Annotated in this window: 43 protein-coding genes, 33 tRNA genes, 1 other RNA gene and 1 pseudogene (2 of these 78 running past the window's edge); 60 read left to right on the top strand and 18 right to left on the bottom strand. The window is 68.7% G+C overall.

Annotated features, from left to right (window positions below):
• From HNR20_RS03730 to HNR20_RS03605, 26 genes are all read left to right on the top strand, one after another.
• Positions 1–525, top strand: the 3' portion of a protein-coding gene (locus HNR20_RS03730; RefSeq protein ID WP_184176464.1) for a hypothetical protein. 36 nt of this gene lie to the left of the window's left edge; the window shows 525 of its 561 coding nt (coding positions 37–561); its start codon lies off the left edge, out of view; the stop codon is at positions 523–525.
• A 2-nt stretch (positions 526–527) separates the two neighbouring features.
• Positions 528–1,949 (top strand): dihydrolipoyl dehydrogenase family protein, encoded by a 1,422-nt coding sequence (locus tag HNR20_RS03725; RefSeq protein WP_184176462.1) that lies wholly within the window; start codon positions 528–530, stop codon positions 1,947–1,949.
• Positions 1,950–2,135: 186 nt separating this feature from the next.
• Positions 2,136–2,405, top strand: coding sequence for a hypothetical protein (locus HNR20_RS03720; protein WP_184176460.1), 270 nt, complete (start codon positions 2,136–2,138; stop codon positions 2,403–2,405).
• 40 nt (positions 2,406–2,445) lie between these two features.
• The gene (locus tag HNR20_RS03715; protein WP_184189373.1) at positions 2,446–2,745 is read left to right on the top strand and encodes a hypothetical protein; all 300 of its coding nucleotides are present in this window, start codon (positions 2,446–2,448) and stop codon (positions 2,743–2,745) included.
• Positions 2,746–2,820: 75 nt separating this feature from the next.
• Positions 2,821–2,893: transfer RNA gene (locus HNR20_RS03710), tRNA-Trp, on the top strand.
• Positions 2,894–3,002: 109 nt separating this feature from the next.
• Positions 3,003–3,078: transfer RNA gene (locus HNR20_RS03705), tRNA-Pro, on the top strand.
• 98 nt (positions 3,079–3,176) lie between these two features.
• A tRNA-Glu gene (locus HNR20_RS03700) sits at positions 3,177–3,250 on the top strand.
• A gap of 17 nt (positions 3,251–3,267) precedes the next feature.
• A tRNA-Gly gene (locus HNR20_RS03695) sits at positions 3,268–3,340 on the top strand.
• A gap of 7 nt (positions 3,341–3,347) precedes the next feature.
• Positions 3,348–3,424: transfer RNA gene (locus HNR20_RS03690), tRNA-Gln, on the top strand.
• A gap of 104 nt (positions 3,425–3,528) precedes the next feature.
• Positions 3,529–3,603: transfer RNA gene (locus tag HNR20_RS03685), tRNA-Leu, on the top strand.
• Positions 3,604–3,616: 13 nt separating this feature from the next.
• Positions 3,617–3,692: transfer RNA gene (locus HNR20_RS03680), tRNA-Thr, on the top strand.
• A 33-nt stretch (positions 3,693–3,725) separates the two neighbouring features.
• Positions 3,726–3,968 (top strand): hypothetical protein, encoded by a 243-nt coding sequence (locus tag HNR20_RS03675; RefSeq protein WP_184176458.1) that lies wholly within the window; start codon positions 3,726–3,728, stop codon positions 3,966–3,968.
• Positions 3,969–4,005: 37 nt separating this feature from the next.
• Positions 4,006–4,077: transfer RNA gene (locus HNR20_RS03670), tRNA-Gln, on the top strand.
• 5 nt (positions 4,078–4,082) lie between these two features.
• Positions 4,083–4,158: transfer RNA gene (locus HNR20_RS03665), tRNA-Leu, on the top strand.
• Between the two features lies 1 nt (position 4,159).
• Positions 4,160–4,235, top strand: a tRNA-Thr gene (locus HNR20_RS03660).
• Between the two features lies 1 nt (position 4,236).
• Positions 4,237–4,309: transfer RNA gene (locus HNR20_RS03655), tRNA-Thr, on the top strand.
• Between the two features lie 6 nt (positions 4,310–4,315).
• Positions 4,316–4,387: transfer RNA gene (locus HNR20_RS03650), tRNA-Met, on the top strand.
• An 11-nt stretch (positions 4,388–4,398) separates the two neighbouring features.
• A tRNA-Leu gene (locus HNR20_RS03645) sits at positions 4,399–4,472 on the top strand.
• Positions 4,473–4,486: 14 nt separating this feature from the next.
• Positions 4,487–4,559: transfer RNA gene (locus HNR20_RS03640), tRNA-Ala, on the top strand.
• A 26-nt stretch (positions 4,560–4,585) separates the two neighbouring features.
• Positions 4,586–4,658, top strand: a tRNA-Asp gene (locus tag HNR20_RS03635).
• Positions 4,659–4,719: 61 nt separating this feature from the next.
• Positions 4,720–5,328 (top strand): group I intron-associated PD-(D/E)XK endonuclease, encoded by a 609-nt coding sequence (locus HNR20_RS03630; protein ID WP_184176457.1) that lies wholly within the window; start codon positions 4,720–4,722, stop codon positions 5,326–5,328.
• A gap of 8 nt (positions 5,329–5,336) precedes the next feature.
• Positions 5,337–5,426 (top strand) — tRNA-Ser (locus HNR20_RS03625).
• Between the two features lies 1 nt (position 5,427).
• Positions 5,428–5,502 (top strand) — tRNA-Ile (locus tag HNR20_RS03620).
• Positions 5,503–5,511: 9 nt separating this feature from the next.
• Positions 5,512–5,876, top strand: an RNA gene (gene rnpB, locus HNR20_RS03615) — RNase P RNA component class A.
• A 13-nt stretch (positions 5,877–5,889) separates the two neighbouring features.
• Positions 5,890–5,962: transfer RNA gene (locus HNR20_RS03610), tRNA-Arg, on the top strand.
• Positions 5,963–5,966: 4 nt separating this feature from the next.
• Positions 5,967–6,040 (top strand) — tRNA-Pro (locus tag HNR20_RS03605).
• Here HNR20_RS03605 and HNR20_RS03600 read toward each other — a convergent pair.
• Positions 6,032–6,586 carry a hypothetical protein gene (locus tag HNR20_RS03600; RefSeq protein WP_184176455.1) on the bottom strand — a complete coding sequence of 185 codons (555 nt, stop codon included), beginning with the start codon at positions 6,584–6,586 and terminating at the stop codon, positions 6,032–6,034. The genes HNR20_RS03605 and HNR20_RS03600 overlap by 9 nt on opposite strands.
• A gap of 51 nt (positions 6,587–6,637) precedes the next feature.
• Between HNR20_RS03600 and HNR20_RS03595 the strand changes: the two genes are divergently transcribed.
• The 14 genes from HNR20_RS03595 (at position 6,638) to HNR20_RS03530 (ending at position 7,979) form a co-directional block, all read left to right on the top strand.
• Positions 6,638–6,712, top strand: a tRNA-Pro gene (locus HNR20_RS03595).
• A gap of 142 nt (positions 6,713–6,854) precedes the next feature.
• Positions 6,855–6,941 (top strand) — tRNA-OTHER (locus HNR20_RS03590).
• 1 nt (position 6,942) lies between these two features.
• Positions 6,943–7,014 (top strand) — tRNA-Lys (locus HNR20_RS03585).
• A gap of 8 nt (positions 7,015–7,022) precedes the next feature.
• Positions 7,023–7,095, top strand: a tRNA-Arg gene (locus HNR20_RS03580).
• Positions 7,096–7,101: 6 nt separating this feature from the next.
• Positions 7,102–7,175 (top strand) — tRNA-Lys (locus HNR20_RS03575).
• A 1-nt stretch (position 7,176) separates the two neighbouring features.
• A tRNA-Met gene (locus HNR20_RS03570) sits at positions 7,177–7,255 on the top strand.
• Positions 7,256–7,341: 86 nt separating this feature from the next.
• Positions 7,342–7,413 (top strand) — tRNA-Val (locus HNR20_RS03565).
• A 5-nt stretch (positions 7,414–7,418) separates the two neighbouring features.
• A tRNA-Glu gene (locus HNR20_RS03560) sits at positions 7,419–7,492 on the top strand.
• Position 7,493: 1 nt separating this feature from the next.
• Positions 7,494–7,566: transfer RNA gene (locus HNR20_RS03555), tRNA-Asn, on the top strand.
• A 4-nt stretch (positions 7,567–7,570) separates the two neighbouring features.
• Positions 7,571–7,642, top strand: a tRNA-Val gene (locus HNR20_RS03550).
• Between the two features lie 20 nt (positions 7,643–7,662).
• A tRNA-His gene (locus HNR20_RS03545) sits at positions 7,663–7,736 on the top strand.
• Between the two features lies 1 nt (position 7,737).
• Positions 7,738–7,821, top strand: a tRNA-Tyr gene (locus tag HNR20_RS03540).
• Between the two features lie 5 nt (positions 7,822–7,826).
• Positions 7,827–7,899 (top strand) — tRNA-Arg (locus HNR20_RS03535).
• Positions 7,900–7,908: 9 nt separating this feature from the next.
• A tRNA-Cys gene (locus tag HNR20_RS03530) sits at positions 7,909–7,979 on the top strand.
• 60 nt (positions 7,980–8,039) lie between these two features.
• Here the strand turns inward: HNR20_RS03530 and HNR20_RS03525 are convergent.
• Positions 8,040–8,894, bottom strand: a complete 855-nt coding sequence (locus HNR20_RS03525) for an oxygenase MpaB family protein (protein WP_184176453.1) — start codon at positions 8,892–8,894, stop codon at positions 8,040–8,042.
• Between the two features lie 479 nt (positions 8,895–9,373).
• Here HNR20_RS03525 and HNR20_RS03520 point away from each other — a divergent pair, with 479 nt between their 5' ends.
• On the top strand, positions 9,374–10,240 hold the full coding sequence (locus HNR20_RS03520; protein ID WP_184176451.1) for an alpha/beta fold hydrolase: 867 nt from the start codon (positions 9,374–9,376) through the stop codon (positions 10,238–10,240).
• Positions 10,241–10,542: 302 nt separating this feature from the next.
• Here HNR20_RS03520 and HNR20_RS03515 read toward each other — a convergent pair whose 3' ends face one another.
• Both HNR20_RS03515 and HNR20_RS03510 read right to left on the bottom strand, forming a co-directional pair.
• Positions 10,543–11,397: an alpha/beta fold hydrolase gene (locus HNR20_RS03515; RefSeq protein WP_221309688.1), complete on the bottom strand. Its 855-nt coding sequence runs from the start codon at positions 11,395–11,397 to the stop codon at positions 10,543–10,545.
• 11 nt (positions 11,398–11,408) lie between these two features.
• On the bottom strand, positions 11,409–12,242 hold the full coding sequence (locus HNR20_RS03510; RefSeq protein ID WP_184176447.1) for an alpha/beta fold hydrolase: 834 nt from the start codon (positions 12,240–12,242) through the stop codon (positions 11,409–11,411).
• 209 nt (positions 12,243–12,451) lie between these two features.
• Between HNR20_RS03510 and HNR20_RS03505 the strand changes: the two genes are divergently transcribed.
• Both HNR20_RS03505 and HNR20_RS03500 read left to right on the top strand, forming a co-directional pair.
• Entirely contained in the window at positions 12,452–15,325 is a 2,874-nt protein-coding gene (locus HNR20_RS03505; RefSeq protein WP_184176445.1) for an AfsR/SARP family transcriptional regulator, read from the top strand.
• A gap of 53 nt (positions 15,326–15,378) precedes the next feature.
• Complete coding sequence (locus tag HNR20_RS03500; RefSeq protein WP_229687151.1) at positions 15,379–15,936, top strand: response regulator transcription factor; 558 nt, start codon at positions 15,379–15,381, stop codon at positions 15,934–15,936.
• Between the two features lie 68 nt (positions 15,937–16,004).
• On the opposite strand, the gene HNR20_RS32610 is transcribed toward HNR20_RS03500, so the two are convergent.
• The 3 genes from HNR20_RS32610 to HNR20_RS03485 form a co-directional block, all read right to left on the bottom strand.
• Complete coding sequence (locus HNR20_RS32610) at positions 16,005–18,134, bottom strand: ThuA domain-containing protein (RefSeq protein ID WP_184176444.1); 2,130 nt, start codon at positions 18,132–18,134, stop codon at positions 16,005–16,007.
• Between the two features lie 32 nt (positions 18,135–18,166).
• On the bottom strand, positions 18,167–21,037 hold the full coding sequence (locus HNR20_RS03490) for a ricin-type beta-trefoil lectin domain protein (protein WP_184176442.1): 2,871 nt from the start codon (positions 21,035–21,037) through the stop codon (positions 18,167–18,169).
• A gap of 478 nt (positions 21,038–21,515) precedes the next feature.
• Positions 21,516–22,475 (bottom strand): AraC family transcriptional regulator, encoded by a 960-nt coding sequence (locus tag HNR20_RS03485; protein ID WP_184176440.1) that lies wholly within the window; start codon positions 22,473–22,475, stop codon positions 21,516–21,518.
• A gap of 102 nt (positions 22,476–22,577) precedes the next feature.
• Between HNR20_RS03485 and HNR20_RS03480 the strand changes: the two genes are divergently transcribed.
• The 11 genes from HNR20_RS03480 to HNR20_RS03430 all read left to right on the top strand — a co-directional run bounded on the left by HNR20_RS03480 (position 22,578) and on the right by HNR20_RS03430 (position 39,641).
• The gene (locus HNR20_RS03480) at positions 22,578–23,435 is read left to right on the top strand and encodes a Rossmann-fold NAD(P)-binding domain-containing protein (protein ID WP_184176438.1); all 858 of its coding nucleotides are present in this window, start codon (positions 22,578–22,580) and stop codon (positions 23,433–23,435) included.
• Complete coding sequence (locus tag HNR20_RS03475) at positions 23,432–23,935, top strand: anthrone oxygenase family protein (RefSeq protein WP_184176436.1); 504 nt, start codon at positions 23,432–23,434, stop codon at positions 23,933–23,935. Before HNR20_RS03480 ends, HNR20_RS03475 begins: the two co-directional genes overlap by 4 nt.
• Before the next feature lie 143 nt (positions 23,936–24,078).
• Complete coding sequence (locus tag HNR20_RS03470; RefSeq protein ID WP_184176434.1) at positions 24,079–25,080, top strand: ABC transporter substrate-binding protein; 1,002 nt, start codon at positions 24,079–24,081, stop codon at positions 25,078–25,080.
• Positions 25,081–25,138: 58 nt separating this feature from the next.
• The gene (locus HNR20_RS03465; protein WP_184176431.1) at positions 25,139–25,942 is read left to right on the top strand and encodes a siderophore-interacting protein; all 804 of its coding nucleotides are present in this window, start codon (positions 25,139–25,141) and stop codon (positions 25,940–25,942) included.
• Positions 25,926–26,954 (top strand): FecCD family ABC transporter permease, encoded by a 1,029-nt coding sequence (locus tag HNR20_RS03460; protein WP_184176429.1) that lies wholly within the window; start codon positions 25,926–25,928, stop codon positions 26,952–26,954. The genes HNR20_RS03465 and HNR20_RS03460 overlap by 17 nt, the downstream gene beginning before the upstream one ends.
• Positions 26,951–28,039 (top strand): FecCD family ABC transporter permease, encoded by a 1,089-nt coding sequence (locus tag HNR20_RS03455; RefSeq protein WP_184176427.1) that lies wholly within the window; start codon positions 26,951–26,953, stop codon positions 28,037–28,039. The genes HNR20_RS03460 and HNR20_RS03455 overlap by 4 nt, the downstream gene beginning before the upstream one ends.
• The gene (locus HNR20_RS03450) at positions 28,036–28,842 is read left to right on the top strand and encodes an ABC transporter ATP-binding protein (RefSeq protein WP_184176425.1); all 807 of its coding nucleotides are present in this window, start codon (positions 28,036–28,038) and stop codon (positions 28,840–28,842) included. Before HNR20_RS03455 ends, HNR20_RS03450 begins: the two co-directional genes overlap by 4 nt.
• A gap of 93 nt (positions 28,843–28,935) precedes the next feature.
• The gene (locus HNR20_RS03445; protein WP_184176423.1) at positions 28,936–31,890 is read left to right on the top strand and encodes an ATP-binding protein; all 2,955 of its coding nucleotides are present in this window, start codon (positions 28,936–28,938) and stop codon (positions 31,888–31,890) included.
• 80 nt (positions 31,891–31,970) lie between these two features.
• Positions 31,971–32,132 (top strand): hypothetical protein, encoded by a 162-nt coding sequence (locus HNR20_RS03440; protein WP_184176421.1) that lies wholly within the window; start codon positions 31,971–31,973, stop codon positions 32,130–32,132.
• Between the two features lie 14 nt (positions 32,133–32,146).
• Positions 32,147–38,332 (top strand): S8 family serine peptidase, encoded by a 6,186-nt coding sequence (locus tag HNR20_RS03435; RefSeq protein ID WP_184176419.1) that lies wholly within the window; start codon positions 32,147–32,149, stop codon positions 38,330–38,332.
• A gap of 367 nt (positions 38,333–38,699) precedes the next feature.
• Positions 38,700–39,641, top strand: coding sequence for a TIGR01777 family oxidoreductase (locus HNR20_RS03430; protein ID WP_184176417.1), 942 nt, complete (start codon positions 38,700–38,702; stop codon positions 39,639–39,641).
• A 144-nt stretch (positions 39,642–39,785) separates the two neighbouring features.
• Here the strand turns inward: HNR20_RS03430 and HNR20_RS03425 are convergent, their stop codons facing one another.
• Positions 39,786–41,120: an erythromycin esterase family protein gene (locus HNR20_RS03425; protein WP_184176415.1), complete on the bottom strand. Its 1,335-nt coding sequence runs from the start codon at positions 41,118–41,120 to the stop codon at positions 39,786–39,788.
• Between the two features lie 157 nt (positions 41,121–41,277).
• Between HNR20_RS03425 and HNR20_RS03420 the strand changes: the two genes are divergently transcribed.
• Positions 41,278–42,150: a LysR family transcriptional regulator gene (locus tag HNR20_RS03420; RefSeq protein WP_184176413.1), complete on the top strand. Its 873-nt coding sequence runs from the start codon at positions 41,278–41,280 to the stop codon at positions 42,148–42,150.
• A 54-nt stretch (positions 42,151–42,204) separates the two neighbouring features.
• Here HNR20_RS03420 and HNR20_RS03415 read toward each other — a convergent pair.
• Positions 42,205–42,813 (bottom strand): annotated as a pseudogene (locus tag HNR20_RS03415) (DUF4291 domain-containing protein); the annotation flags it as partial.
• Between the two features lie 206 nt (positions 42,814–43,019).
• Complete coding sequence (locus tag HNR20_RS03410) at positions 43,020–43,400, bottom strand: hypothetical protein (RefSeq protein WP_184176409.1); 381 nt, start codon at positions 43,398–43,400, stop codon at positions 43,020–43,022.
• A 398-nt stretch (positions 43,401–43,798) separates the two neighbouring features.
• On the opposite strand from HNR20_RS03410, the gene HNR20_RS03405 reads away from it, so the two are divergent.
• Positions 43,799–44,914 (top strand): DUF418 domain-containing protein, encoded by a 1,116-nt coding sequence (locus tag HNR20_RS03405; RefSeq protein ID WP_229687149.1) that lies wholly within the window; start codon positions 43,799–43,801, stop codon positions 44,912–44,914.
• 525 nt (positions 44,915–45,439) lie between these two features.
• On the opposite strand, the gene HNR20_RS03400 is transcribed toward HNR20_RS03405, so the two are convergent.
• Positions 45,440–45,982, bottom strand: coding sequence for a MarR family winged helix-turn-helix transcriptional regulator (locus HNR20_RS03400; protein ID WP_184176405.1), 543 nt, complete (start codon positions 45,980–45,982; stop codon positions 45,440–45,442).
• Between the two features lie 78 nt (positions 45,983–46,060).
• Between HNR20_RS03400 and HNR20_RS03395 the strand changes: the two genes are divergently transcribed.
• Positions 46,061–46,648 carry a mycothiol-dependent nitroreductase Rv2466c family protein gene (locus tag HNR20_RS03395; protein ID WP_184176403.1) on the top strand — a complete coding sequence of 196 codons (588 nt, stop codon included), beginning with the start codon at positions 46,061–46,063 and terminating at the stop codon, positions 46,646–46,648.
• Positions 46,649–46,767: 119 nt separating this feature from the next.
• Positions 46,768–47,340 (top strand): histidine phosphatase family protein, encoded by a 573-nt coding sequence (locus HNR20_RS03390; protein WP_184176402.1) that lies wholly within the window; start codon positions 46,768–46,770, stop codon positions 47,338–47,340.
• Between the two features lie 17 nt (positions 47,341–47,357).
• Here HNR20_RS03390 and HNR20_RS03385 read toward each other — a convergent pair whose 3' ends face one another.
• From HNR20_RS03385 to HNR20_RS03365, 5 genes are all read right to left on the bottom strand, one after another.
• Positions 47,358–48,227 carry a hypothetical protein gene (locus HNR20_RS03385; RefSeq protein ID WP_229687148.1) on the bottom strand — a complete coding sequence of 290 codons (870 nt, stop codon included), beginning with the start codon at positions 48,225–48,227 and terminating at the stop codon, positions 47,358–47,360.
• Between the two features lie 229 nt (positions 48,228–48,456).
• On the bottom strand, positions 48,457–48,777 hold the full coding sequence (locus HNR20_RS03380) for a PadR family transcriptional regulator (RefSeq protein WP_184187915.1): 321 nt from the start codon (positions 48,775–48,777) through the stop codon (positions 48,457–48,459).
• An 81-nt stretch (positions 48,778–48,858) separates the two neighbouring features.
• Positions 48,859–49,500: a hypothetical protein gene (locus HNR20_RS03375; protein ID WP_184176398.1), complete on the bottom strand. Its 642-nt coding sequence runs from the start codon at positions 49,498–49,500 to the stop codon at positions 48,859–48,861.
• Positions 49,497–50,246, bottom strand: coding sequence for an ABC transporter permease (locus HNR20_RS03370; RefSeq protein WP_184176396.1), 750 nt, complete (start codon positions 50,244–50,246; stop codon positions 49,497–49,499). Before HNR20_RS03370 ends, HNR20_RS03375 begins: the two co-directional genes overlap by 4 nt.
• Entirely contained in the window at positions 50,243–50,956 is a 714-nt protein-coding gene (locus tag HNR20_RS03365; protein WP_184176394.1) for an ABC transporter ATP-binding protein, read from the bottom strand. The genes HNR20_RS03370 and HNR20_RS03365 overlap by 4 nt, the downstream gene beginning before the upstream one ends.
• A gap of 112 nt (positions 50,957–51,068) precedes the next feature.
• Here HNR20_RS03365 and HNR20_RS32090 point away from each other — a divergent pair, with 112 nt between their 5' ends.
• Positions 51,069–51,917 carry a sensor histidine kinase gene (locus HNR20_RS32090; protein WP_229687147.1) on the top strand — a complete coding sequence of 283 codons (849 nt, stop codon included), beginning with the start codon at positions 51,069–51,071 and terminating at the stop codon, positions 51,915–51,917.
• On the top strand, positions 51,914–52,579 hold the full coding sequence (locus HNR20_RS03355) for a response regulator (RefSeq protein ID WP_268240277.1): 666 nt from the start codon (positions 51,914–51,916) through the stop codon (positions 52,577–52,579). The genes HNR20_RS32090 and HNR20_RS03355 overlap by 4 nt, the downstream gene beginning before the upstream one ends.
• A 104-nt stretch (positions 52,580–52,683) precedes the next feature.
• On the opposite strand, the gene HNR20_RS03350 is transcribed toward HNR20_RS03355, so the two are convergent.
• Positions 52,684–54,945: a hypothetical protein gene (locus HNR20_RS03350; protein ID WP_184176390.1), complete on the bottom strand. Its 2,262-nt coding sequence runs from the start codon at positions 54,943–54,945 to the stop codon at positions 52,684–52,686.
• 10 nt (positions 54,946–54,955) lie between these two features.
• Positions 54,956–56,943: the 3' portion of a hypothetical protein gene (locus HNR20_RS03345; protein ID WP_221309685.1), read on the bottom strand. It continues 70 nt past the right edge of the window; only the last 1,988 of its 2,058 coding nucleotides appear in the window; its start codon lies off the right edge, out of view; it ends in the stop codon at positions 54,956–54,958.

Genomic DNA, 56,943 nt, shown 5'->3' with positions numbered 1-56,943 from the left:
ACTGCGTCCGCACTGCGGCGGCTGTACTTCGTCCGCTTCGCGTTCGCCATCGTGTGGGCACTCGTGACGATCGCTACCGCCAAGGAGATCGGCCCGCTCGCGGTGACGCTGTTCGTGCTCTACCCGCTGTTCGACGTGGGCGCCGCCGTCTACGACCTTCGTGCGTCGCGGACCACCGGCTCGCCGACCCTGCTGTACGTGAACATCGCGGTGAGCCTGGTCACGGCGGTCGGCGTGGGTGTCGCCGGCGCGTCCGGTGTTCCCGCTGTCCTGCGGGTGTGGGGTGCCTGGGCGGTCGTCGCCGGTCTGGTCCAGTTGATCGTCGGTGTCACCCGTCGGAAGATGGGCGGCCAGTGGCCGATGATCATCAGCGGCGGCATCTCGGTGCTGGCTGGCGGGTCCTTCATCGTCGGAGCCTCTGCGGATCACCCGTCGCTGACCAACGCGGCCGGTTACGCCATTCCCGGCGCCATCTTCTTCCTCATCGCGGCTATCCGCCTCGGCCGTGCCGCTAAGGGCAACTGAACATGACCGCCGTCGAGTACGACGTCGTCGTGATCGGTGCGGGTCCGGTCGGGGAGAACGTTGCCGACCGGGTCGTGCAGGGTGGGCTGACCGCCGCGATCGTCGAGCGGGAGTTGGTTGGTGGCGAGTGCTCGTACTGGGCCTGTATGCCAACCAAGGCGTTGCTGCGCAGCGCGTCCGCGTTGCGGGCGGCTCGCCAATTGCCGGGTGCGCGTGAGGCGGTGACGGGAGACCTGGACGCGGTTGCGGTGCTGGGTCGGCGGGACTCCTTCGCGTCGCATTGGCAGGACGACGGGCAGGTTTCGTGGCTGGATTCGGCTGGCATCGCGCTGCACCGTGGTCAGGGGCGGATCAGTTCCCCCCGGGTTGTCGAGGTGACCGGCGTCGACGGTGTCACGACGAGGCTGACCGCGCGGCACGCGGTGGTCGTCGCGACCGGCAGTAGCGCTCTGTTGCCGGATATCCCGGGTCTACGTGAGGCGGCGCCCTGGTCCAGCCGCGAGGCGGCTTCGGCCGGGTCGGTTCCCCGCCGGCTCGCGATCATCGGTGGCGGCGTGGTGGCGGCCGAGATGGCGACCGCGTTCGCCGCCCTGGGGTCCTCGGTGACGGTGCTGGCTCGCGACGGTGTGTTGCCGTCGGTGGAGCCGTTCGCCGGTGAACTGGTCACGGATTCGCTGCGCGAGGCCGGTGTGTCGGTACGCCTCGGCGCGGAGGCCGTATCCGTCAAGCGCGACGACAGCGGAACCGTCCACATCGAGACCGCCTCCGGCGAGCGGGTCGAGGCTGACGAGGTCCTGGTGGCAGTCGGCCGTACACCTAACACTCAGGACATCGGCCTAGACGGCGTTGGCCTGGCGCCGGGTGCTTGGCTGGCGGTCGACGACACCTTGCGCGTCGTCGACGGCGGTGGGTGGCTGTATGCGGCGGGTGACGTGAACCGGCGGGTGCTGTTGACCCATCAGGGTAAGTATCAGGCGCGGGCGGTGGGCGACGTGATCGTGGCCCGGGCTAAGGGTGAGAAGGTCGAGGACGCCCGGTGGGGCCGGCACGTCGCGACGGCTGACGAGCGTGCGGTGCCGCAGGTGGTCTTCACCGACCCGGAAATCGCCTCGGTGGGCCTGACGGCGGCCGCCGCTGAAACGGCTGGGCTGCGGATCCGAGTCGTGGACTACGACCTGAGCGCCGTGGCCGGGTCCGCTCTGCACGCGGATGGCTACAAGGGGCACGCCCGGATGGTCGTCGACGAGGACCGGAAGGTGATCGTCGGCTGCACCCTCGCCGGTCCGGACGTCGCGGAACTGATCCACGCCGCGACGATCGCCATCGTCGGAGAGGTCCCGCTGGACCGCTTGTGGCATGCGGTTCCGGCATACCCGACCGTCAGCGAGGTGTGGCTGCGGCTGTTGGAGACATACGGCCGCTGACGGTGGTGAACCGAGCGCTCGTCCCGGCGCTGTTCGCGCCGGGACGAGACTTGCCGTCCAATGCCGGCGCCTTCGACGCATGGATGCAGCGAATGACGCCGGGCGGTACCGGCGACGATGGAACTGTGGGGTGACATCCGGGATCTGTGGGGCGCGGGTGGCCGACGGTGCACGGACAATGGGGGCATGAAGCGAGAGGTTCGCCTGATGCGGTTGACCAGGACGCGCGCCAACGGCGCGGTGGCGACGGGCGCGGTGGCTACAGGCGCGCAGGCTGCGGGGGCGGCGTCGCTCGGCGCCCTCGCCGTAGGGGCCCTGGCCGTCGGCGCCGTGGCCGTCGGGGTGCTGGTCGTTGGGCGGCTGGTCATCCGCCGGGCGGTCGTGCGGGAGCTGCGCGTCGGCCGGTTGGAGATCGACGAGCTGGTGGTGCGCAGCCGACCCGCTGTCGAGGGTTGATCCGCTCCCGCGCTCGGCTTCAGTAGCATGCCGTTCCCGGATGGCCGAGCTGGACGAGCTGCTCGAAGCCCCCCGCCCTGTCCAGAAATATGGGCACATCGCGGCTGCGAGTCACATGAAGGCAGCTCGGAATATCCATTGCCATCCGATCGGCACAGCGCCTACCTTGAATGAGCAAGGCCGTCCCGACCAACCCAAGGAGTTCCCCGTGTTGCAGTACGCCTACACCGAAACCACGCGGTTCATGCCGCGCAGCGGTGGCGTGCTGCCCTCGATTGGGCGAACCCACGATCTGTGCGTGAGTGAGCAGAACTGGAAGCCGGGGTGGCGGCGCGAATAGCGCCAGCGCAAGCTGCGAAGCCGCCCACCCCGACAGGGATAGGGCGGCTTTTTCGTTACCTGGCAACAACTTCATAGGGGCGTAGCTCAACTGGTAGAGCACCGGTCTCCAAAACCGAAGGTTGCAGGTTCGAGTCCTGCCGCCCCTGCTTTTCGTCCCGGCTGCGGCCGGCGGCGTCGCAGATTCTCAACTCCACAGTGGATGGCATAGGTAAAACCCCGGCCGGCGCCTGCATGGGCCGGCCGGGGGCACCACCTCCGGGACGAGGGAGACGGCTGACCCGCTCGCTTTGGGAGCGAGAGACACGGGGTTCGACACCCCGGTCCCGGACCATGGGGTTGTAGCTCAGCTAAGAGAGCGCCGGTTCGACAGACCGGAGGGCACGTTGGCGGCGATCGTGGATGCGCGACCGCGATCCCCGCCGGCTCCATGGGCCGTTGGAGCAAGCTGGCAGCTCACCTGGTTCTCAGCCAGGAGATTACGGGTTCGAGCCCCGTACGGCCTACGCAAGCAAAACGCCACGCGGTCGTGGTGAACTTGGCGGACACGTCGGTCTTCCAAACCGAAGAAGCGGGGTCGGTGCCCGCCGACCGCTCAACCGTTCCGGGATGCTCTGCTGGCAAGGGCGACGGGACTTTGGATCCCGGTACAGACGCAGGTTCGATTCCTGCTCCCGGAGCTCACACTCGACCAGTGGGGGAAGTCGCCGCGGGAGTTACCGATCCGGAACTTACTGCCGCTCAGTGGATGATCAAGGCCTGATGCCGCTACCTGCGGAAGCATGCCCCGGTAGCCCAACTGGTAGGAGGCAGCGCACTCAAACTGCGCACAGTGCGGGTTCGAATCCCGCTCGGGGCACTCAGCACACCATGCCGTCGTAGCTCAGTCGGTAGAGCAGCTCCATGGTAGGGAGCAGGTCGCCGGTTCGACTCCGGCCGGCGGCTCCAAGCGCCACCGGCCACGAGAGAAAGGAGGGCCCGGTGGACGCCGTTATGGTCCTCAACGCCGACCTGGGACCGCTGCACCGGGTCCCGGTCAGACACGCGATCCGGATGCTCATGCGCCAGGTCGCCGAGATCCACGAAGCCGAGCCCGACAGGCTCATCGGCGTCTTCCCGATGCCAAAGATCCTGCGCCTTTGCGACCTGACCCCCGCCGAGGCGGGCATGGAGCTGCGGTTCCAGCCGTCGGTCCCCACCTGGTCCAGTACGGTGCAGCGCTGATCGCCGGCCGGCGAGTCCGCGGCTCGCCGGCCACCATTCCCGGGTCGTCTATTCGGTAAGACACCGCACTCTGGATGCGGGGAGCTGGGTTCGAATCCTGGCCTGGGAGCGCAAGCCCTCGTAGCCCAACGGTAGAGGCACGGTCGTGAGGCGGCCGTCAGCGCACGTTCGAATCGTGTCGGGGGCACCAGGCCGGCGTAGCTCAGTTGGCAGAGCACGCGTCTTGTAAGCGCGAGCGGGCCGGTTCGATCCCGGCCGCCGGCTCCACGCCAGCGAAGCTCACCAGGCCGAGCGCCGGTTTCGTAATCCGGAGGCAGCGGGTTCAACTCCCGTCGCTGGCTCTCCTCGCCGACGTAGCTCAACGGCAGAGCACTCCGCTCATAACGGAGGGGCACCCGGATCGACACCGGGCGTCGGCACGCCAAAATATGCCCGGGTAGCCCAACGGCAGGAGGCACCCCGTTCAGGGCGGGGACAGTGCGCGTTCGAATCGCGCTCCGGGTACGCAGCAACATCATGGGGACGTGGCCCAGGTGGTAGGGCATCTGTTTCGCAATCAGAAGGTCAGGGGTTCGACCCCCCTCGTCTCCACTCTCCCGGCCACCGGCCGGGACCAAGCTGGCGTAGCTCAGTGGCAAGAGCATCCGGTTGTCAGCCGGAAGGCCGCGGGTTCGAGTCCCGTCGTCAGCGCGCACGGAGGGGTGGCATGAGCGGTCTATGGCGCTGCCCTGCTGGACTGTAAGCTATACCCGTGGGAAGTCAGCGCACGTACACCGACGAGCAGGTCCGTGATGCGGTCAAATCCGCCTCCTGCTGGGCCGACGTGATGGAAGCGTTGGGCAAGAGCCGGACCTATCCCCAGACGTTCGTCAAGAGGACCGCCACGGAGCTTGGGTTGGATGTGTCCCACCTCGGCCGGCAGAACAGCTCCGTGCCGGTACCGCCGCAGGCGCACCACTTCTCGCGCCCGCCTGCGCCCGACGGCCGATCGGGGCTCAGCATTGCGGCTCGCTGGTTCCTCGACCGGGGGTACAACGTGTCGGTACCACTGGAGCCGGCGGTTTACGACCTCATCGCCGAGTCGGACGACGGGCTGAAGCGGGTGCAGGTCAAGACAACGGCGGCCGTGGAACGCAGGAGTGGCCGCTATCGGGTCCGACTGCTGCGCAGTTCGTATCAGGCAGCAGCGGAGCTGAACTCGCGCGGGCGTGTTCGGCAGGTTCCCTACACGAACGACGAGGTCGACTACTTCTTCGTGGCGACCGCCGCCGGCACCACATACCTACTCCCGTTCGCGGTCGTTCGGAACGTTCGATCGAGCATCGTCCTAGACGAGAAGTACGCGGCCTTCGTCGTTTGAAGGCCCTTGAAGGGTTGGCCGAGTCTGGTCGATGGCGCCGCACTGCTGATGCGGAGCGGGTAACACCGCCGGGGGTTCGAATCCCTCACCCTTCGCCAAGCCGTCGTAGCTCAGCCCGGTAAGAGCACCGACCTGATAAGTCGGGGGCCGCTGGTTCGAATCCAGCCGTCGGCACGCAGCGAGAATGCCAGCCAGGCGACCGCGTCGGCCACCAGGCCGCCGAGGAACGTCCGGGCTCCGCAGGGCAGGGTGGTTCCTAACGGGAACCCGCCGAAAGGCGCGGGACAGTGCCACAGAGAACAGACCGCCGGCAGCACCACCGCCGGTAAGGGTGAAACGGTGGGGTAAGAGCCCACCGCGCCTCCGGTGACGGGGGCGGCACGGTAAACCCCACCCGGAGCAAGGCCGAACAGCACGCGGGCGGCCCGCCTGATGCGTGCGGGTTGGCCGCTAGAGCCTGCCGGCGACGGTAGGCCGAGATGGATGGTCGCCCCCACCACCGGGTCGCCGGGGTGGGACAGAACCCGGCGTACCGGCCGGCTTCCCTCGCCGCAACACATTGCCCCCGTAGCTCAGTGGATAGAGCACGAGATTACGGATCTCGGTGTCGCGCGTTCGATTCGCGCCGGGGGCTCTTTCGGGATATGGCGCAGGTTGGTAGCGCGCTGCACCGGGGGTGCAGAGGTCGTCGGTTCGAATCCGGCTATCCCGACTTCGGGTACTGCCCAACGCATTGCTCCAACTCACCGAAACCGACGATGCGAATTTTCGTAGGGGGATTCTTGACGCGGCGGAAGCTCGCCACCCTCCTCGGCTCCGCACGCGCTTCGTAGCGCATTTGCAGAAGGGTCAATTCGGGTAGCCTTTTGATTGCCTCCTTCACGCCATATAGCCTCAGGTAATTCAGCTTAAGGGCCAACGTTTGAGACGGGTGGACGATGGCTGGACCCCTAGCGAGCCACCCGATTGCAGACCATCTCACTCCACCCGAAAGCCAGCTTGACCAGAAATCCTCCTGATAGAAGGCGTCGAGGGTGATATCCACGATCGGGACGGCGGAATCGTTGGCGATGTAAATCACGGTCTCGTCGGCTTCCTTGGACGCCCAGACTCGGACCGTGCTCCGCTCGGCGCGGCGGCGGCGGCGAACCTCGCTGAGGTACACGGAGAGGGCGACGAGCGCGGCGGCGAGCGTTCCGAGGGCTTCGAGCGCGCCCCATCCGGCCCAGGCCCAGGGGGACGGTGATGTCGGGGGCACGCACCGGAGAGTAGTAGTTGTGAGCGCGGCGCGTAAGTCCCGCGCCGTCTACGGGTAGTGGCGCAGTTTGGTAGCGCGCCCGGTTCGGGACCGGGAGGCTCGCAGGTTCGAATCCTGTCTACCCGACGTTGATTCGCAAGGCCCGGATCGCCACCGGGTATGTCGCCGGTCTGGGGTTACCCGGGGGCGGTGGGTGTTGCCGGGGTTCGACTCCCCGGGCACGTCTGGCAGACGTAGCGGCGGGGCCAGCCGACGAATCGCACAGCTTGGAGGGTTCCGGCCCGTGGGGGCCAGCCGGTCTTGAAAACCGGAGGGGGGTGCAAGCCCTGGCGTTCGACTCGTCAACCTTCCGCCAAGCCTTCGTAGCTCAGAGGTAGAGCATCCGACTCTTAATCGGAGGGGCGGGATTTCGAAATTCCCCGGAGGCACAAGGTACGCCCCGCTAGCTCAGGGGATAGAGCAGCAGTTTCCTAAACTGCGTGTCGCTGGTCCGATTCCAGCGCGGGGCACAACACGGGCCGCTAGCTCAATGGCGTAGAGCTGCTGACTTTTAATCAGAGGGTTCGGGGTTCGAGTCCCCGGCGGCCCACTGCGGGGTAGAGGAGTTCGGTTGTCCTCGCCGGCCTCATAAGCCGGAGATCGCGGGTTCGAATCCCGCCCCCGCCACCACATCCTTATCCGTTCGGGTCGGTCCTGGCACAGGGAGTGCCAGGCGTAAGCGCGGCAAACACTCCGCGACCGGCCCCCTATTCCCTGCCCCGGTAGTTCAGCGGGAGAACGCCGTCTCGACAAGGCGGAGGTCGCTGGTTCGACACCAGCTCGGGGCACGCAACGCGCGTTCGGTTATGGGTAGGCCCTCGCCCTTTCAAGGCGATGAAGCGGGTTCGAGCCCCGCACGCGCGACCATTCCGGTGTCGCCCAGTCGGTAGGGCAACGGACTGTTAATCCGTCAGGCGCTGGTTCGAGCCCAGCCACCGGAGCCGCGCCCGTATAGCTCAGCGGCAGAGCACCGCTCCCACACAGCGGGTTGCCCTGGTTCGAGTCCAGGTGCGGGTACTGGCCTTCGGGCCGTAGTTGTGGCTGTAGCTCAATGGTAGAGCCGCGGGTCGTGGTCCCGCAGACGCCGGGTCAGTACCGGCCAGTCACCCCAAGGGAGTGCGCCACCGATGGTGAGGTGGGCCGGGCTGTAACCCCGGTGCGTTCGCGCTCAGGGAGTTCGAATCTCTCCGCTCCCACGCATGCCCGTGTAGCTCAGGGGATAGAGCACCAGCTTCCGGAGCTGGGTGTCGGGGGTTCGATTCCCTCCGCGGGCGCTTCTGCCTGGTCGTGTGCCCGAGTGGTAAGGGAGCGGTCTGCAAAACCGCGTACACCGGTTCGATCCCGGTCACGGCCTCGACTGCCATCCACTGCGGATAGCTCCCTACGTTCGGGCCATCATCTGCAACGCGTTCGATCACGTTTCGTCGGTCTGCGGCCCGAGCTTGTTGATCTCGTATCCGCCGGGGTACGTCCTGGTGTTGATTCCGTCAGAGAACAACGGCGTTTTCTGCGGGGCTCCGAGCCAACACTGCAGTCGGGCGCGAACCTTCAACGCCAGGTGCAGGCCGGCTCGGACCGGCCGCGCCGGTGCGACGACCCGAGTCGCGCGCCGCAGTCGATCGTCGTACATGGCGTTGACCAGCCCGTCACCGAGCGGCGCGAGGGGTCTGGGAATCCGGCCGAGCATCAACGACCGGGTGGCGCGTTCGATGGCCGCGGCATCGTCGTTGGGTGTCAGGTGACCGGCGTCGTACGCGTTGAACCAGGTCTCGAACTCCTCATAGGAGCCGGGGATGTCGGTGATGCCCATCCGCTGACCCAGCTCCCGGTAGAACAGGTGCGTGGCCCGCCGCTCATGGCAGCAGGGTTGGCGCCAGCCGTACCTCTGGAGCCACCGCGTAGGGATGACCACCAGGCAACCGAGGACATAGAGGTAATCCTCGTTGGGGATGTCGTACGGGCGGTGGATCCGGTTGATCTGGCGCAGCGCGTCTCGACCGCGTGGTTGGTCGAATCCGTTGAGCACCATCTCGTACATCAGCAGGCCGGTATCGTCGATCCGTTTCTGGGTGCGCTCGGTCAGCTCCCCGGTGGCGGTATGCACCGCGGCGATGGCCGGTAAGGAGAATGACCGGTTGAACGCCAGGTTCAGCCCAAGCTTCATGTCCCACGGGAACTCCAGACGCAGCATGGTCTGGTAGATGTCCAGCCAGTCAAGCTCGGGGTCCAGCGTGCGGATGCGGACCAGGTTGGCGTAGCGCTGTCTCATCGTTGGGCATCTCCAACCCGGGGTTCGGGGCGTCTTGGGCGGCCGCGAGCCGCGCCGCGCATCCTGGGCACCACAGGGGATCGGGTGTAGGCGGCGGTGACTTGCGACGGCATCCGATCTGGCAGCGTAGCCACCTTCTGGGTGGTGCAGCTCGTGGGCCGGCTGGGGGCCGCGTTCAGTAGGCAGGACCGATGGCAGCGCGAGGGCGGCGCCCGCGGTTGAGGGGAGCCCCGTTTGATGGTCTGTCCTCCCGCAAGGTGAAACTTGAGTGATTTTCCTCTTCTATCCGAGATGTCCGCCGACCATCAGTACGGTGAGGGTTGGGCGATCACGCAGCCATCGCGGCACCGAAGCCCGGCCGCCATCGGCGCACGCGCCGCTCGGCGGTGCTTCCCGGTTGCGGCTTCGGCGGGGTCACGTTGGCAGCCATGCACATCTGTCTGCGTTCGGAAGCCACTGACCAACGAGGGAGAAGAGACATGCTCGGTATCTCGCTACGTCGGCCGAAGACCATCGCGGCAACGCTCGCCGCCGCGACGCTGGTGACGGTGCTCGGCTCAGCCGCCCCACACGTGTTCGCGGACGGTCGTGTGCAACCAACTCCCGACGAGGGGCATGACGGCAAGCCAACAATCGTTCTGGTGCATGGCGCCTGGGCCGATGGCTCAAGCTGGAGTGGGGAGGTCCGCAGACTCCAGGCGCGCGGTTTTGAGGTCCAGGTTGCGCCGCAACCCAACCGGGGGCCGACGATCGACAGCGGTTACCTGAAGGACTTTCTGTCCACCATCGAAGGTCCCATCGTGCTCGCGGCCCACTCGTACGGCGGCTTTGTGGCAAGCGACGCCGCGACCGGCAACAGCAACGTCAAGGCGCTCGTGTTCGTCGACGCCTTCGCCCCGGACAAGGGGGAGACGGTGGAAGAACTTACCGCCGGCTCCGGCTCGGTGCTTGAGCCGGCCTTGACCGACCCCACCAGCGTCTTCAAGCTCGTGCCGTTCCCTGGTGCCCCGGAAGGTGCGGTTGACACGTACGTCCTGCCGAAGGTGTTCATCAACGGCTTCGCCAACGATCTGCCTCGGCGGCAGGCGGAGGTGCTCGCCGTATCCCAGAGTGCCCTGGCCACGAACGCCCTGGCAGAGCCGGCCACCGAGCCGGCGTGGAAGACGATCCCGGTATGGGCGGTGATCGGTACCGAGGACCGGGTTATCCCGCCGGCCAGCCAGGAGAAGATGATGGAGCGGGCGGGAGCCGACATCACCCGGATCGATGCCTCTCACCTCGGGCTGATCTCGCATCCCGACGAGGTCACCGAGGTCATCCTGAAGGCGGCCCGGGCGACGGCCTGACGGGATCTCGTGACATCGGCAGCAACCGTGGCCGCGTGGGCCGAACCGGCCGACGCGGTCACGCTGACCGGGATACCTGGATTCGTCGATGGTGCCGGTCAAGCCGTCGCGCTGCCAGGGCGGATGGCGGGCACCGGGCGATCCTGATCCACTCCAGATCGCCGATATTGGGACATCCTCGGCGCGCGACACCCCCACGTCGGCGACGTTGTGTCGATCATGATCGTGACACCTCGAAGATGCGGAGTTGCGAGAGGCCGGCCGTGGCATCGCGGTGAGCGATGCCACGGCCGGTCGTTGTGTCAGTTGGTTGCCTTGGCAGCCGCCTCGATCTGGTTGGTGACCGCGCCCGCGTCGGTGACCATCGACAGGTGGGGGGCGTTGATCTCGACGGTGTGTGCCTTCGCCCTCTTGGACATGGCGATCTGCTCTGCGGCAGGGATGACGGCGTCCTGCTTGCCGATCACGGACCACGAGGGGATGGTGCGCCAGGCCGGCTCGCCGGACTCGTCGAGCAGGGCCTTCGAGGCCAGGGGGCGCTGCCGGGCGGCAAGTACCGCCACGTCCTTGGCGGGGATGGTCTTGTCGGCGAACGCCTTGCCGAAGATCGACGGCTTCACGTAGAGGTTGGCATTTCCCTCCTCGGCGCCGGGGATGGCGACCTGGTCGAAGAGGGTGGACGGGTCAGCCGCGAAGACCGAGCCTGGCTGGGCCGAGGTCAGCGAGTACACGCTGTCGTGGGTGTCCGGGATGTACGCGTCGACGTACACCAGAGCCTTGATCTGCTCGTCGCCCAGCGCGGCGTTCGTGATGACCGTGCCGCCGTAGGAGTGCCCGACGAGGACGACCGGTCCGGTGATGGTGTCCAGGTATGCGCGGAGATTCGCGGCGTCGTTCTCCACGCCCGACAGCAGATTCGGCGGCGTGACCACCCGGTAGCCGTCGTGCTGGAGCTTGGCTGTCACCTTGTCCCAGCTGGACCCGTCCGCCCACGCGCCGTGCACGAGCACGACGGTCGGCTTGGCCGCCGCAGGGTGCGAATGGAGGGAGCCGATACCCGTCGAGGCCTGCGCGGTGCCGATGCCGGCGCCAGTCAGGGTGAGGGCACCGATGGCCGCGCCTACGTAGAAGAGGCGCCGCCGGAAGGACAGTTTCACGGTGTTTCCTTTCACTGCTGCAAGAAGTCGAGCAGGGCGGCGTTGACCTGATCGGAGTGGGTCCAGGCAATGGCGTGCGGCCCGCCCTCGATGACGAGCAATCGCGAATCCCCGATGAAGGCGGACAGCCGCTGGCCGGTCACCCCGATGGGTAGGACCCGGTCCTGGTCGCCCTGAATCACGAGTACCGGCACGTCAATCTTGGACAGGTCGTCTCGGAAGTCGGTGAGCCAGGTCGGGATACAGGCCACCGCGGCGACGGGGGATCCGGCCGCGGCCTCGTTCAAGCTGGCCTGGAACGCCTCGTCGCTGACCAGCGAGCCGCCGTAGACATCGAGGTTGTAGAAGTTCTCCAGGAACTGCTTGAGCCACGCGTGCCGGTCCGCCTGGGCGGCCTGAATGAACCCATCGAACAACGACTGCGGTGCGCCTTCGGGATTGTCGTCGGTCCGCAGGAGGAACGGCGGGATCGGCGACATCAGTACGGCCTTCGCGACCCGTCCGGTGCCATAGCGACCCAGGTACCGGGCGACGTCGCCGGTTCCCATCGAGTGACCCACGAGGATGGCGTCGCGTACGTCCAGTTCCGTGAGCAGCACGTCCACATCGCTGGCGAACGTGTCGTAGTCGTATCCACCAGCGGGCTGGCTGGAATTGCCCCAGCCCCGCCGGTCATACGTGATCACGCGGTATCCGGCTGCGAGCAGTGCGGAGACCTGCTTCTCCCAGGCTCGCCCGCTGAGCGGATAGCCGTGACTGAGTACCACCGGTGTGCCGGTGCCGTGATCCTCGTAATAGATTTCGATCGGGTTGGCTCCCTCTGAGCCAACGGTGACACGGGGCATGCGCACTCCTTGGGCTTGCGTTCCGGGCTGGGAACCTTGCCAAAGGTATGGATATGGCGCGTTTAGCGAATCACCCGAATCGCGTAGTCCTCGTGTTTGTCGACCGACTCGACGGACAGCGAGAGATGGGGGATGCGGTCGACCCGGGGCAAGCCGCAGGCTGGGCCGAAAAGCGAAGCCGCTACCCTTTCATCACTAGGATGTCAATCGTGACGACGCCCGACCGCAGGCTCCCGGACGCGCCGCGTTCCCACTGCGAGTTCAAGGTCTTCGGCGGTCTTGGCTGCCGGCGGGACGGCTCGGATGTCGATCTCGGTCCGGTTCGCCAGCGGATCATCCTGGCCAAGCTCCTCGCCGCCGGGGGAGACGCGGTCAGCCTCGACAACATCATCGACGGCGTGTGGGACGAAGAACCGCCGCCCAGCGCCGCCAACCAGGTCCACCGGCATGTCGGGCACATCCGGCGGATTTTCGAACCGGACCTGGACGTTCGCGAGACCGGTCGCTACCTCCTACCTGCCGGTACGGGCTACCGGTTGACCCTCGCGACCGAGGACTCCGATCTGGCCATGTATCGCGAGTTGGTGCGGCGGGCCCGCGAGGCGCTCGCCGGCGGAGACGTCGTGGCCGGCGTACGGGCGTACCTGACCGCTCTGGAGCTTGGCCGCAGCCCTGCGTTCACCGACCTTCCGACCAGCGCGTTGAGTTCGCCGGAGTTCGTCGCCATCGAACGGGAGCGCGTCGCGGTGGCGCTCGCGGCCAGCGAGGCAGCGATCGCCCACGGCATGGCCGGCGCCGTGTTGACCCCCCTCCTGAGCGTGGCCGCCGCAGCGCCGCTGGACGAGGCGCTCCAGGCGTGCCTGATGCGCGCGTACGTGGCCACCGGTCACCGGGCGGAAGGGGTGCGGGTCTTCGAGCGGACCCGTCAACGTCTCGCCGAGGAACTGGGGGTGGACCCGGGGCCGGAGCTGCGGGAGGCGTATCGGGAGCTCCTCGCCAGCGGCTGGACACTGCAGGAGGAACTGCGCCCGCCGGATGCTCCCCGGCCCGCACAGTTGCCGCCGCAGGTCGCGGGCTTCGTCCGCCGAAACGACGTGGCCGCCGTGCTCGACGACCAACTGTCTGACGCGTTCGGCGACGCGAACATCGTGATCACCGTGCTCGGTGGCATGGGTGGCATCGGCAAGACCGCGCTCGCCGTGCACTGGGCCCACCAGATCGCCAGCGAGTTTCCCGATGGCCAGTTGTTCCTGAACCTGAGGGGTCTCGATCCGGACGGACGCGTCATGTCGTCGGAGGAGGCGCTCGCCACGTTGCTCGCGTCCCTGGGCGAGCCGGCGGTCTCGTCACCGCAGGAGAACGTCGACGCGCAGGCGGCTCGTTACCGCAGTCGCCTTTTCGGTCGTCGCCTCCTGATTCTTCTGGACAACGCGCGCGACTCCGATCAGGTCCGCCCGCTGCTGCCAGCCTCCCGGGGCTGTCTGGTCATCGTGACAAGCCGCAACCGGATGACGAGCCTGGTCACCCGGGAGGGCGCACGTTACCTGCAAGTCGATCGGCTGACCGGGGCCGAGTCCCGACAGCTTCTGATCAACCGCCTCGGCGCCCGTCGCGCCACCACGAACCCGGACGCGTTAGAGAAGGTCATCAACCTCTGTGCCGGGCTGCCGCTCGCACTGGCGATCGTCGCGGCCCGCGTGGCCCTCAACCCGGCCCTGCCATTGAGCGCGGTCCTCAGCGACGTCTCGGCGCCGACCGCCAGACTCGACGCCTTGTCCAGCACGGACTCGTCCGACGATGTCCGGTCGGTGTTCTCGTGGTCGTACCGGGCCCTCGATCCAGCAGCGGCGCAGATGTTTCGTGCCCTCGCCGTCCATCCGGGTCCAGGGATCTCGCTGGAGTCGGTGGCCAGTGTCGTCGGAGTCAGCAGCGCACAGGCACGCGAACTGCTCATGGAACTGATGACCGCGAATCTGCTCGACGAGCCGCAGTCCGGGCGGTACGTCCTGCACGACCTGTTGCGGGCCTACGCGGGTGAGCTCCTCGACGAGGATCAAGAACGACCGGAGTACGAGCGGCGTCTCATCATCCATTACCTGCACACGGCCCGCGCCGCGTACGCGAGGCACCACCGGCAGCCAGTCGGCGCCGTCAGCGAACCGCCGTCGGATGTGACGCCTGAATCGTTCGACAGCGTGCCACAGGCTGCCGCGTGGTATGCACGGGAACGGGCCGGGTTGTGGGCGACGATCGATCTGGCCCTCGCGCATGGCCTGGGGCGCGACGCGGCAGCTATGGTCCTCGCCGCCTCAGCACCGGGTAGCAACTCCATACCCGCGGGCCGGACACAGACCGTACTCGCGATCCTCGATCTGGTCAGCGTGCTCGGTGAGCCGCTGATGGAGGCCGAACTTCTTCGCACCGTCGGCGAGGTCTTCGCCCCGCTGCCACAGGCCGACGAATATCTCCGTCGAGCCCTGTCCATCTTCGAAGGTGCCGGAGAACTCGCCGGACAAGCCGAGGTCCTGCGCAACCTCGCCGTGCTGTCGTTGTCGCGTGGCGACCACGACGCCGCCAACGCGTACGGTGAACGCTCGGTGGGTCTTGCCCGGCAGACGGGGCGCCAGGAACTGCTCGCCGTCTCGCTGCTGACACTCACGAGAGCGCTTCTGGGGTCCGATCGGTTCGAGGCTGGCACACGGGTCGCGGACGAGGGGCTGGCCATTGCGGTGGCGAAGCACCTCGATCACCTGAAGATCTACTACGCACAGCTCATCGCGGAGTCGTCCTGGAAACTCGGCCGGCTCGAACGAGCGGTGAAGGTGTCGGAGTGGGGATTGACGGAAGGCGTCTCTGAGTCGAACGGCCCCCGGTGTGCCGTCGCGGCGATCCTCGCCTGGGCCGCATTCGATCTTGGCGACCAGGTTCGCGCGGAACGGGGCTGCCAGCAGTTCGAGAACCTGATCGCCGACAACGGCTTCCGGGAACTCATCGAGTTCTCCGGCATGGAGGAGGCCGAGGCATACCGGACCATGGTCGCGTATGTCCGGGCCCGGCTGAGCTTGATGAGGGGCGCGTCGTAGGCCGGTAGGGCGAGCACTCAGTCTGCACTCGTCGTGCACCGCGGTGCGATCGGATGGTCGTCGAGACCCCGAACCCTCGCCCGAGGAGCACCATGCACTGCGCCGTAGCCGAGCCTGCCCGAGTCCTCTCCCGTGCGGTACTGACCCCACGACAGGAACAGATCGCCCTGCTGGTGGCGGCAGGCTCCACCAATGTCGAAGTCGCGACGCACCTGGTCATCAGCACCCATACGGTCAAACATCACCTACGCGGGGTGTTCCACCGGCTGGGCGTCGCATCCCGCCGTGAACTGCGCAGCGCGCTGGCCCTGCACGACTCGACCAACCACTTCACCCAGAGCTGCTGCCTGACCAGCCAGGAGCGCGACATCGCGCGCCGGGTCTCGAACGGCGCGTCCAACCGCGAAGTGGCGGCACAACTGTTCATCAGCCCCAGCACCGTGGACTATCACCTACGCAAGATCTTTCGCAAGCTCGACATCACCTCACGCCGAGAACTGGCGAGACGAGACGCACCTGCCGCGCCTCGACCGGACAGCACATCGTTGGCCGCGAAGTCGAAGCCTGGTCGGTCGGAACCGCGCTCGGGTTCGCCCTCACCGCAGCCATGACGAACGTGCCCGCTCGCTCGTGATTTTGCCTGCTGGGCCTGCCGCTACATCGCTCGCGACCGACCGGCTCAGGTGCCGTGGACCTCCAACTCCCACAGTGAGTAGCCGTACGCGGGCAGGGCCCGCTGGGTGCCCTGGACGCGCAGGTAGCGGCCGGTGGCCGAGATGGCGATGTCATCCACCCCGCCGTCGCCGCTGGTCGTGGTGTGGACCGGCGACCAGGTGACGTTGTCCGGGGAGACCTGGACCTGGTACGCCCGCGCGTAAGCCGCCTCCCAGGTCAGCCGGACACGGTCGAGGGTGTGGGAGGCGCCGAGGTCCACCGAGATCCACTGCGGGTCGGCGTAGGCGCTGCCCCAGCGGGTGGCCGCGTTGCCGTCCACGGCGTTGGCTGCCACGTGCGCGCTGCCCGGCTCCACGCTCGACGTGGTGACCGGTCGCCCCCGGGAGAGCAAAGTGCCACCGGAGGAGGTGCCGTAGACGTTGAGGTCCCACAGCGAGTAGCCCCACTGGGTGGCCCGCTGGGTGCCGTACACCCGCAGGTAGCGGCCGGTGCCGGTGACCGTGAGGTCGTCGACGCCACCGTCGCCGGTGGTCGTGGTGTGCACCGGCGACCAGGCCACGTTGTCTGGCGACACCTGTACCTGGTAGGCCCGCGCGTGGGCCGTCTCCCAGGCCAGCCGCACCCGGTTGATCGCGTACGTGGCACCCAGGTCGACGGTGATCCACTGCGGGTCGGTGTACGCGCTGCCCCACCGGGTTGCCGCGTTGCCGTCCACGGCGTTGGCCGCTGCGTGCGTACTGCCGGGCTCGACGCTGGACGCCGTCGCCGGCCGGCCCCGGGCCAGGTCGGTGGCGGGCGGTTCGCTCGGGCCGTCCGTCCTGATCCGCACGTTGCGGTAGTTGATGTCCATCCCGGCGCCGTCGTTCTGCAACCCGATGTAGCCGTTGGCGATGGCCCGACTGCTGACGTAATCGTTGATCTTGACCCCGTTGAGCCAGATCTCGACCCGCTGGCCGTGTACGGCGATCTCGTAGGTGTTCCAGCCGCCGGGTGGCTTGAGCGCCGCCGCACGGGCGGCCTGGTTCGGTGCCTGGAAGCTGTAGACGCTGCCGGTGGTGCGCGTCGGGTCGCCGTCGGTGGCGTCGATCTGGATCTCGTGACCGGCATCGACCGGGCCCCACGGGTCGCCCTGCGGATCGGGGAACCCGATGAAGACCCCGCCATTGTCGTCGCCCGGCATCATCCAGTCGACCTTGAGCGAGTAGTTGCCGAAGGTGCGCACCGGGTACCAGAGCAACCCCATCCCGCCGTTCGAGGTCAAGGTGCCGTCGGCCAGCGTGAAGCCGCCCGGCCCCGCCTGCCGCCACTGCCCGAGGCTGGCCTGGGTGCCGTCGAACAGCGGGGTGTAGCCGGGCTCCGGACGGCAGTCGGCTGCCACGGCCCCGGCCGCCACCTGAATGCCGCCGAGCAGCATGCGGGTGAAGTTCGGGTCGCTGTAGCTCTGCTCGGTGTGGCCGAGGCCGGTGTACCAGGAGCGTCCGCCGCCGTAGGCATGGCACCAGGTGATCGGGTGGTCGCCACCCATGGACCCACCGGAATACGACGACTCGTCGAGGCTGGCCAGCACCTTGACCGCGGAGCGGGGGGTGGCCCGGTAGTTGTACCACTCGTCGGTGCGGGTCCAGGTTGACGGCAGGTGCGCGGTGGAAGCGTTCGCCCGGTCTTCGACCCGGACGGTCGCCTGCTGGGTGGCCGGGTGCGAGTCGAAGTACGCCCCGACCAGGCCGCCGTACCACGGCCAGTCGTACTCGGTGTCGGCGGCGGCGTGCACCCCGACGAAGCCACCGCCAGCGGCGATGTACGCCTCGAACGCGCCCTGCTGGCCGGCGTTGAGCACGTCGCCGGTGGTGCTGAGAAAGACCACCGTCTGGTACTGGGCGAGGTTGGCCGTGGTGAAGCTGGTCGCGTCCTCGGTGGTGGTGACGGTGAAGCCGTTCGCCGCACCGAGTTGTTGGATGGCGGCGATGCCGTTCGGGATGGAGGAGTGCCGGAAACCGGCGGTCTTGGAGAAGACCAGGACCTTGCTCAGCGGTGCGGCCTCGGCCGGGGTCGGGGCCACCGTCATCGCTCCGGCGGCGACGGTGAGTCCGGCGACCACGGCGGCGGCGACCGCGATGATGGCGCGTCTGCGCATGGGGGCTCCTTGCGGGACAGTGGACGGGCAGGTCACGGCAGGGTCCAGTTCTGCGCGGCGGTGCCGTTGCACTCGTAGATCTGCAGCTGCCGTCCGTTGGTCGGGGTGGAGGCGGGGATGTCGAGGCACCGGTTGGCCTGCGGGTTGCGCAGGCTGCCCGCGGTGCCGGGCACCCACTGCTGGGCCCCGGTGCCGTTGCAGGTCCACAGGTGGATCGGGGTGCCGTTGGTGGTGCCGCTGGACTTCACGTCCAGGCACTTGCCCAGGCTGCGGATGGTGCCGTCGCCGGGCAGCGTCCACTGCTGGTTGGTCGCGCCGGCGATGCAGTCCCACATCTGGACGCTGGTGCCGTCGGCGGTCCCGCCGGCGTTGACGTCGACGCACTTGCCCATGCCCCGGATCGGGCCGGTGCGGGGGCCGCTCGCCGGGGTGCTCACCCCGGCGCCGGTGAACGTGTAGCTGTCCAGGTCGAGCAGGGCTCCTCCACTGCCGCCGCTGAACACGACGTACAGATCGTGGGTGTTGTCGTCGGGCTTGGTGACCGGCGCGCTGATCTCGGTGTAGCTGTCCCAACCGCCGGTGTTGGGCACGGTGACCCGGGCGACCTCGGGACCCGTCGGCGAGTCGTACCGGAAGGAGGCGACGTTGCCGGCCTTGTCCGAGGAGACCCTGGCCCGTACGCCGGTGATGCCCTTGAGGCTCACCCCGTGGTGCCGGACGTACTCACCGTTCTGGATGTCACCGAGCCGCCGGCCGCCCTCGGCGCCACCCGCGTTGATCACCTGGGGGCCGTGCAGCGAGACGTAGTGCTCGGCCTGCCACTGCTTGGGCCACACGGTGACGTCCTTCTCGGCGGTGAGCGGCACCGTGCCGGCGGCGCCCCGGTCGGTGTAACCGGCCCGCAGCAGGAAGAAGAGCACCGAGTCCGGCCCGGCGTGCACCGGTCCGGTGTTGACGGTGAAGCCGCAGCCGGTGCCCTGGCCCTCCTCGTGCGCGTGCTCCTGATGACCGAGGGCCGCCCGGATCGTTACGTTCGCGCACGGGATTGTCCCGTCCTGGGCGTCCGCGGCGGTGGCGGTGGCGGTCAGGTTCTCGTCCCAGGAGAACAGCCCTCCGTTGGGAATGCCGTTGAGGGACACGGTGGGCCGGGTGTTGCCCACCACGACGGCCACCTGGGTGGTGCCGGACCGGCCCGTGCCGTCGGACACCGTGAGTCGGGCGCGCTTGTCGCCGTTGCTGGCGTACGTGTGGGTGGGGTTCGCGGCGGTGGAGTCGATGGTGCCGTTGCTGTCGAAGTCCCACGCGTAGGTCAGCGGGTCACCGTCCGGGTCGGTGCTGCCCGCGCTGGAGAAGTTGACCGTCAGTGGGCTGACGCCGTTGTCGGGGGTGGCTGACGCGACGGCGGTCGGGGACCGGCCACCGGCCACATAATTGATCTTGTAAAGGCCGGCGGCGGTGTCGCCCGAGAAGTAGCCGTTGCCGTACTCCAGCAGGTAGAGAGATCCGTCCGGCCCGAACTCCATGTCGATCGGGTGGACGAAGGACATGCCGGCGAGTACCGGCTCGATGACGGTCGGGGTACCGGTGCGCGCGTTGCCGTTGTCGAACTGGACCGCCTTGATCCAATTACGGCAGTACTCCGTGATGATCAAATTGTTGTCGTAGTACTGCGGCCACTTCACGTCCGACGCGAGGCTGGGATCGTAGTGGTAGACCTCGGCGTGGTTGGGTGAGCCACAGCCGCCCGGGCTGTCCAGGGCCGGCCACTCCCGGCTGCCGCCGTGCTGCTCCCACACCAGGGCGCCCCGGGTCGGCGGCAGCTGCTGGAGGCCGGTGTTGCGCGGCGAGTTGTTCACCGGGCCGGTGCTGCCACCGCACGGGAACCAGCCGCGTGGCGAGTTGGTGGCAAAGTCCCAGTCGTTGTAGGCGACGTTCGGGCCGCCGCAGTACGGCCAACCGTGGTTGCCCGGCGCGGTGGCCCGGTTCCACTCGTCGTACGCCGCCGGCCCCCGGTTCGCGATCGTCGCTCCGGCGTCCGGCCCGACCTCACCCCAGTAGAGGGTGTTGCTGCTCTTCCGGTCCACCCACACGCGGTACGGGTTGCGCACCCCCATCACGTAGATCTCCGGACGGGTGCCGCTGGTGCCCGCGGCGAAGAGGTTGCCCGTCGGAACGGTGTACGTGCCGTTGTCCTCCGGGTGGATGCGATTGATCTTCCCGCGCAGGTCGTTGGTGTTGCCCGAGGTCCGCTGTGCGTCGTACTGGGCGTCGCGGCTCGTCCGCTCGTCGATCGGGGCCATGCCCGCCGAGTCTCCACCGGAATTGGTGTTGTCGCCGACGGCGAAGTAGAGATTCTCGTTGCTGTCCCAGGTCATCGAGCCCGCCGAGTGGCAGCAGAGCCGGCGTTCGGTCGGCCACTCGATCAGCCGGGTCTCGCTCGCCGGGTCGAGCACGAGGGTGCTCGGGTTGAAGGTGAACCGCGAAATGCGGTTGACCAGCGGCGTCGCGGCCGGCGAGTAGAACAGGTACACCCAGCGGTTCGTGGCGAACCTCGGGTGCGTCGTGATGCCGATCAGGCCGTCCTCGAACCGGGCGTCCAGTTGAAGGGTCAGCGCGACAGTCGTCGTACGGGTGGCTGGGTTGTAGAGGCGCACCTGCCCACCGCCGGAACTGGTGCCCCGGTTGATGTAGAGCACCTTGGCGTCGGGCAGGACCGACAGTTCGATCGGCTCTCCCATGGAGAGCCCACCGTCGAGCTTGACCTTCTCGAACTGCGTGGTCGCGGGCGGCGCCGCGACCGCTGCCGGTGCGGCGGCGGTGACCCCCAGCAGGATCGGCAGCAGGCTGGCGAGGGTGGCCAGGACGACGGCCGCGGCGCAACGCGGACGCGGTTTACTGATCATGGGATTCTCCGGCGTTCGGGGCGACACACACGGCCGACGAGCCCACACGGGCCCGCCAGCTCCGGCGTCAGAGGGCAATCAGGCCGTTGTCGTTCCAGACCACCGACGAGCAGGGCAGCGGGCGCGATTCGAAGCGGCGACGTCATCTTCATCGACACGATCTCCTCTGGATCGTCCGTGCGGATGTCTCGCACCCCGGGAAGTGCCCCCGGTCTGCCCACGTCCGCCGAAACGAGGGCGATGTCGAGATGACGTGGATCGTTGCCATCGCACCGGGTTCCCGGCGACGAGATGAACATCGATCTACATCGTTGACATGCAGTTAACATCGGACGTCTTCGATGGTCAATCCCGAGGAGGGAGGAGAAGACGTTCAGTCGGGACAGGTCTCCGACCACGCCGATGCTCGGCCGCAGTCAGGTTGACCGGAGGACAGTCCACAATGCGGAACGGATGCCCACGGCCAGCCTCGGCACGGTCATCCCAGTGGAGTGAGCTCGGGCGACCTGATGGTCTGCCGGTGTTCGGCCGGGCTGAGACCGCGTACCCGTTTGAAGGCCGCGCTGAGTGCGAATGAGCTGCCGTAGCCGACCTGGCGGGCCACCGCGCCGACGGTGGCGTCCGGTTCGCGCAGCAGGTCGGCGGCCAGCGCGAGCCGCCAGTTGGTGAGGTACGCCATCGGAGGCTCGCCGACCAGGTCGGTGAACCGGCGGGCCAGCACGGCCCGCGAGATACCGGTGCCGGCCGCGAGGGTGGCCACCGTCCAGGGCTTTGCCGGGTGGTCGTGCAGCAGCCGCAAGGCCCTACCGACCACCGGATCGCCGTGCGCTCGGTACCAGGCCGGCGCCGCCGCCTCCGGCCGGGAGAACCAGGCCCGGAGTACGGCGATGAGCAGTAGGTCGAGCAGCCGGTCCAGGACCACCTCCTGCCCCGGCTCGTCCTTGGTCATCTCGTCGCTGAGCAACGGGATGAGCGGGCTGTCCAGGGCTCCGGCCGGCAGCACCAGTACGTGGGGCAGGACCCGCAGCAACCGTTGGCTGACCTCACCCTGCAACTGGTACGTGCCACTGAGCAGCACCGCCGCCCCGTCAGCGCGTTCGCCCCAGGTCCGGACACCCAGGTCCATCACTTCGCACAACTCGTCCCCGGCGGGCGTGGTGGTGCGCTCACCCGGATGGATCACCGCCTGCGGGGCCGTGGCCGGGTCGTCGGCGATCGTGTACGGCTCCGGGCCGCGGATGATCGCGACATCGCCGGGGCGCAGCGGCACCGGAGCACCCCGGTCCGGCACCACCCACGCCGTGCCGCGCAGCATGGTGACCAGGGTGAGGGGCGCGCGATCCTGGATCCGTACCGACCAGGGCGGGTCGAACACCGACCGCATCAGGAACGCACCGCGTGCCCTCGGCCCGTCCAGCAGCCCCGCGAGCGCATCCATGCGCTCAGGTTAGCCCTGCGACGGGGCGGTCGAGACGCTGGGACATGGGACCGAGAGTCTCGCCCATTCCCGGTGCGCTCGCCCTCGACTTGACTGGTTGGCATGACGAAGAACGTTGATGAGCAGCCAATCCTCGTACTGGGCGGCACCGGCAAGACCGGCCGCCGGGTGGTGGACCGGCTCACCAAACTCGACCGGCCGGTACGGGTCGGCTCCCGCTCCGGCGAGCCGCCGTTCGACTGGACCGACCAGCACACCTGGGCACCCGTACTGGACGGGGTTTCGTCGGTCTACCTGGTGTACTACCCGGACCTGGTCGCGCCGGACGCCCTCGCGACGATCCGCTCGTTCACCGAACAGGCGGTGTCCGGCGGGATCGAACGGTTGGTTCTGCTTTCCGGCCGGGGCGAGGAGGAGGCCAAACTCAGTGAGCGGGTAATCCAGGACTCCGGAGTGGCCTGGACGATCGTGCGGGCGAGCTGGTTCAGCCAGAACTTCAGCGAGGACTTCCTGACCGACTCGATACGCGGCGGCGAGGTCATCCTCCCGGCCGGCAATGTGCCGGAGCCGTTCGTCGACGCCGACGACATCGCCGACATCGTGGTCGCGGCGCTGACCGACGACGGGCACGCGGGGCAGCTCTACGAGGTGACCGGCCCTCGGCTTCTCACCTTCGCCGAGGCGACCTCGGAGATCGGCAACGCGCTCGGGAGGGAGATCCGCTACCGATCGGTTTCGCCCGAGGAGTACGCCGCCGTGCTGGCCGGGTACGACGTGCCGGCGGAGCTCGTGGCGGTGCTGACCGAGCTGTTCGGCAAGGTCCTGGACGGCCGCAACGCACAGCTCACCGATGGTGTGCAACGGGCGCTGGGCCGCGGGCCGCGTGACTTCACCGACTATGCCCGGGACGCCGCCGCCGCTGGTGCGTGGGACGCCTCGCCCGGTGGAGACCGGGCATGAACGCCACCCTGGCTGCCTGGTCGGCGGCGGTGACCCTGGCGGTGACGGGTGCGATCACCGGTGTCTACTACGCCTTTTCGGTAGCGGTGATGCCCGGTCTGAACGCCGCCGACGCCGGCACCGCGATCCGGGCCATGACGAGCATCAACCAGAAAATCCAGAATCCGCTCTTCTTCGTCACGTTCTTCGGCCCGCTCGTTGCCGCCACGGTGACCGGTGTGCTCCTGTTGATCCTCGGAAAGCGGACGGCGGGTGTGCTGTTCCTGGTGGCCGCGGGGGTGTACCTGGTGGGCGCGTTCATCCCGACGGTGGTCGTCAACGTGCCGATGAACGACACGCTCGACGCCGCGGGCGTGCCGACCGATCCTGCGGAGGCGGTCCGGGTGTGGGCTTCCTACTCGTCCCGCTGGACGTGGTGGAACTCGGTACGCGCCGGCGCGAGCCTGATCAGCCTGTTGCTGGCCGGTCTCGGCATCTTCCTCTCGCGCATGTCCCGATGACGTCGGCGCCCCGCGCGAGCGGGGCGCCAGCTTCGGCGGCGGGACTTTACAACATGGCTCGGCTGGGGCGGATGGACCCGGGGTTGTGGCGCGCGATGGGGGTGTCTTAGGTTAGCCAAACCTAATAAGTGAAGGTGAGTTCTGTGTCTTCCACACTCCGCGTCCTGACCTCTGCGCTCGCACTGGCGCTCGTTGGCGGCTCGCTCGCCGCCTGCGGCACCGACGAGCCGAGCACGCCGTCGGCCGGCACGTCGTCCTCGGCTGCCGCCGCTTACCCCGTGACCGTCACGCACAAGCTTGGCACCACGAAGCTGGACAAGGCTCCGCAGCGCATCGTGGCGCTCTCGGACGCCGATCTCGACGCCCTGTTGCTACTCGGCATCCAGCCGGTCGGTATTGGCGCCTCGGTGCACGACGGCGGCATCACGCCGTGGGCCAAGCCGAAGCTCACCGGCCAGCCGGCCCTCCTCGAGCCCGGCGAGAACGGTGTGGACGCCGAGCAGGTCGCGAAGCTGAACCCCGACCTCGTGCTGGCGGGTGGCGACTACTACGTCGACTCCGAGTACAAGGCCCTCTCCCCGCTGGTGCCGACCACCGCCTACGAGACCGGGCCGTTCGAGGACCCGTGGCAGATCACTCTGCGACAGGTGGCCAAGCTGGTGGGCAAGGTCGAGCAGGGTGAGCAGATCATCAGGGACGTGGAGGCGAAGGTCGCCGGCGTCCGGACCCAGTACCCGGCCCTGGCCGGCAAGACCTTCAGCCTCTCGCAGGCGTTCGAGGCCGGCACCATCGGAGTGCTCCGGTCACCCGAGGACACCGGCGTGAAGTCGTTCAACTCGTTCGGGATGGAGCTGACCCCGGCCGTGAAGGCGCTCAAGAGCGAGGACTTCGCGGTGACGTTGAGCCTGGAGAAGATCGCGACGATCGACGCCGACGTGGTGCTGGTCTACCCAACCGAGCCGCAGTTCAAGACAGCCCTGGAGGCCAACACGCTCTTCAAGAACCTGAAGGCCGTACGGGGCGGGCACTACGTGCCGCTGGACCTCGTCGAGTTTCTGTCGTTGCGTAACCCCAGCCCGCTGTCGACCCCGTACTTCATCGACAACGTGCTGCCGAAGGTCGCCGCCGCGGCCGCAGCGTCCTGACTGGTATCCACCCCGCTTCGCGTGAACGAGGTCGTCCCACCTTCCACAAGGAGATGCCATGAGCTCCCCGGTACGAGAGATCGAACTCGTCTGGCACGATCTCGTCCCACGTCTGCTCACGGTGGTGCGCGCCGAGCGGATCACTCCGCGCATGGCCCGGGTCACGCTCACCGGGGACGACCTGGACACGTTCGCCTACGCCGCTCCGGAGGACCACGTGAAGGTCTTCTTCCCGGCCCCCGGCACGGAGTTGCCGCTGCTGCCGACGCTCGGCCCGGAGGGATTCGAGCCGCCCGGCCCCGATGCGCCGCAACCGATCTTCCGCGACTACACCGTCCGGTACGTTCGCCGGGAGCAGCGCGAGATCGACATTGACTTCGCGTTGCACGGGCACGGTCCCGGTGCGTCCTGGGCGGCCGCCGCCGCGCCCGGCCAGCGACTCGGCGTGCTGGGACCGCGCGGTTCGTACGTGAATCCGCTGACCTTCGACTGGTATCTCGTCGCCGGGGACGAGACCGCGCTGCCCGCGCTGGGCGCCTGGCTGGAGCAGTTGCCGGCCGGCGTGCCGGTGTACGCGTTCGCCGAGGTGGCAGACGTCGCCGAGGAACAGGACCTGGCGCGGTCCGCGGAGACCACGCTCACCTGGCTGCACCGCGGCGCGGGTCAGTCACTCGGCGCCGCGCTGACCGACTTCCGTGCTCCGCAGGGTGCCGGCTTCGTCTGGGTCGCCGGGGAGGCGACCGCGCTCAAGCCGATCCGGCGGCACCTGCGGGCGCTGGGCCTGCCGCGCGACCACGTCGAGGTGGACGGCTACTGGAAGCGCGGCATCGTCAACCTGGACCACCATGACGTCGACGCCTGACCTGGCGTTGCGGTCGGGCCGGCGGCGTCGGGTCGTCGGCCTGCTCGGGCTGCTCCTGCTCGCCGTCGTGGCGGTGCTGCTCAGCCTCGGGCTGGGCGCGCAGACCCTGCACCCCGGCGAGGTGTGGCGTGTGCTGCTCAGCGCGGACGGTTCGGACGCCAGCGCCCTGGTCTGGGAACTGCGGGCGCCGCGTACCGTGCTGGGGGTGGCGGTCGGGCTCGCCCTCGGCGTGGCCGGCGCCCTGATCCAGGGCCACACCCGCAACCCGATCGCCGACCCGGGCCTGCTCGGCGTGTCGGCGGGTGCGTCGTTCGCCGTGGTCGTCGCCATCGCCGTGTTCGGTGTGGATTCGTTCGGCGGGTACATCTGGTTCGCCTTCGCCGGTGCGTTGGTCACCAGCGTCGTCGTCTTCGCCGTTGGCTCCGGAGGCCGCAACGGCCCCACGCCGGTGACCCTGGCGCTTGCCGGAATGGCGATCGGCGCGCTGCTCTTCTCCTTCACCTCGTCGATCCTGGTCACCTCTCCGGAGACGCTGAACGTGTTCCGCTTCTGGGTGGTCGGGTCGCTCGCCGGTCGGGACCTCGACACGGCCTGGCAGGTCATCCCGTTCATCGCGGTCGGCCTGGTGCTCGCCGCGGCGAACGCCCCCGCGCTCAACACGTTGGGGCTCGGCGAGGACGTTGCCCGGGCCCTCGGGCAGAGCGTTCCGCTGGCCCGGGTCGTCGGCGTCGCCGCGATCATGCTGCTCACCGGCGCCGCCACCGCGGCGTGCGGCCCCATCGGCTTCGTCGGCCTGGTGGTGCCGCACCTCGCCCGCGCCCTGACCGGCCCCGACCATCGCTGGCTGCTGCCGTTCGCCGGGCTGCTCGGGGTGGTCGCCGTGTTGCTCGCGGACGTGGCCGGACGGCTCGTGGCCCGGCCCGCCGAGGTGCAGACCGGCATCGTCCTGGCGGTGGCAGGCGCACCCTTCTTCATCTGGCTGGTCCGCCGGGTCAGACTGGTGCAGCTGTGAACGACACCCTCACCCGATCGACCGCAGCCGAGCCCGCCGGGCTGGCGCTACCCGGCCGGACCGTCATCCGGATCGGACCTGTGTCGGCCGCGGTGCCCGCCCGCGGCGTGGCCGTCACGCTGGTCGCCCTCCTCGGAGCCGTAGCGCTCGCCGTGGTCAGCGTGTGCCACGGCGACTTCCCGATCACCCCACCGGCCGTGTGGGAGGTGCTCACCGGCGGCGGCACCCGCATCGAGCGGCACATCGTGCTCAACCTCCGCCTGCCCCGGGTGCTGTGCGCGCTGCTGGTCGGCGCCGCCCTCGCGGTCGCCGGAGCGCTCACCCAGACCTTCGCCCGCAATCCGCTCGCCAGCCCCGACGTGCTCGGCGTGACCAACGGCGCCGCGGTCGGGGCGGTCGCCGCCATCGTGCTCGGCGGGGCAGTCGGCGCCTACGGCGTACCACTGGCCGCCCTCGGCGGCGCGGCGATCAGCGCGACCCTGATCTACCTGCTGGCCTGGCGCCGCGGTATCGATGGCTACCGGTTGGTGTTGATCGGGCTCGGCGTCGGCGAGATCCTCGGTGGGATCACCTCGTGGTTGCTTATCCGGGCCGATCTGGTCGACGCGACCCGCGCCACCATCTGGATCACCGGCTCTCTGGCCGGCCGCGAATGGGCGCACGTCCGGCCGCTCGCGGCGGCGCTGGCCGTGCTGTTGCCGCTCGCCATGGCCGCCTCGGTAGCGTTGCGGGTCCTGCAGTTCCGTGAGGACACCGCACGTGCGCTGGGTCTACGCCTGCAGAGCGCCCAACTCCTCGTCGTCGCCCTCGCGGCCGCGCTCGCCGCCGCCGCGGTGGCCGCCGCCGGTCCGATCGAGTTCGTGGCGTTCCTGGTGCCACAGGTCGCCCTACGCCTCTGCGGGGGCAGCCGACCGCCACTGCTCGCCTCGGCGCTGCTCGGCGCGCTGCTCGTCGTGGGCGCCGATCTGGCAGCCCAGATCGTGATCGCGCCGAAGGAGCTGCCCGTCGGCCTGCTCACCGCGATGATCGGCACCCCGTACCTGCTCTGGCTACTGCTCAGACGATCCAGGAGGACCAGCGGATGAACGCCCGGCTGCGCGGCGAGGGCCTGCGCCTCGCGTACGGGGATCTGACGGTGATCGACGGCCTCGACGTCGACATCCACGACGGCCGGGTGACCACCATCATCGGCCCGAACGGCTGCGGAAAGTCGACGCTGCTCAAGGCGCTCGGCCGGCTGCTCCGGCCGACGTCGGGGCAGGTGCTGCTGGATGGCAACCGGATCGACCGGCTGCCGACCCGGGAGGTGGCCCGCGCCCTCGGCGTCCTGCCACAGTCACCTACCGCGCCCGACGGGCTGACGGTCGCCGACCTCGTGATGCGCGGTCGCCATCCGCACCAGAGCTGGTTTCGCCAGTGGTCCCGCGACGACGAGACGCTGGCCGCCGACGCGCTGCGATGGACCGACATGCTCGACTACGCCGACCGCCCGGTCGATGCGCTCTCGGGTGGCCAGCGGCAGCGTGCCTGGATCAGCATGGCCCTGGCCCAGGGCACGGATCTGCTGCTGCTCGACGAGCCGACGACCTTCCTCGATCTGGCGCACCAGATCGACGTGCTCGATCTGATTGGTCGCCTGCACCAGGAGAGGGGCCGCACCGTCGTCATGGTCCTGCACGATCTGAGCCTCGCAGCGCGTTACGCCGACGTGCTCATCGCCATGAAGGACGGCCGGATCGTCGCGACCGGAACTCCGGCCGAGGTTCTCACCCCCGAGTTGCTGGAAACCGTCTTCGGCTTGCGGGCGATGGTGGTGCCCGACCCTGCCACCGGCACGCCTCTGGTCGTCCCCCTGCCCCGTTCGGCCGAGCTGCGTCCCCGGGTGTAGCGGCGGCGAGCGCCGCAGTGTCGTGGAGTTCGAGGGCACGCGAGTCGCCGCCATGTACTTGCGCCTGAGCGTCGAAAAGCGAGATCATCACGCATGATCGACCTCTCGCCCGAGGACGACGGGACTTCACCGACAGTTTCCACGCCGGATTTCGTGGGTCGCGATCGGGAGATGGCGGCGCTCCGGAGCGCCCTGGCCCGGCCACCGGCGATCGTGCTGGTGGAGGGCGAGGCGGGAATCGGGAAGAGCCGACTGCTGCGAGAGTGGTTGGCGGCGCCGGACCAGCGCACCGCCCTGGTCTCGGTGTGCCCGCCGCTTCGCGAGTCGCTGACCTTGGGGCCGATCGTCGACGCGTTCCGCGGGATCGACCGCCCGGTGTCGGGATTGCCGCTCACCGCGCTTGCGGGTGCGTTACGACCCCTCTTCCCTGAATGGTCCGCGGACCTGCCGCCCGCACTGCAGCCCTTGGGCGATGCGAAGGCAGCCCGGCATCGCCTGTTCCGCGCCCTGGACGAGTTGCTGCGGGCTCTGCGTGTCGACGTTCTCGTGCTCGAGGACGCCCACTGGGCCGACGAAGTGACCTTGGAGTTCCTGCTGTTCGTCACCTCCCGGCAGCAAACGGGCGGGCCAAGCCTCGTGGTCTCCTATCGGCCGGAGGAGGTGGACGACGGGTCGCTGTTGCTGCGGCTGACGTCCCGGTTGCCCGCCGGCGTGACCCAGCTGAGGATCGCCCTGGCGCCGATGCGACCCGACGACACAGCGGCGCTGGTGTCCTCGATGCTGGATGGCAACCCGATCTCGCAGGAGTTCGCGACGTTCATGCACGAGCGGACCGGTGGCGTTCCTCTGGCGCTGGAGGAATCGGTTCGCCTCATGTGCGACCGCGCCGACCTCGTCTTCCGCGACGGGCAGTGGGTCCGGCTGAAGCTGCGCGAGCTACGGGTGCCGCCAACGGTGCGCGACTCCACCCGGGAGCGGGTGGGCCGTCTGTCGCCGGCGGCGCAGCAGGTGTTGCGAGCCGCGGCCACGTTGGCAGGGCGGTCATCGGTGGCCACGATCGCGGTGACCGCCGGCCTGTCACCCGAGACGTGTCGAGGCGCCATCGCGGAAGCGGCCCACGCCGGGGTCCTGGACGCCGACGACCGCGGCCAGTGGCGATTCCGGCATGTGCTGGCCGCCACGGCCGTCTACGAGGCGATCCCGTTGACCGACCGCAGACACTTCCACCTGCTGGCCGGCCGAGCCTTGGAGAACATCCACCCGCCGCCCGTCGCACGCCTTGCCCACCACTTCCGTGAGGCGGGCGAGACGCAGTCCTGGGCGCGATTCGCCGAGCAGGGTGCCGAGCTGGCCATCGCATCGGGTGACCACACCAAGGCCGTCGACATGCTGGTCGATCTGTTGTCGTGGGCCGTGCTGCCACCGGCGGATCGGGCACGAATAGCGCGCATCGCCGGCGTTGCCGCACTGGGCCGTCGCGAACCGGTCGATCAGGTCCACCACCGGGTGATCCGTACCCTGCGCTCGGTGCTGGAGACCCCCGGTCTCTCCGCCCGCCAGCAGGCCGAGATCCGCAACCCCCTGGGCCGGCTCCTGATCACCGCGGGCGAGGCGCAGGCCGCACTCAGCGAGCTCGAGCAGGCGGTGGCCAACCTCGACCATGACCCGGTCGAGGCGGCCCGGGCGATGACCTACCTCGGATGGGCCTATGCGGGACCGTGGCCGGCGTCGACCCATCGGCATTGGCTGGATCGCGCCGCTGAGCTCACCACCGAATTCGACTCTCCCGCAGAACGGCTGAACCTGGCCGGCAACCGAGCCGCCGCGTTGCTCATGCTCGGCGAAGAGGAGGCCTGGGACGTCGTCGCCGGCCTGCCCGTCGACGGCGCGACCTCGGCGGAGCGTCTCGACGTGGCCCGCATCCACGCAAACGTCGGGACCGGCGCACTGATCTGGGGCCGGTACGCCGACGCGGACAAACACCTCGCCGTGGCGATGCACATCGCCGAGACCGAGCAGGCGTCCCGGTTGCAACACAACGTCCGACTCGAACAGGCCAACCTGGCGTGGCTCACCGGCCGGTGGGAGGGTCTCGCGGAACAGAGCGCGGCCCTCGCCGACGCCGACCGGGACCGGCCGGCGCACTACCTCGGCAGCATCCGGCTCGCGGCCCGGCTGGCAGCCGCAGCGGGACGGCGGCGCGCAGCGGAGGAGCAGTTCCGCCTGGTCCTCGAGGAGTCCGCCCGCCTCGGCGCAGCCGACGACACGATGGAGGCCGCCGCCGCGCTGGCCAGACTGTGGCTGACGGACGGGAACAGCGGCCGGGCGCTGCAGATCACGAACGAGCCGATGGACACCGTCCGGAGGAAGGGCATCTGGATCTGGGCGACGGACCTCGTCCCCGCTCGGATCGAGGCGCACCTCGCCGCGGGTGACCTCAAGACCGCGACACGCCTGGGCGACCAGCTCGCCAGAGGACTGCGCGGCCGTACGGCGCCCGCGCCCCGCGCCGCGCTCGCCGTATGCCGTGCCCTACTGCTGGCCGCAGCAGGAGACCATGCCCGCGCGGCGACGGCATACGATCGGGCTGCCCGCGCCTGGAGCGCGTTGCCGCGCCCCTACGACGCCATGCTCGCCCGCGAGCGTCAAGCCGAGTCGCTCATCGCGCAAGGCCAGATCGAACACGGCCGAGAGCTGCTGGCCGCACAGTACGAGCAACTGTTCAGGCTCGGAGCCCGCGGCGACGCAGACCGTGTCGCACAGCGGCTTCGCGAACACGGGGCCGAGGTTCCGCGACTGTGGCGCGGCGGCCGACGAGGGTACGGCGACCAGCTCTCACCGCGCGAGCTGGACGTGGTCCAACTGGTTGTCGCCGGCAAGACGAACCGGGAGATCAGCCGGATCCTGGCCAAGTCGCCGGCCACAGTGGATCAACAGTTGCGTGCGGCGATGCGCAAGTTGAAGGTGACCTCCCGAACCGCGCTCGCGGTCAAGGCAGTAGAGGCCGGAGTGTTCGCAGAAGAGGACTCCCTCGACGTCCCGTCGTGAAAATTGACGTATCCGCTGGATAGCGACGGCCACTGATCCCCCCGAGCATTGCTCCATGATCCATAGCCCTGGGGCGATGCATGTCTGAGCGTCCAGTCGCACGTGACGACGCCGCCATCGAGCACCCGCCACCTCCCGAACTGCCTCGTGAGCCGCGCGTCAGCGCCCCCGAAGCCCGCGACGCCCACGGTGGCGACGGTGCCGACGACCACAAGAACCACGACCCCTACCAACCCCTGTAGGCCGAAGGACCCCCATGAAACTCAGAACCCTCGCGGCAACGCTTGCCGCAGCGGTCGGCCTGAGCATGATTCAGGCACCACCGGCGTCCGCCGCTGAGCCGGATCCAGGCGCCGCCGCCAACAAGATCGCCTCGAACCTGAAGGACCGCTTCCGTACGTCCCCGGCGTCCGACTTCTGGATCACGTTCGACACCAGAGCCGACCTTGAGCCGGCGAAGAAGATCACCGACTGGACCGCTCGCGGACAGTTCGTCTACGACGCGATGACCACAGCGGCGAAGAAGTCCCTGGCGTCCGTCTCCACCGAACTCGACCGGGCAGGCGTCAAATACACCTCCTACCCGATCGCCAACACCGTGCTGGTCAAGGGGGGCAACGAAAAGCTCGCCCTCAACGTGGCCTCGAAGGTGCAGGTCGCCGAGATCCACGCGACGCCGCAGGTCGCACTGGTCAAGCCCGTCGACGAAAAGAGCCCGGCTGACCAGGCCGCCCGCCCCGCCGCCCCGAAGACCGCCGCGGACGGCACCTCCACGTGGGGTCTGGACGCCATCCACGCCCCCGAGGCCTGGGCCATGGGCGCCACCGGTGCCGGCATCACCGTGTCCAACCTCGACTCGGGCGTCCAGTTCGACCACCCCGCGTTGATGCACCAGTACCGCGGCACGAAGCCCGACGGCACCGTCGACCACAACTACAACTGGATGGCCACCCGGGGCACGTGCACGGACGCGCCGTGCGACGACAACGGACACGGCACGCACACCATGGGCACCATGGTCGGCGACGACGGCACCAACCACGTCGGCGTCGCCCCGGACGCGCAGTGGATCGCGACGAACGGCTGCTGCGACAGCACCGGCGTCGAGTCGCTGCTTGAGTCCGGCTGGTGGCTGCTCGCCCCGACCGACGTCCACGGGAGCAACCCCGACCCGTCGAAGCGCCCGCACGTCATCAACAACTCGTGGGGCCAAACCGAAGAGCACGCCTTCAACGACTTCTTCCAGGCCATCGACGATGCCTGGAGCGCCGCGGGCATCTTCAGCGTCTGGTCATCGGGCAACACCACGCCGTACGCGGCCTGCGACACCGTCTCCTCGCCCGGCTCCGCCGAGAGTGCCTACTCCGTCGGCGCCTACGCGTCGGACGGCACGCTCGCGTCGTTCTCCCGCAAGGGCGAGGGTGAGGGCGACCGGATCAAGCCCGAGATCTCCGCTCCGGGCGACGCTGTCCGATCGTCCTACCCGAACAACAGCTACGTCGAGATGTCCGGCACCTCGATGGCGGCCCCTCACGTCGCCGGCGCCGTCGCGGCGCTGTGGAGCTACGACCCGACCCTCATCGGGCAGGTCGAGGAGACCCGCCGCCTGCTCGGCGAGTCGGCCGTCGACGTCGACGACACCGAGTGCGGCGGCACCGCCGACTTCAACAACAAGTACGGCGAAGGTCGGCTCGACCTCGTCCGACTGCTCGAGCTCGCGCCGCGCAAGGGCGGCACCCTCACCGGTGTCGTCACCGCCAACGGCGCCCCGGTCCCCGCCGCCGAGGTGACGATCAGCGGACCGTTCAGCCGGTCGATCGGAACCGACAAGGACGGTAAGTTCACCACGAACCTCCCGGTCGGCGACTACCAGCTCAGCACCAAGGTCTTCGGCTACCTGACCGCGACCACCAACGTCACGATCACCCTTGGCCAGGACACCTCTGTCAAGCTGCCGCTCACGGCCGCCGCGAGGCACGACATCAGCGGCAGAGTCGTCGACGACAAGAAGAAGCCCGTCCCGAACGCCGACGTCTCCGTCAAGGACACGCCGCTGAAGCCGGTACGCACCGATGCCAACGGCGCGTTCACGATCAGCGCTGTCCCCGAGGGCGGGTACACGCTGAACGTCAAGCCCAACGCCTGCTTCTCGCCCACGACCCTCCCGCTGACCGTCGGCGCGCAGAACGAGTCGCGCGAGATCCCCGTCGGGCTCGTCGTCGACAAGGGCGGCTACAGCTGCGCCGTCTCCGAGGGCGAATACCTGCGCGGCACCGCCCCGGTCGCCTTCACCAGCGGCGTGTGGGCGACGGTGCAGCTGCCGTTCCCGATCGCGCTCTACAACGGCAGCCACGACACTCTCGGTGTCAGCCTGCGCGGCGTGATCTCCCCGGACACCGGCACCGGACCCGGCAGCGGCGGTGCGGGCATCTTCCCGTTCTACGTCCAATCTCCTGTCGAGTTCGCCCCGGGCGGGGGAGTCTTCACGGCAGCTACCAAGGTCAACGGCGAGGACGCGTTCGTCGTCGAGTTCCGCAACGCCAAACTCTGGGCCTATCCGATCCGGTCGGAGTACACGGAGCCGGTCAGCTTCTCGGCCACGCTCACCCGCTCCGGCACCGTGATCTTCGGCTACGGCGACGGCATCGGGACCGACGACCCGGTGACCGCCGGCGCTCACGGCATCACCGGCATACAGGGCTGGGCCGGCGTCGACGGCATCCGGTTCTCCGACAGCGCCCCGGTGCTGCACGACGGGATGATCGTCACCTACGACATGCCTGACTTCGGGTACCTCGACGCGACCGTCGTGGACAAGAACGACGGGCTGCCGGTGGCCGGAGCAAAGGTCTCCTTCACGAACAAGAGTGGGCTCGTCGAGGCCGTCACGACCGACGGGACCGGCATCGTGCATCGCCAGCTCCCCGTCGGCGACTACACCATGACGGTCGACGTGCCGAACTACACGACCGCGAACTACCCCTTCTCCCTCGGCAAGCTCTACGCGAAGGCCAAGATCGACGCGCGTCTGACCACGGGCGTCGCCGGCCTGAAGGCCGACGGCCTCGACGCCGTGTTGGGCACCGACCAGAACGGTGTGGGCTCGCTGACGCTGACCAACAACGGTTCCGCCCCACTCACGTACAACCTGGGCGAGGCCGCGCGCCACCCCGACCTTGATGCCGCCGGCGCCACCGCGCGCACCGGGAAGGGTGCGGACAGCACGATCGACCTCACCGCGTGGAAGACCGGTGCGAGCGGCATGAAGCCGTCGAACGTCGACGGCAAGGTGGCGACGGCGAAGGCCGCGGAGGCACAGGCGGCCGGCAAGGTCGGCGCGACCTCCGGCGGTGACGTCATCACCCGGATCGCCATTCCGGGCACGATCGCGGAGAAGGAGCCCTCCGGCGTCGGGTACGACGGCGACGTCTGGGTCCACGACTACAACGCGCGGACCAACACCGCCTACACGGTGACGGGCAGGAAGACCGGGAAGGTCTTCGACGCGTCGTGGAACCCCGCGTACCGGGCGTTCGACATGGCGCTCGACACCAAGACCGGTGACATGTGCCAGATGGAGGACAGCCCGGCCAGCTACATCCACTGCTTCGACCGGAAGACCGGGAAGGAAACCCGGCAGGTCAAGGGTGACTGGTCCACGCTGCAGTTGACCGGACTCGCCTACAACCCGAAGGAGGACGTGTTCTACGTCGGCGGCCGGGCGAACGGCATGATCGGGACCGTCGCCGGGACGTCGCACGACAACCCGGGTGCGCTGCTGTCCTTCTGCGCCCCGCCGCTGCCCGAGGTGATGGGCCTGGCCTACAACCAGGCGTCCGACACCATCTGGTACACCGACCTCACCTCGAACCGGCCCACCCGCCTGCTGCAGGTCGACCCCGACGACTGCTCGCTGGTGAACGCGTGGTGGTTCCCCGGCCAGAAGGCGGGCCAGGGCGGCGGCCTCGAAACCGACTCGACCGGTGCGCTGTGGGCGGCCGACCAGGTCGCCGATGACGTCGTGCTGGTTGACGTCGAGGACGACCTGCTCACCGACCTGCCGTGGCTGTCGCTCTCCTCGACCGCCGGCACCCTTGCCCCGGGCAAGTCAACGACCGTCAAGGTCTCGATCTCCTCGAAGGGCGCCAAGCCAGGAGTCCTCGGCGCGAACATCGTGGTCAGGTCCGACTCCGGACGCCAGTCCAAGACCTACGTCCCGGTGACGCTCACGACCACGAAGTACCAGGTCGGCGTCAACGCCGGCGGCGCGAAGTTCACCGACGGCTCCGGCTACACCTGGTCCGCCGACCAGCCCGCCGGCAAGAAGGCGTGGGGCTACGAGGGGAAGACGAAGGTCGCCTCCACGACGGCCGGGATCGCCGGCACGACGGACGACGCCCTGTTCCAGTCGCAGCGCACCACGCCGGACAAGCAGTTGTTCTACCGCTTCCCCGACGCGCCCAAGGGCACCTACGCGATCGATCTCGGGTTCGCCGAGATCGAGAAGGTGGCCAAGGGCAAGCGGGTGTTCGACGTCCTCGTGGACGGAACGCTGACGGAGTACGCGTACGACCCGGCCGCAGCCGTCGGGCCGAACGTCGCCGACTGGCGTACCGCCGTCGTGAAGCACGAGGGCGGTCCGCTGACCGTGGAGCTACGGGGCTCGAAGGGCCTGAAGGCTCCGACCATCGCCGCGCTGCGGGTGACGCTCGACCCGCGCGCGGACGAGGCGGAACCGGAGCCTCAGCCCGAGGAGCCGGCGCCGGGATCGGTGCCGGTGGCGCCCGCCGGTCGCTCGTACTCGATGAAGGTGACCGACGGGTTCTACCGCCAGGGAACGGAGGAGTCCGGGTGGCACGGCGATGACTCCTGCGGCGTGTTGTGGTTCGACACCAGCTTCCTGTTCCCGTTCTACGACACGGCCTGGGACGGGGTGTGCGTGACGACGAACGGCACGCTGGCCTTCGACCGCGCCAGCACGCTGGGGAACAACACCGCACTGCCGTCGCCGTACCCGATCGATGCGATCTATCCGCTCTGGGCCGACCTCATCGTCGACGACGAGGCAGGCATCTACTTCGGCACGACCGAGGTGGACGGGCTGGCGGCGCAGGTGATCGAGTGGCGCAACGTCGCCTTCTACAGCGACCGGACGGCTCGCGTGAGCTTCTCGGTCACCCTGATCGCGGACGGACGGGTCCAGATCGGGTACGGCGACGGCGTCGGCGGCGACAACCCCCTCACCCGAGGGTCGTCGGCGACGGTGGGCCTGGAGAGCCTGAACCGCAACCCCGCGAGCCAGTACTCCTTCAACCAGCCCATCCTGAAGGCCGGCCTGGGGCTGGAGTACACCCTCCCGGCCGGGGGCACGATCGAGGGAACGGTCACCGACGCGAACGACCGCAAGCCGATCGAGGGCGCGATCATCACGCTCAAGGGGCCAGGCGGTGAGCGGGTCATCACTGCCGACGCGAAGGGCCGGTGGAAGGCCCAGGCGCTGGTTGGCGAAAACATCGTGGAGGTGTCCGCGCCGAACTACGTCACCGCCAGTCACCCGGTGACCATCGCCAAGAAGGATCAGGCCGAGGTGGTCGACACGGCGTTGACCACGGGCGTCGCCACCGTCACCGGAGGTGACTTCGACTGGCTCGTCGGCCCGGACCAGAAGGCGACCGCCGACGTGACGGTGACCAACAAGGGATCGGCCCCGCTCGAGGTGCGGATCAGCGAGCAGAAGCGCACCAGCGACGGCGGGCACGAGGCCGCCGACCTTCCGTGGCTGACCCTCACGGGCGCGGCCGCAACCGGCACGGTCAAGCTGGCGGTCGGCGCGTCCACCACGGTCACGGCGACGGCCGACAACGCCGACGTCAAGCCCGGAGTGCTCGTCGGCGACGTGCTCGTGGCGTCGAACACCGGCAAGGACGAGGCCCAGCTCAAGCCGGTCCGCCTGGCGACCTCGGCCTACTGGAAGGGCGTCGACGTCGGCGGATCCGGGTACGTCGGCACCGACGGCTTCTTCTGGTCGCCCGACCAGCAGCTCGGCTCGCGGCCTTGGGGCTACGTCGGCGGCAAGGCGCGTACCACCAGGGCCGACATCGCCGGCACCGAGGACGACGCGCTGTTCCGCACCCAGCGGACCGGCGATACGTTCAGCTACGTGTTCAAGAACGCCCCCGCCGGGAAGTACCGAATCGCCCTCGACTTCGCGGAGATCGAGAAGGTCAAGGCGGGCAAGCGTGCCTTCGATGTGCTGGTCGACGGGAAGGTCGCGCTCTACGACCACGACGTGCAGGCGAAGGTGGGTGCGCTGACCGCGGACATGAACACGGTCATCGTCGAGCACGCCGGTGGCGATCTGAAGATCGAGCTTAGCCGCGAAAAGGGCGAGAACGACCCGATCCTCAACGCCCTCAAGGTCCAGCAGGACCCGCGCCTGTGAGATAGCCAAACCTATCCGCCAACAGCGGTCAGAGCCTCCTCGGAGAAGGATTGCCGAGGAGGCTCTGACCGCGACTACAGAGTTTGCGGCAGGCTAGCAGGCGCTTTCTGCGTTGCGGTTTCCTACGGCGCCGTCGTCGCCAGCTGAGCGAGCCTGCTGTCCGGTCTACGCGTCAGCCTGACCGCCACCGCCGTCCTGGTCCTCTTCGCCGCCGCCGCCAGCCTGATGCTGCGGCCGGCACGCCCCTGACCACGCTTCCATTTCAAGCGCGACCGGCGTCGGCGCGTAAGGTCGTCGGCCCGGCACAGCGGTACGCTCAGAGCGTGGTTGAACATGTTCAAATTACGAAGCCGGATGAGGAGGGGCTGTGAAGGTCGTCATTCCCGGTGGGACTGGGCAGGTCGGCACGATTCTGGACCGGGCGTTGACCGCGGATGGTCACGACGTTGTGCTGTTGACGCGCTCACCGAAGGGTGAGCGTCAGGTTCACTGGGACGGCTCCACCCTTGGCGATTGGGCCAAGCAGATCAACGGCAGCGATGTGGTCATCAATCTGGCGGGGCGCAGTGTGAGCTGTCGGTACACCGCGGAGAACCTCGAAGCCATGATGAGCTCGCGCGTGGAGTCGGCGCGGGTTGTCGGCGAGGCCATCGCCGAGGCGGCCCGGCCACCCAAGGTGTGGCTGCAGATGAGCACCGCAACGATCTATGCACACAGCTTTGACGCGGCCAACGACGAGTACGGCGGTCTGATCGGCGGCGGCGAGCACGGTGTGCCCGGGTACTGGGCGTACAGCGTCAAGATCGCTCAAAACTGGGAAGTCGCGCAGGAACAGGCGGCAACTCCCTATACCCGCAAGGTTGCGTTGCGGTCGGCAATGGTGATGAGCCCCGACCGCAGTGGCGTGTTCGACGTGCTGAGCTGGCTTGCGCGGCTCGGACTCGGCGGACCGGTCGCGGGCGGTAGGCAGTATGTCTCGTGGATCCACGACCAGGACTTCGCCCGCGCCATCCGATTCCTGATCGAACGCGACGACCTCGCCGGGGCCGTGAACCTGGCCGCACCCGGCCCGTTGCCACAGCGAGAATTCATGCGAGAGCTGCGTTCGGCCTGGCGGATGCCGGTTGGTCTGCCGGCCAGCAGATGGATGGCTGGGGTCGGGGCGTTCGCGATGCGGTCGGACACCGAACTGCTGCTGAAGAGCCGGCGGGTCGCCCCGGGTCGGCTCTCCGATGCGGGATTCACCTTCGCCTATCCGCATTGGCGGACCGCGGCCGCAGACCTGGCGTCACGGCGTCGCCGAGGCTAGCGGCGGACAGCTTCGCAGGTGACGGCGTCCCCGACGTCTGGGAAGTTCGTTTCGACTGAGCGGTCGGGTGCCAGTGCTGTTGTCGTTCGGCGCCGAGACCGGGTGTGCCGCCTCGGCGCCGTGGTCGGCGCTCGCGTGTTCGTGTTAGCGCAGGTGCGCTGCCCGAACGTCGTGCAGGTGGATAAGGATGTCGTACGACCGGGCCAGCGCGGTGAGCGGGTCGTCGGTGGACCAGTACAGGCCGTAGGAGCGGGTGGGCCGGGCGATGCCGAGCCATTCGCGGGCCGCGGGCCGGACGGTGCGCATGTCGAGGACGTAGTCGTGACGGTGTACCTGTTCGAGGGTGTGCTCGTTGTGCCCGGGCGGCGCCGGCGTGACGGTGTAGGTCTGCGGTTGTTCGGTGAAGAAGTCGGGCAACGCGTTCACGGTGCCCCGGCCGAAGGTCACACCGATGTTGATGTAGTCCGGACCGAGTTGTTCGCGAAGGAAGTATCCGACCGGCTGCGGGAATTCGGTGGGGTCGTCGCTGGTGTATGCGACGTGGCCGTTGTTGGAAGCGAGCAGGATTTTGCCGTGATGGTGATTCAGCCACCAAGCGGTGTTGTCGGCCATCGCGCGGTCACGGAACCGCATCCGCTCGGAGAACTGCGTGTCCGGGAACGCGTACGCGGTGAAGCTCTGCCCGATCGCGACGGCGTTCTGCACCGCCCACGCGTGGGCTCGACTGTCGCGGTGGTCCGCGCGGATGGGTCGGCCGTGGTCCTGTACGAGGCTGAGCGCCGTGGTGGCGTGATCAGCGTCGACCTGGCGGGCCTCTAGCGTCTTGGTGAGCTGATGGCCCATCCACGGGCCTGCCTGGACGGCGGCGGCAGGCCTCAGCGACGAGTACAGTGCTTCGATTCGAGCGACGAGTTCGGGCCGATGGCGACGAAGGTAGCCGAGCACCTCCTCAAAGGGTCTCGGACCGGGGTAGCCGAGGTCGTTGCCGACGAAGCGGAGCGCGTGCTGTCCACGGCGATCGGTGTTGTAGCGACGCATCCAGGTGATGAGGTCCAGGTATTCCTGGGTGTTCCAGAAGATGTACTGGCCCTGGAACTCCTCACGCATGATTTGCGCTGGGTCACCCACGCCGTTGACCACGTAGTCGTCCAGAAGGAGCCCGGTGTGCCAGCTGGCTTCCAACACGAACGTGGTGAACCCTTTGGCCGCGACGAGGCGCTCAAAAATGTTCTGCTTGAGGGTGAAGAACTCGTGCGCGCTGTGACTGGCCTCGCCGAGTCCGACGATTCGGGCATCGCCGACCACGCGTACGAGGTTGCTCAGGTCACCGAGCGGGTTGGCGTGACGACGGAGTGTGGCGACAGGATCACCGCTCGCGGCGGCATGCGCCGGACCGGTGGGCACGCCGATCAGTCCGGTCGCGATCGTTCCGGCGGCGGCGCCGAGCAGACGGCGGCGGTCTGGTGTGTATCGGTTCAAGGGAGTCTCCGTGGATGGGTGGATCGACGTCGCGCGGCTCACGAGGTGCCCGCCGGTTGATCGAGTTGTGCCACCAGCGTCCGCCGCCTCGGCCAGTGGATCAACGACAACCTCGGCACCGTACTGTTAAGCGAAACGGAGGCAATCGGGAGGGCTGGTGGAGCTGCGCGACATCGAGATTTTCCTCGCGCTGGCAGAGGAGTTGCACTTCGGCCGCACAGCCGAGCGGCTGCGGATCACCCCGGCCCGGGTCAGCCAGTCGATCAAGAAGCAGGAGCGGCGCGTCGGGGCCGCGCTATTCGACCGCACGACCAGGACCGTCCGGCTGACGCCACTCGGTGTGCACCTGAATCAACAGCTCAGTGCCGGATACCGGCAGATCACCGAGGCGATCGAGGACGCCGCCGCGGCAGCGGGCACGGTGACCGGCGTTTTACGGCTGGGCTGCATGGGTGCGCAGGCCTGGACGATCAACGCGGTGCTGGACCGGTTCCGGGCGCGTCATCCCGCTGCCGATCTGCGGTTGCGTGAGATTCATCCGACCGCCCCGCTCGACGAACTGCGCTCCGGCGACGTGGACGTCGCGCTGGTCTGGCTGCCGTTGCACGAACCGGACCTGACCGTCGGGCCGGTGGTCCACACGTCGAATATCCTGCTCGCCATGAGCGCCGGCCATACGCTCGCCGCACGGGAGTCGGTATGCCTGGAGGATCTCGGCGACTGCACCGTGGTGGACCTTCCGGCGCTGCCGCGCTCGATGGAGGAGGTCTTCCACCCGCTCCACACCCCGTCCGGACGCTCGATCCCTCGCGGGCCGACCGTCACCAGCTGGCACGAGATACTGTCGACTGTCGCGGCAGGAAAAGTCGTCTCGGGGTCGGCCGGTGAAGCCATCAGCTTCTACCCGTGGCCGGGAATCGTCTACGTCCCCATCCGCGATGCCCCGTCATGCCGATGGGCATTGGTATGGCGGACAGCCAACGAGACCCCGGCAGTACGCGCACTGGCCGCAGCCGTCGACTCGACGTAGCGATGCCTGCTGCCCTTTGCACGGGTCAGATGGGTGCGGCGTCCTGGTTCCCGCAGAGGTGGAGTCCGGGCTGACGGTCAGGCCGGCGGCGATCTGAACCGGCAGCGGGTAGACATGTTCGATAGGCAGGTGGGCTGCTGCCGCCTGTATGTCGCCGCCACGCAGAAGGTCCCTGACGCGGTGGACGGTGGGGGTGATGTCCGTGACGGCCACGATCCAGTCATCGACGTACCGGTCGACAGCCTCGTTGGATAACCCGACCTGCAGTGACCGGTGCGGCAGTGCCGTCAAGTGCAGCGATCGTTCCGGATCCCACTGCACTCGTACGGGACTGGTCTTCAGTTGTCGGGCCCAGGTCGCCTTGTCGCCGTGCAGGTCTCGGTCGTAGTGGCTCAGGCTGGCTCGTGCCAGCGCCCATTCAAATCCCTCTCTCATGATGTCGATGGACAGCACGTGCTCTTGCCCGGGCTTGGTGGCCCAACCGCAGCGGTACATCATCCACAGGAATGACGGCTTGATCCACGTCATCCGATCCCGCTTGAAGGGGGCCACGAAACGGCCGGCTGCCACCGCTGGCAGCGCAATCTGCGGAGGGTATGCCTGGTACACGGTGATGGTGTCGGCCGAGTAGCGGGCGCGGATTTGACGGGCGGGAACGGACACAGCCCGATCGTCACCGATCGGGACTCGACTGCTCAACCGAGATTCCGCGCCCCCAGCGCCAGCCGAAACGAACCTGCGGCGGCATCCGCATCTGCTGGCGACCGGCGTCTCGAACAGGCGAGCCACCTCTTTCGAGACGTCAATGACGGGACGCAGTGGATGGTTCGGCGCCGTCTCCGAGGTCAGGGAGCGCTGGGTTCAACAGGTCAGACCGGCGGTCGGTCGATGCGGTCGTGCTTGCCGGTGGTCGTCCTTTCAGTAATTGCGGCCTCGGTGAGCCAGCGGTGGTCGTAGTTCAGGTGGTCCCAGCGGGACCGTAGCCACTCGCGCTTGGTCGCGCTCGCCGTTCTCCATTGGTATCGCAGCCCGTCGGCGAGCTGATGGCGCCGCTGCGGCGCGAGAAGCCCAGGAAGCTGGTGGCAGATGTCGGCGATCATGCTTGCGCGCTCACGACGTCGAGTCAGCGCGGTCGCCGGCTCGGCTTCCGGTGGCGGCACAGTGAGGGAACGGATCTCTAGAAAGCCCAGGTGGAGTAGGTCCGCCGTCGCGGCCTCCATCGCATCATCGGGCGGCTCATCGGACTCCATAATGACCTCCTCCGCCGGGAGGCTAGCAGTGGCGTCTCGCGGCATCCACTTCTGCCGCGACGTGCTCGTCACGCAAGGTGTCCGGATCGCTGGTGCCTGCATGCAGCCGTGCTGAGAAGAGCGCTCTCGATCAAGGGGTCCGATGGCAGGGGATGGGTGACTCCCGCCAAGGACGGTGTCTTTCGAGGCCTGGGTAGGGCCAGCCCCACCGGCGACCTTCCCGCTCACTGGCTGTCATCCGGACAGGCCGCTTTCTAGGGTCGGGGAAGTCATCGAACACGACTCCTGTCCGTTCCGGAGGTAGTCACGTGAATCCTTCCATCGAAGACCCGCCGGTCGGGAATCGAGCGTCATCCGGGACGCTCTCCCGGATCGTCGACGTTGATGCCTTGCGCGCCGTGGCGCTGCTTCTCATCCTGGTCGTCAACATCGCCTACTTCGCCTCCGGCTATTCTTTCCAGCTGGTTCCGGATCCCGCGTACGACTCGTGGGTCGACCAGACGGTCCGGTGGCTGGTCGAGCTGTTCTTCACGATGAAGGCGTACCTGCTCTTCTCCTTTCTGTTCGGCTACAGCTTCACGCTGCAGCTCGATTCCGCCGCGCGGCGCGGCGTCGACTTCGCCCCACGATTCCGGCGACGGCTGGCCGGGCTCTTCGTGCTCGGCATCCTGCACGCGGTGCTGCTGTTCCAGGGCGACATCCTGACCACGTACGCACTGCTCGGTCTGGTCCTGCTCGCCATGCGGGGAGTCAGTGTCGGCACCGCGTTGCGCACGGCCGTACTGGTGACTGGCGGGATCGGCTTCGTCCTCGCGCTCGCCGCCACGGGCGGGACCGAGCTGGTGACCGATCAGGCGACGGCGCTCGCGGAGGGGCAGCGGTCCACTGAGGCGCTACAGGGCGGGATGGGCTCGGTGATCGCCGAGCACGTACGCCAGCTGCCGGCGATGTTCGGCGCACTCGTCGTGCAGGGGCCGCTTGCCCTCTCGGCTTTCCTCTTCGGTTACGCGGCCGGGCGGCGGCGGCTGCTTACCAACGTCGTCGAGAACCGGCAGTTCCTGCGCCGGGTGCAGCAGGTGGGCTATCCGGTCGGCCTGGCCGGTGCGGTGATCTTCGCGACGGGTGGCGGCACCGCCAACCTGACCGGGCTGACGGCGGGCGTGCTCACCGCGCCGCTGCTCGCGGCCGCGTACGGCGCCACCCTGCTCCAGTTCTTCCAGACCGACCGGGGGCGGCGGATTGTCGCCGTACTCGCGCCGGCCGGCCGGATGTCCCTGTCGAACTACCTGGGTCAGTCGCTGCTCTGCGTGCTGGTCTTCACCGGCGTCGGGCTGGGCCTCGCCGGTGCCGTCGCACCTCCGGTCGTCGTACTCATCGCGGTCGCGATCTACTGTGTGCAGCTCGCCGCGAGCGCGGCGTGGATGGCCCGGTTCCGGTACGGCCCGGTCGAGTGGCTGTTGCGGGCCTGGACCGAGCAGCAGTGGCCACGGCTGCGGGCCGCGGACCCGGCATGACGGGCCGGTACGTCCACTGTCTCGAATCGCCCCGGCCCGCGTGCTGTTCGCCGCCGGTCACATCACCTACATCGCCTTCCTACGCCCACACCGCCGGTCATCCTCGCCTCGGCGATCATCTGCGGAGCGACGTTCGTGGGCATTCCCGCCGCCGCCCTCATTAAGGGCGGCACCCCGCCGGCCGATCGGACCGGCGCACTCTCGGCCTTCATCGTGCTCTTCGCTGCCGGTCAAACCGCCGGCCCCTGGATCGCCGGTGTCCTCGCCGACGGCGCCTCGGCCGCCGTCACTCTGGCGTGGACCGCGATCCTGTGCGGCACAGCCGCCATCGTCGCCGCAACCGCGCGTCCTCGGCGTTCCGCGCGATCGGCCCCAGCGGGCGATCCGGCGCCCCGAGACAGGGCGCCCGAGGCCACACCCAGCTAGGCCTGCGCTGCAGACCGCTGGACCTACTGATCGGCGTGTGGCGGATACCGCACGTCCGATCACCGGTCGGTGAACCTGCCTGGTGCGCCGACTGAGCCCTCAGCGCTGCGTCGGTGCTTCCGGGTGAGTCATCCCCTCGGGCTGAAAATCGCCGGAGGCCAGGGTCCGGGTCATCGCTGCCAGTAGCCGTTCAAACGTTCTGCGGTCGCTGTCACTGAGTCCACCAAGGATGGCCGCCTCGTTGGCCAGATGTTCCTCGATCAGCCGGTCGGTCAACGCCGCCCCGGCGGGAGTCAGCCCGACCACTCTGCCGCGTGCGTCGGCCGCGGAGACCGAGCGTGACACGAGCCCGTGGGCGATCAACCGGTCCACCCGCTTGGTCACCGCTCCGGTGGTCACGAGCATCCGTTGGCTCAACTGGCCCGCCGTGAGCGTGTATGGCTCGCCCTCCCGGCGCAGCGCCGCGAGGACGTCGAAGTCGCCGTTGCCGAGGTCCGCGGCGGCGAACGGTGGCCGCAGGGCCGCATCGAGTACGGCGGCGATCTGCTGGATGCGACCGATGATCAGCAACGGGCTGGGGTCGAGGTCCGGTCGCTCACGAGACCACTGGCCAACGATCTCGGCGATTCGGTCGTCATCCACGGTTGCATCTTACCTTCCGAGGAAGGTAATTTGTCTTCCGTGGAAGACAACTCGCCCCGAACGTCGATCCCGGTGGTCATGGCATACGTGGATCCGTCCTGCCCCTTCGCCTGGATCACCTCTCGCTGGCTGATGGAGGTGGCGCAACTGCGGCCGCTCGACTTGCGGTTCGAGGTGATGAGCCTCGCGGTGATCAACGAGCATCGCGACCTGGAGCCCTGGTACCGCGAATTCAACGACCGGGCGTGGGGTCCGGCCAGGGTGTGCGTGGCGGCAGCCGCACAACACGGCCCGGCCGCCCTCGCGCGTCTGTACCCGGCGCTCGGCCGCCGGATCCACGACGACGGCGACAAGGACTTCGACACCGTCGTCCCGCTGGCCCTGGCCGAGGCCGGCCTTCCCGCCGACCTGGCCGACGCCGCCCACCGGAGCGACGTCGACCCGCAGATGCGGGCGAGCACCGCCCGCGCACAGCAACTCGTGGGCGAGGACCTCGGCACCCCGACGGTCGTGGTCGACGACGTGGCCTTCTTCGGCCCCGTGCTGACCTCGATCCCCCGCGGGGAGGAGGCCCTGCGCGTCTTCGACGGCGCCCGCCTGCTCGCCGACTGCCGGTCCTTCTCCGAACTCAAACGAGCCCGGTCCGGTGGCCTCACTTTCGCGTAGTCACGCCACGGCCACCAGGGAGAAGCGTAGCGGGAGGCCGTCGACAGCCCGGCCGGGATCATTCGCCTCCGCGCGGTCTATTGTGATCTTCACCGAAGACTGATCGGAGGTGCGTGTCGATGGCTCGTACGAAGCTGTACCTCGTCCGCCACGGTGAGCAGGATCCGGACTCCAACCACGCCTCCGGCGGAGGTCTTTCACCCCTCGGCCGCGAGCAGGCGGATCAGCTGGGCCGGCGGCTGCGTACGGTGCCTTTCGCGGCGATCCACCACAGCCCGATCACCCGAGCGGCCCAGACCGCCGACATCGTCGGTGGCCACCTCGCACGCGTGCCCAGACACGCCTGCGACTTCGTGGTGGATCGAACGCCGGTGCCCTCGGCCGGGCAACGCGGCCGGTACCCGGACCGGTCGCATTCCTGGCTGGACCGTGTGCCCGCGAACGAGCGGGACGAGGACGCCGTCGCCCTGCGAGCCGCTGTCGAACACTTCGGTGTGACCGGCGAGCAGGACCGGAACGAACTGCTGATCACACACAACTTCGTGATCGGCTGGTTCGTCCGTCACGTCCTCGACGCTCCGGACTGGCGTTGGATCGGCCTCAACCAGGACAACTGCGCGATCACCATCGTGCAGTGGGATTCCGATCGCCCGCCGACCCTGGTCAGCTTCAACGACACCGGGCACCTGTAGCCGATTGGCGGAGTGGTTCAACGGTGCGCGAGCGTCTGGTCGGCCGGCTGGCGCTGGGGTAGCGCGGCAAGGCCCAGCGCGAGGGCCAGCATGAGACAGCCGCAGAGGAACGGCAGCGACAAGGTGGGCTGGCCGAGCCATTCCCACATTGGATGCCAGCGGAAATGCGGCTCACGTAGGTGGTGCAAGAGCACCAGTGGCGCACTCAGCAGAATCGGTGCCCACCACAGGAACACCGCGACGCCGAACAGGAGTTTCGCCGTCCCCTGGGTCAGCGGAGGGCGCCCCTCCGTGCGTCGACTGGCCCAGCCGAACAGGCACCAGCCACTCAGCGTGCCCAGCACGAAGGCGACAACGCCGACGGGATACGCGCTCGACGGGGTCGACCGGGTCATGGCGAAGTCCATCTTCGGCGTCGTGCTGTCGTCGTAGATGTGTACTTCGAGGACGTTGTCGTCACGCTGCGCGTACACCGTGATGTTGGAGGGTATCGAGGCAGGATCGCAGCGCGGATCGTCAGGAATGCATTCGTAGGCGTTGGAGTAGACCGGCTCGGCGTGGTCCCATCCGGCGGCCTGGAGTCGCTGTCGAAGCTCGGCGAGAACCCGCGGACGGCTGTCGGCCGGCAGTTGCTCGAAGGACGCGCCGAGCCCGGCCAGCGAATATTCGCCGCCGTCACCCATCAGCAGATCGGAAGCGAAGCTCCAGCTCAGCGGACTGCCGTAGATGATGAACACGGAGGGCGGGTCGTCCGTGTCGATGTGACTCACCTGCTTGTCCGGATACAGCTGACTGACTGCGACGGCCAGCTCGTTGTGGTCGAGCGGGCGGGAGCCGAGCCAGGTGAGCCAGGTGCCGAACGACGCGGCGAACAGACCGCAGGCCACCGTGAAGACCGATGCCCAGACGACCACCGTACGACTTGCTGGTCGCCCCAAGCGGGTGCGCAGGCCGTGACGTACGAGATTCGCCGCAACCCGCGCACCTCGGCTGGTGGGTGCGATGTCCTGCACCGTCTCGAGGATCTCTGCGCCGCGCGTTCGACGGTAGTCGCGCGGGTAGGACAGCAGTAGCCAGCGGTGCATGAGTCCTCCCAGGACGCTGCGACAGTCGGGGTCAGGCGAGGTTGGGCCGTAGGACGCGCAGCCGGGATTCGGCGGCGGACGCCAGCTGGCGCAGCCGTTCCGTCTGGCGCGCGAGCTCAGCACGGCCGTCGGCCTGCAACCGGTAGTACCGGCGCAGCCGGCCGTCGACGACCTGCTCGTGGCTGAGCTCGACCAGGCCCTGCGCGACCAGCCGGTCCAGGGCGGCGTAGAGGGTTCCCGGCAGCAGGGTGACGCGACCGTCCGACACGAGGGCGACCTCCTGGATGATCCCGTAACCGTGGCGCGGCTCGTCGGCCAACGCAGTCAGGATCAGGAAGGTGGCCTCGCGCATCTCAGTCACCAAGGCAACATATATTGCTGATCATATGTCGTCAACGCTCTGCTCTCCCCCCGGCAAGTCGGCTGACTCGGACTACGCGTCGCGACGGTGGAAGGTGAAAGCGGCGAGCGTCAGGACGGAGAGTGTCCAGATGATCGTCGCGGCGGCGCCGCGGGACGGTTCGAGGGCGGCGGTGTCCGGTAGGTAGGCGGCGCTGGTAGCGGACCAGGCGCGCAGCAGTGGGCCCGCGATGAAGTACAGAGCGAGCAACAGGATCACGGCGGGCACCGCGCGGCGGACGACGCTGGCGACTGCCGCCCCGAGCAGCGTGGTGAGCGTCAGGTACCCGGTCGCGGCAGGCGTCGAGGTGGCCTCGCCGGCCGACACGGTGCTGGTGGTAGCCGTCGCGGCGGCCACCGGGAGCGTCAGAGCGGCCAGCGCAACGGCTTTCGCTGCCTGCAGTGGCAGGCGTCGGGGCATGGCGAGCAGAGTCGTGCGGATTTGGCCGCCCTCCTGGTATTCGGATGCGACCGCCAGCACGCCGAGCACCAGGAAGCCGGCCTGGGTGTAGCCGAGCGGGACCAGAGCGACATTGTCGCCGAGCGGCTCACCGCCGGACTCGGCCGCCCGGTACGCGTAGGTCAGCACCAGGTTGGCGGTCCAGGTCAGCAGTGCGGTCAGGCGCAGCGACGGCAGGGTCAGCAGTTTGCGGAGTTCCGCGTGTGCGGTGTTCACACGTCCCGCCGGTGAAACAGGACCGCGCCGACCGCGAGTAGTGCCACGACCCAGGCGATCATCACCAGTCCGGCGGTCACCGGAGCGATCTCGACGGGGAAGTCCCCGCTGCGGAGGAACATCTGCGTCCCGGCGATGTCCGGCAGGTAGGCGGCGAGGTCGGTGACCTTCGTCAGCAGGTAGGACACTGAGACGACGGAGCTGTTGATGATCAGCAGCGTGAGCGGCACGATGCCGTTGCGAGTGATCAGCGTGATCGCGTACGCCAGTAGTGCGGTCAGCGTCCAGTAGAGGATCGCCGCGGCCACTCGGCCCGGGGCTGGTGCCGCTGCGTGTTCGCCGTGCAGCACCTGAGTGAGGGTGAGTGTGGCGGCTGCGGTGACCGCTGCCTGTGCCGCGACGACCAGCACGAGCGCGGTGGTCTTCGCCAGGAGCAGACGCAGCCGGTCGGGAACTGCGGCGAGCGTCGCGGTGAGCTGGCGGGCGCCGGGGGCATCCTGACCAGTGGACGTGTATTCGCTGCTCACCACGATCACGCCGAGGACCATCGGACCGATCAGGCCGATACCCAAGTCGCGTAGGCCCAGGTCGGACGTGTCGCTGAGGGTGCCGGCAGCGATCGCGCGGCGGGTGTACGGCGCGTTCAGCAGGACGACCACGGGTGCGATCAGTGTGCCCAGCGCCAGACCGACCCAGGCGGTGGGCAGGCCGAGCAGCTTACGGAGTTCGGCGCGGACCAGACTCACCACGGGCCACCCGTCTCGGTGGCGGTCAGCGCGAAGAAGGCGTCCTCGAGCGTGCGATGACCGCCGGTGACGTCGGCGAGTCTGCCTTGGATCACGATCCGGCCCTTGTCGATCACGATGACGTCGTCGGCGATCTCGGCCAGTTCGCCCATCAGGTGGCTGGAGAGCAGGACCGTGCGGCCCTGCGCGGCGCTGTCTTTGAGAAACCCGCGCATCCAGCGGATCCCGGCCGGGTCGAGGCCGTTGACCGGTTCGTCCAGGACCAGCACCTCAGGATCACCGAGCAGTGCGGTGGCGAGCCCGAGCCGGCGGCTCATGCCGAGGGAGAAGCGGCCGGCGCGCTTGCGCGCGTCGTCGGTCAGGCCCACGACCTCGAGGACCTCGTCGGCGCGGGAGTCCGGCAGGCCGTTGCTGGCGGCTACCCAGCGCAGGTGGGCACGGGCCGTGCGGGCCCGATGCGCCCCGCTGCCGTCGAGCAGCGCGCCGACCGTCGTGAGCGGACCGTTCAGTTTCCGGTACGGGCGCCCGCAGATCAGTGCGGTCCCGCTCTGCGGGCGGTCCAGGCCGAGCAGGATACGAATCGTCGACGTCTTGCCGGCTCCGTTCGGTCCGAGGAAGCCGGTGACCCGGCCAGGTCGGGCCTCGAAGCTGACGTCGTACAGGATCTGCGTCCTGCTCTTGGTTTTGCTGACGCGATCGATCGTGATCATGAGTCGAGTCAACCGGTGTTTCGGCCCCTGTACATCCGACCGTCCTCGGATCTCGACGGCCGGGTCGGTCCACGGACCGTCAGACCCTGGTCTGAGATCTACAGTCGGGGTGGTGAACGCCCATCCGCGCCCCTCCGGGCAGTCCAGAGCCGTGCCGGTCGTCGTCGTGGTGATCAGCGTGCTGGTGATGGCCATGTGTACGGTCGGCGCGCAGGGCCCGCTCGCGGTCATACTGCCGCCGGTGATAGTCGGCAGCGCCGTCGCGGCGGCGGTGTGGGCGGTGCGGCGGTCACGCACCGACCGAACCGCCTACGAGTCCCGGTTGACCGCCTGGGCCGCGTCCGAGGCGGTGCTCGCCGAACGGCTGCGGATCGCCCGCGACCTGCACGACATCGTCTCGCACGGCTTGGGTCTGATCACGGTCCGCGCGGCGGCCACCCGGCACCTACCCAAGCCCGCCGAGGTGGCGGCGGCACTTACCGACATCGAGGACGCGAGCCGGCATGCGACGGCCGAGTTGCGCCGCATGCTCACGGTCTTGCGTGAGCCGTCGACCGCCAGCCGCCGCGCGCCGGTGGACAACCTCGACGACCTGCCCGGCATCGTGCACGGGGCGTCGCTCACGGGGCTTCGGACACGGCTGACGGTCGAGCCACTCGGCCCGGTGTCGCAGGGTGTACAGGTCGCCGTCTGCAAGACCGTGCGAGAAGCGCTCAGCAATGCGGCGCGGTACGCGGGACCGACGGACGTGCGGGTACGGGTGTATCGAGACGACGCGTACGTGGTGGCCACGGTTGCCGACGCCGGCCCGTCAGACGACGGATGGCTGGCCTCGCCGGGCGCCGGGCACGGGCTGGCCGGGTTACGGGAGCGGGTCGGCAGTCTCGGCGGCACGCTGTCGGCGGAGCACGTCGACGGGGGCTTCCGCCTCACTGCGCGGATCCGGGACGAGGCGGCGTGAGCGGCATCCGGGTACTCCTGGTGGACGATCAGGCGCTGCTCCGACACAGCCTCGCCATGATCATCGACAATGAGCCGGACCTGGCCGTCGTCGGCGAGGCAGGCGATGGTGCGCACGCCGTCGCGTGTGCCCGGACCACCCGCCCCGACGTCATCCTGATGGACGTACGGATGCCGCACCTCGACGGCCTCAAGGCCACCCGCCGCATCTGCGCCGACCCCGCACTGTCCGCCGCCCGCGTCCTGGTCCTGAGCATGTTCGAACTCGACGAGTACGTGTACGAGGCGCTGCACGCCGGCGCGTCCGGCTTCCTGCTCAAGGACTCCCGCCCCGACGAGCTGATCGAGGCGATCCGCCGCACCCACCGCGGTGAATCGCTGTTCGCGCCGTCGATCCTCACCCGGCTCGTCGCGCACTACGTCACGGCTCCGCGACCGGATCGGCCGACGCCGACACTGCGGCGGCTGACCGGCCGTGAGGTCGAGGTGCTGACACTGATCGGCGGCGGCTTGTCGAACGACGAGATCGCAACCGCACTGGTGATCTCGGTGAAGACGGTGAAGACGCACATCACGCACCTGATGGCGAAGCTGGCCGTACGAGATCGGGCACAGTTGGTGATCGCGGCATTCGACGCAGGGCTGGTGCGGCCACGTCAGTGAGAGCGAGCACCACGGCTAGGCCGTTTGACCACCTCACGACGCCGAACCGAATGAACTCCCGCGTCACGCGGCGGGTGCCCCGGGGAGGGGCACCCGCCGCTGCGTCACGCCGTCGGGCTGCTGTTGCCCGGCGTGCCGAGGTGGATGTCGACGTCGGCGGGCTCGGTCATCTGGTCGTACGCCTTGGTCTTGAGCCGGTTGGTCTGCAGCTCGCCGTCGAGCAGCGCCGCCCGCAGCGCCTCCGCGTCCGTGATCTCCTGGCTGGTCACCGCGTCGGCCGCAGTCGTGGCGCCCTGCACGACCTCCAGGTGGGTGCCGTCGGTGGGCATCAGCTCGGTCCACTTGGCCAGGCAGTAGACCCGCTCCGGCACCTCCTGGCACTCGCTGGTCAGGTCGGGCATCTCGTCGCCCGTGCCGAGGTGGCTGGTGCGGAACGCGGCCAGTTCGTCGACGAACGCCGCCAGCTGGTGCTCCACCTCCTGCGGGAGCCGGGTCGCCACGACCTTGCCGAAGATCCACCGCAGCGCCGCCAGCTCCATCCCGGCCCGTACCGGCAGGTAGAGCTTCGCCCAGCTGGCGTTGAGGAAGTCACTCGGGTCGCGCTCGGGGGCACGGGCGTCGCCGCCGGACCACCAACCGGGGTACGACACGAACGAGGCGCGCTCCCAGTCGAAGACACGGTGCCAGAAGTCGATCTCCCACGCCTCGTCCCGCACGCTGGCCGGGAAGTGCGCCTCGATGATCTGCGAGACCATCTCGTTCACCGGTGAGAACCCGTTGCGCAGTCGTGCCTCGAACTCGTCCCCGGCCTCCTCGGCCGCCGCCAGCACCGCGTCGCGCCTGTCCTGCCACTCCTGCAGGTCCGTCAGATAGCCCGCGACCAGCGCGTTGTAGGCGGCGTCGTCGGCGTTCTGGTCGACCATCGTCGGGGTACGCCGGAACGTGGCCGCGAGCTGCACGTCGGCGCCGGGCCCGGCGAGCCAGCTTGCCGCCCCGACGTGGATGCGTACCCGCAGTGCCGGCTGACCGTTGGAGTCGGTGACCACCGGAACGCCGACCACCCGAGCCGCGATGCCCGACGGTGGCCGGCGGGTGATCAGGGTGAGGTTCTGCCGGATGGTCTCAATGTCGCCGTCCCACTCCCAGCCGCTGTCGAAGACGACGTCGATGTCGTAGTCGGCGCTCATGTCGCCGGTGAATCCCCACTTGTCGAGTGTGACCACCGGGGAGTAGATGGTGCGGGTCTCCACGGCGGCCGGCACGCCCGGCGCCGGGCGCACCGGCTTGACCGGCATGGTGGGCAGCGCGGCGAGAGCGTTGTCGCGGATCCGCTGCCGCCCGTCGGTGATCTTCCTGGCGAACGCCAGCGCCGGGTCCTTCACAGTCGGCGCCCAGCACACCCGGGCGCCGTACCGCTCGTGGGCCAGTTCCAGCCGTTGCAGCACCTTGAAGTAGTGCAGCGTGATCGGCGTTACCCGGTTGGGGTTGCGTACGGTCCGCTTCGAGGTCGACTCCATGCCGGTCTCGCTGACCAACTTGAAGTCGGTCTTGTGCTGGGTGCGGTAGCGGGCGGCGACCTTGGAGGTGGCGGTCTGGCTGTCCTTGACCGCACGGCGGCTGGTCTCCTGGCTGGCCTCCGTCACGCTGCGCGTGTAGCCGATGGTGTGACTGGCGTTGAAGGTGCCCCACACGCCGGTCGGGCTGGTGTACTGGCCCGTGTGGCTGGCGTTGAGCCCCCAGGTGTCGGTGAGCGACTTCTGCCGCTCGAAGCCCTCCTGCAGTTCCGTGGTGAGCGCGCTGGTCAGCTCGACGTCGGTCTGCTGCTCGGTCTCGTTCTGCTCCTCCAGGGTCAGCTCACGCTTGGTGTAGGTGCGCTGCTCCAGCACCGCCTCCTCGCCGGGCGCGAGCGCCAGCGCGTAGACGTGCTCGCCGAGCGCGAAGCCCACCGGCCGGATCCGGGTCCGGTCGAGGAAAGCGATGCCCACGTCGGACTGGAGCAGGCCGGCGATGAACTCCGCCTCCTGGTCACCGAGAACGGTCTGACGCCGGGCCGGTGGCTCCCGGTTGATCATGCCCGAGTCGACACCCGGCAGCGCCGCCTCGGCCGCGTCCATGTCGTTGGCCTTCCACACCTCCGACAGGCCGAGTTCCTTGAGCAGGTGCGGCAGTCGATCAGCGGAGATCCCGCCGTACCGGGTCGCCTCGATCAGCGCCTGCTTGACGTAGAACGGCAGTAGGGGCGTTTCACCGCCGCCGAAAGTGAGCTGAACCGGCACGAAGTAGTTGGAATAGACGTAGCGGTCGGAGTGCGCGCTGCTGAATCCGAGCGTCGCCAGGTCCGCGTCGGCGACGACGACTGTGCCCATCGGTGCTCCTCTAAAGTGGCAGTTTGAACAGGGAGTGCAGGCCCTGGTACGTCATCTCGTGCGAGGTGACGAAGAACCCGGGAAACAACTGGCTGAGGGCGGCCTGCCGGATGACCGTCTCCCGCACCGCGTGCGTGGTCAGCTCCTCCAGGCCGGCGACGACCTGAGCCGGGACCCCGCCCTTCGCGGCCCGCTGATAGGCCTCCGCGATCGCCTCCCAGCGACCATCGAACGCCTCGCCGAGGTCGTCGGCGACCGTGCCCCACGTCTTCTCGAAGCGCTCCAGCTTCGTCGACGACGTCCAGTCCACGTTGGTCACCCGGGCCGCCTCGGCGTCGACCAGTAGCAGGTCACTGCGGAGCTCACCGACGGTCGTGGACGCCTTCCACCCGAAACGCTCGGCGAGGTGGGCGGCCAACGCCTTCTCCGCGCCGGCCGCGGACGGGCTCCCGGTGAAACCGACGAGCCGCAGCAGCAGGTCCCGGTCCGGATGGCCGAGCAGCAGTTGGGCGACCGTCTGCCGTAGCAACGCGTCGGAGCCGCGCAGGGCCGCAGCCAGCTCCGGGTTGGCCGCGCGGACCGCCTCGACCACCGTGGCCAGCGACTTCTCCGCGAACGGCTGCAACCCCGGCGAGCGAGCGACCAACTGAGCGGTCTCGGCGGCCATCCGCCGGTGCACCTGTTGGCCGAGCCGCCAGGGCTGCGCCTGCCCAGCCTTGCGCAGCGCGCGGAACTCCTCGTACGCGGCGGTCTGCAACGCCCGGTTGAACACGGTGGTCAGGCGCTGCTCGAGCTGGCGGGCAATGGCGGCCCGCACGGCGGCGGCCCGGATGTCGCGAGGGGTCTTGGGTGGTTTGAGCTCGCGCAGATCCTCGACGCGCTTGATGATTTCGTCGAGTGCCTCGTTCAGCTCGGCGCGGGTGGCCGAGCGACCGGCCGACGACACCGTCTCGGACATGCACGCCATCAGGACCGGCCGGCCGTCGACGCTGATCAGCGCGCTGAGCCGGGCGCCGGCACCCGCCCCGGCGAACGCCTCGGCGTGCGCCGCCTGGTTGAACACGGTCAGCGTCAGCTCGGCGTCGACCAGCAGCGCCCTGCCCTGCCGGAACAACGCGTCGAGCACCTTCGGGGTGAACAGGGTACGCAGCACCGCCAGGCCCACCTGTGGCGTGGCCAGCAGCGCCGCACGACCGATCGCGACGAGCAGCGCGGCGATCTGGGTGGTCAGCAGACGGACCTCGGCGGCAGCCTGCCGGGAACCAACGATCAGCAGCGGCACGTACCGGATCGCGGCGCGCACCGCCACGCCACCGAGCAGCCGGACCAGCTGAACCAGGCCGGTCAGCAGCTGGAACAGGTCGCCGGCGATCCGGCCGAGCAGCCGGCCGGCGGCGAACGGGTCGAGCGCCTCGAGGTGCCGGCCGAATTCCGCCGCCCAGCCGCGCCAGAGTGCCAGCAGCCGCTCGGGCACCGTGCTCGGGTCCAGTGCGGCCACGATGCCAGCCAGCGCCTCGCGGACGACGGTGGCCTGCTCGGCGAGACGTTGCAGGCCCGCCCGGGGGTCCACCGTCAGCACGATCAGGGTGGTCATCTGCTCCTGCTGGAGGCGACCGATCAGCTGCACGAGTTTGCCGAGGTCGACCACCACCGTCGCGACGGATTCGCCGACGCCCACCAGGAAGCCGTCGAGGAAGAGCTTCGGATTGATCCCGTTCCAGGCCGCGTAGTGGCGCATCGCGTCGAGCAGCGCGGGGTCGAGGCCGAGCAGGAATCCGCGGAACGCCCCGTCCGTGTCGACGTCGGAGGCCGCCAGGTCGAAGAACGCCTCGGCCAGCCCAAGCCTCGCCAGCATCGCGATCAGATCGCCGACGTTGTCGGCGGAGATCCGACCGGTCATCGCCTGCAACACCCGGCTGCGGGTCATCGAGCGGGTGGCGTGGGCGTCCACCCAGTACCGCACGGTCAGCGCGACGAACTCCACCCGCGGGTCCTGGG

Origin of the sequence: Micromonospora parathelypteridis, from assembly GCF_014201145.1 — a bacterium.
Classification (GTDB): Bacteria; Actinomycetota; Actinomycetes; order Mycobacteriales; family Micromonosporaceae; genus Micromonospora; species Micromonospora parathelypteridis.
Note: the sequence above shows the minus strand (reverse complement) of the source record. Positions and strands in the feature narration are given on the sequence as shown.

Coding starts and splice junctions, on each gene's coding strand:
- HNR20_RS03725 (WP_184176462.1), top strand. CDS start 528: ATGACCGCCGTCGAGTACGACGTCGTCGTGATCGGTGCGGGTCCGGTC.
- HNR20_RS03720 (WP_184176460.1), top strand. CDS start 2,136: ATGAAGCGAGAGGTTCGCCTGATGCGGTTGACCAGGACGCGCGCCAAC.
- HNR20_RS03715 (WP_184189373.1), top strand. CDS start 2,446: ATGGCCGAGCTGGACGAGCTGCTCGAAGCCCCCCGCCCTGTCCAGAAA.
- HNR20_RS03525 (WP_184176453.1), bottom strand. CDS start 8,894: ATGAGACAGCGCTACGCCAACCTGGTCCGCATCCGCACGCTGGACCCC.
- HNR20_RS03520 (WP_184176451.1), top strand. CDS start 9,374: ATGCTCGGTATCTCGCTACGTCGGCCGAAGACCATCGCGGCAACGCTC.
- HNR20_RS03510 (WP_184176447.1), bottom strand. CDS start 12,242: ATGCCCCGTGTCACCGTTGGCTCAGAGGGAGCCAACCCGATCGAAATC.
- HNR20_RS03500 (WP_229687151.1), top strand. CDS start 15,379: ATGGTCGTCGAGACCCCGAACCCTCGCCCGAGGAGCACCATGCACTGC.
- HNR20_RS32610 (WP_184176444.1), bottom strand. CDS start 18,134: ATGCGCAGACGCGCCATCATCGCGGTCGCCGCCGCCGTGGTCGCCGGA.
- HNR20_RS03490 (WP_184176442.1), bottom strand. CDS start 21,037: ATGATCAGTAAACCGCGTCCGCGTTGCGCCGCGGCCGTCGTCCTGGCC.
- HNR20_RS03485 (WP_184176440.1), bottom strand. CDS start 22,475: ATGGATGCGCTCGCGGGGCTGCTGGACGGGCCGAGGGCACGCGGTGCG.
- HNR20_RS03480 (WP_184176438.1), top strand. CDS start 22,578: ATGACGAAGAACGTTGATGAGCAGCCAATCCTCGTACTGGGCGGCACC.
- HNR20_RS03475 (WP_184176436.1), top strand. CDS start 23,432: ATGAACGCCACCCTGGCTGCCTGGTCGGCGGCGGTGACCCTGGCGGTG.
- HNR20_RS03465 (WP_184176431.1), top strand. CDS start 25,139: ATGAGCTCCCCGGTACGAGAGATCGAACTCGTCTGGCACGATCTCGTC.
- HNR20_RS03460 (WP_184176429.1), top strand. CDS start 25,926: ATGACGTCGACGCCTGACCTGGCGTTGCGGTCGGGCCGGCGGCGTCGG.
- HNR20_RS03450 (WP_184176425.1), top strand. CDS start 28,036: ATGAACGCCCGGCTGCGCGGCGAGGGCCTGCGCCTCGCGTACGGGGAT.
- HNR20_RS03445 (WP_184176423.1), top strand. CDS start 28,936: ATGATCGACCTCTCGCCCGAGGACGACGGGACTTCACCGACAGTTTCC.
- HNR20_RS03440 (WP_184176421.1), top strand. CDS start 31,971: ATGTCTGAGCGTCCAGTCGCACGTGACGACGCCGCCATCGAGCACCCG.
- HNR20_RS03435 (WP_184176419.1), top strand. CDS start 32,147: ATGAAACTCAGAACCCTCGCGGCAACGCTTGCCGCAGCGGTCGGCCTG.
- HNR20_RS03410 (WP_184176409.1), bottom strand. CDS start 43,400: ATGGAGTCCGATGAGCCGCCCGATGATGCGATGGAGGCCGCGACGGCG.
- HNR20_RS03395 (WP_184176403.1), top strand. CDS start 46,061: ATGGCATACGTGGATCCGTCCTGCCCCTTCGCCTGGATCACCTCTCGC.
- HNR20_RS03390 (WP_184176402.1), top strand. CDS start 46,768: ATGGCTCGTACGAAGCTGTACCTCGTCCGCCACGGTGAGCAGGATCCG.
- HNR20_RS03380 (WP_184187915.1), bottom strand. CDS start 48,777: ATGCGCGAGGCCACCTTCCTGATCCTGACTGCGTTGGCCGACGAGCCG.
- HNR20_RS03365 (WP_184176394.1), bottom strand. CDS start 50,956: ATGATCACGATCGATCGCGTCAGCAAAACCAAGAGCAGGACGCAGATC.
- HNR20_RS03350 (WP_184176390.1), bottom strand. CDS start 54,945: ATGGGCACAGTCGTCGTCGCCGACGCGGACCTGGCGACGCTCGGATTC.